Genomic DNA, 48,143 nt, shown 5'->3' with positions numbered 1-48,143 from the left:
TCCTTCAGGAATATGTAGATCGTATCGTGATCCAATCGTCCACTGATATCAACCATTATGACGCGGAAATCACGTACAGGGTTTTTAATGGTGGAGGCGAGGGGATTTGAACCCCTGTCCGAAGACATCGCCACATAGGCATCTACGGGTGCAGTCACAGATTTGATGTCACCCTAGCAAGCGCCCCGTAACCGGCTATCGCTAAGGTCAGCCTGATTGTCTTCTTCAGCACACCCCAGGCGGAGATGTGACAGCGTATTCCACTACTTGTTAGCCCCTAATCCAGTCACATGGACGATGCTGGGTAGAAGCACGCACACAGTTTCTTAGGCTTCTATATATTGATATTTTATTGGTCAAGTAACCCATGATTTTTAGCCAAATTGATAATTTCTAGAATAGGTATTACTTCGTTAGGCATTATTCCCGCCCCTTTTACTGCAACAGCTATCACCTCTGCATTTTCGTTAACGATTGGCCCTCCACTATTACCCTCATAAATTGTAGGTGATATTTCATGACGACTGTATCTCATCTTATCAATCTCATGTATCCTTCTACCTTTCACAAATCCATTCTCAACTCTTATCTCCTGTCCCATTCTATAGTTTGGATATCCTATGAGATCAATGAGCTGTTCTTCCTTAATATCAATGTTGTATTTGAATCCTTCTATGGAGTAATTAATATCACTAGGTGTTAAGATAGCAATGTCTCTTTTAATATCATAACAAGCTACTTTCAATTGACAAGCAGGTTTATAATCGTGCTTAAAGGCGTGCAAGTAATATTCATTGGGAAACTTAGTTTCTAGTTCCAAAGCAACTAGCACATCTTTAATTACGTGAGCATTAGTAACCACTCCTATTCCCCTAAGTAAAAATCCTGTTCCCTGTCCATAATATATGTCAGTACACTTATCGTCTCCAGGAATGTAGACCACAATGGGGCTACTATGATCTATAACATAAGTATAACCTTCATATATTTTTCTTTTATTAATTTGTTGCTCTACAAATTTAATAACTTTATTTTCTGGAGAGACATTATTATAACGGCTAGCTAACTTTAAATAGACTGGGTCGTTTGTACCTTTTACATGCCCTACATGATTAATCATACCTTTCAGTACTGAAAACATCTCCGAAGACTTTCCTCTTGCTGTTTGTCGAAATGGATATTTACTTTGAAACACTTTCCTTGCAACATCGAGATCAGCACTATTCTTTTCTATACAATTCAAAATGGAACGAATTCTACGAATGTATATCCTGCTTACGTTTAACTTGTCATTTACGGTTATACCTGTTACAGATTGGTTACTTTTACGATTTTGCAATCTTATTTTCTGTCCGTTCACTTTGAAGCCATTCTTCTTAATAATCTGTAATAATTTCTCACTTAACACTATCTGCCTATTCTCATTCAAAAATGCAATACTTTTAGGAAAATCCGTTTTATTTGTAGAGAATGTAATATCATCTGCATATCGTGTATATTTAACCCCTTTGCTTTCAAGGGAGAGTTGCTTAAGTTCTTTATCCAGACTCTTAGCGAGAATATTAGATATTATTGGAGATGTCGCCGCTCCTTGAGGCAAAAAACCCTCATGATGAGTACATATATTTGCAAAAGTTGTAGCGACCGTTTCATTCAGCCTAAAATACGAGGTAAACATCTTTCTAACCCTTGCAAAAGATATACTCTCAAAAAAGTTTTCCAAATCCACATTTAATACAAAAGATTTTTTTAAATGCTCCGAAGCATTTGTAACAATACTTCGCTTTTCTATAAAACCATGTGCCCTATTATGGGGATTGAAGTTCAGAGAAAGTATGTAGGCAAGCTTTTTTTGAAGAATCACCAGATTTTTCGAGGGAGAGTGGATTGTACGATAGCCGCCATTCTTTTTACTCAAGTGAAAAGATGTGTAGTTAATATATTTGTCTCTAATAAGAATCTTCCAAAGAAACTCAGTGGGAATCTCCAAAAGCAATGCGACATCTTCAAAATCAAACAACCTCTTGAATTTAGCTTTTATTTCTTCGTCCGAACTTTGTAATGATGGTTGCACTAAAGTACTGATAAAAGTCACCTCTGTCAAAGAAGTAGGCAAACAAGTGCAGTTCTACCTTTCTAAATCATACCGTTGATACCATATGAGACAATTGGATAAACAACGAGAAGAGAGAATAGCGATGTGTAGATACATTGAAATACGAGATAGCGTTTATCACCATCAAAAATTCAACTGCATCTTGTTTGCCTATAATATTATACTACAGTTCATCTATACTTGTCTTTTTTCACAAGTATCAACCAAACACTTAGTATATTAAGATTTCCATCATATGCTAATTTTTGAAAAAACAACAAAGAAAACGTTATTGCCTTCTTGTCTTTCCGCATCTTTCAAAGACGACTGTTCCCCAAGAGTAGCGGAATATTATAATTCAGCTACTCTTGTCTTATCAAATAATATCTCATCCCTCATTCGCAGCTGCACCGTCAAAAACAACCGCTTCGTCTCCCGCTGAATAAACACCTTTAATACAAACTTCATCGCCAACTGATTCAGCATCTGAGGATTCGGTACTTCTGCATCAAGTAGCCCGATCATCGTCTGCATATTGTATTTGCCAGATGCAATGTATTCTTCAGGCACTGAGAGATTCAGCAGGCTCAACGACAACACAACCAGTTCTCGCTTCTTAGCTGCTAACTCCTGCTGCATCTCATTCAACTTATCCTCTGACGCTTTTCTGCTCGTATATCGCGCTCAACAGTGACGACACGTTTCCTCAAAACATCAACTACCATTTCAGTTTTTTTCATCATTTAGCTGCTCTATACTCTGCATTACAAATCGCTTGAGCAAGCTCCTTAGCAGCCATTTCCACCTCAGGCCACAGGGCGTTTCTCCTAACCTTGATCTGATTAGAGATCTGCATTAACTGCCCAGAGCCAGACAATAACTCTTGCTCCAGCTTCTTTCTTAGAGCAAGGATATCTCGGTCAACGTTTGCGATCTCCGATTGGGGTATCCCCTGATTGGGATTGAACACAAACTTTTTCTCAATATTGTTTTTCCAATCCATCAATTTCCTAGTATATGTAGGGCCGAAGCCTGGAACTTGCAGGATAGAATTAGCCTTGACATCTAATGCTGTTTCAATTCCGAAAGCTTCAAGAGTAGCTTTACGACTTGTGCCAATACCGTCAATACTGGCGCTTTCTATCCTGTGGCGTTGCAAGTGAGCTTGAAGTTGCATACGATGTCGGTCAATCTTCAATCTATTCAACTTCTCCGCCCTTAGTTGATCTAACCCCTCGTAATCCTTTTTAAGCTGCTCTAGCTGGAATTTCTTTTGCCTAAATGACTCATCGCTTGCTTCTTTGAGCCAACGTTGTGAAATCTGCTCCCAACGTTGTTGGGCTTCCGCCCTCCTTGTCTCCCAACCTTGGTTCAATTGCGATGCGTCTGATCTGTAAATTGCAGATGTAACTATAGCAGCAACTAACACGATAACAAACCATGCCTCTGGAATCATAAAGAGTAACACAAACCCTACAACTGGAGGAATAGCAGAAAGATTTTTTCTGATTTTAGATTGTTTATAGCTTTCAACGAGTTGTGGGTCAGCGACTACACTAATTGAAGTCGGATTTGGCAGTTGCATTGCAGTTCCAGGCGTAGGAACTCCTGATATCTGTAACCATATCCGTTGTAAATCGAAAGTATTATTATGTTGTGTTGTTGCTGTAGCTATAACTGCATGGAAGAGAACAACTCCAGTTTTTTGCTCTAGGTCACACCACGGGCAGCCTCTATTGACATCAGAGAATAAATGTCCTTCTTTAGGATTGCATTTTCTCAACTTACTTGATAGCGCCTCTAGTTCTTTAACCCACTCTTCAGGCTTAGGTCGAGCATTATCTCTACCACTCTCTTTAGAGAAGGCCCTTTCAAATAAATTAGATATTTGAAAGGGGATTGTTCCCATATGAACGGTCCCTGGCGGTGGTTGCATCATCATTGATGGAGCTGAACTACTGTAAGCGAACCTGTACTCTTTAATTGCCTTCTCAATAGGCATTTCTCCAGAACCAAGATACCGTCCAGCAAAAGGATGTCTCCCCATGAACAACAATAGAAATATGAATAACGCTAGTCCAAAGTTATCATGGTTCTGCGTTCTTGTTATATCTCTATAGGACGATATACTTTGTAATTCTGGAGGCTGATACATTGGTATTCCAACTTCACACTTGAATAGCCTGCTTGTTGTACTAATTTGAAAGCTGTCACAGTCCAACAGTTTTACTGTAGCTTGATCTGTCACATAAAAATTTCCATGATTGATATCTCCAACAACATGTCCGCTTTCATGCACCGAAGCAAATGCACGCGCTAGGTTTGTCGCTGTATGGACAAGAAATGAATATGTCGCATTGGGGAACTCCAGTAACCTTGTTTTAGGCCCATACAACTTATGAATTTCTTTGCCAGTCAATTTAGGCATAAGGAACCCTATAACTTGACCATTGGCATTCCGCAATGTATCAGTAGGCCAGGTAGTGAACGTCAAGAGGGCGTCCGACTTCAAATTTACCATTGTCTTTATCTTCTCTTGTTTCTCATTCGTTATCGGCTGATGGTATATTTTCGCCACGGTATTGCTGTTTGACTTTACAGAATAGACGCCCCCCTCCCCGCCTCTGCCAAGCTCGCTATCCAAATACACGACACTACCTGCACTATTAATTGCACTTGTTATGATTTTCATGAACTCTTTTCACCAGGAGGCGTGACTTTCCTGCTTGTGGCCAGAATCAAGCTTTTATCATCATCCGTACGACTATTGACTTTATCCGATTCAAGAAAAGCTCTAAGTGAATTCGTAAATTTATCAGATTCTGCTTCTTGTTGATCTCTAAGTGCTGCAAAAAAAGGGCGAAAAAATGGATTGTGGGCACTTTGTGATTGATAATGCAGAGCCAGCCTTTGAATACCATCTGTAAATAGAGCAATCTCAGAACAAACTCTACCTGATAACAAGCTAAACTGAAGCATTTCGGTGGCATTTGTTTGAGTCAAAAAATATGTTGTATTCTCATACTCGCCCTGTTGAGGCCAGAATTGCCAGTTATACTCGTCTTCTTCCTCGGGACTATTCGTTACAATCGCCCCATCACCAATCTGAGCAAATACAGCGCACGAATCGTCAATTACTACTGACAAGAATGTACAAGCGAATTCTCTGGATGATAGCCCCATAGCTTCAGCCCGTACCTTGACCTCATTCTGGAAGCGTATTACCCATTCTTCGTAAAATTCACGATCAAGCCTATGGATACTACTCCCTGTATTAAGATATGAAGTGATCTCATCAACAAATAGCGAACAAGCGAGCTCCGAACCAATTTCCGAATGACTCGCGCTACCCGCTCCGTCTGATACTACTGCAATAAGAACTTCATGGTCATTAGATGATTGAATCACACGACACAAGGAATAATCCTGACACGGGGCTTCACTCTTTTCATGCGAAGTGCCTCGTACAGATGCATTTGCATATCTCCACACTTCAGATCACGCCCCACCCATCAGGACTTGCAGGATTTTCAAGTTTAATCTGATCTCCAGGTGTAGAGTGAGAAACAGAACTTAGTGAATTAGATAGCCATGAGAAAAGCTCTTTAAATCGAAGTCCTTTTAACTTCAATGGTTCTCTGACAGAAATTTGTTTAAGCGTGTTCATATCAGCGTTCTCTACCCCAACTGCAAAAAACATAAAAGATTTTGACGCTTCTCCATCTTTTACAAGTGATGCGGCACGTTGCCAATTGTCCGTCGGAGCGCCATCCGTAATTAAAAATATCCACGGTCTATAGTAGGAAACACCATTCTGTTTGTACACTTCTTTACGTAACTTTAGCATCTCCAGACCGTATTCAATTGCGCTTCCCATAGGCGTATCATTGTCAGCAATCAATGTTGGAGGATAAAACGCATCTGGTGTTTGAAAGTCAGAAATAACCTGAACAGGCCCAAAGGTTACTATTGCCAGTTCAACCCTTTTAGCCGCCATTGCATCAGAAGTTAGCTCCTCTTTGAAGACAGATAAACCATTATTAAGTTGATTTATCGGATTTCCGTTCATTGAATACGATGTATCAAGCAATAAAATACACGGACATCTTGGCTCAGGATTTTCCGCAAACTCAGCGGCAAAAGGAATCTGATTAAAGTCACTCATATCATTATTCACTCCTTAATGTAAATCTTTTTACTCGTGCTGGAAGTTCCACTTCTACGTTTTCCTCATGCAAACATAATTTCCATTATCAACATTCGACTATATGTGACTTTTTTCCTGCATTGAATAGAAAAAAGCGCCTTATTTGGCGCTTCTCCTCTTTACACTAGGACTGTAGTCGGCATTCCAATACATGTATTGCAGCTTTTCGTTACTCTCAGGCTTCTACCACCACTATCCAATAGTCTAAAAGAAGCAAGATACGATATAAACTCCTAATTCAGTTAACGATTTTCCTTATCTTTTGCTCTTAGAATTGATTTTAATAATGCCTTCTCGTCATCGTTGGTTTGAGACAATGTCACCAACGGTGAGATAGAACTTTGGACTACTTCTTTGCCGAGACTGTAATATGTTGTCTTGAAACTAACGTAATCTATATTCATTTTTGGAATCAAGTGTTTATTTTGATCAAATATATTAAGCGAATCACAAATTAGGATTCCATCATCAACATTGGAATTCAGCACATATTTCCCTTCAAAGCTTTTTCCAGACTTCAGAAAAATATTTACAATCAGCTCTGATCGCCCTAAAAACTTCGACACTTTTATAGTAGGGATAAGTGCAATGTAATATAAGATTGTTAAAGCAATTATTTGGCCTATAATTAAACTGTCTAATAAATGAATCTTGAATAGCATTTGAAAGGAATGTGAATACTCAATATTCCTTTGATTTGCTTTTATCAAGCATTCATTCACAATAACGCCGTATAATGCAGAAAAGAACAAACCGTAAACCAGTATGAAAATCATAATGATGATAATAAACATGCTTCTTTGACGTTTTGTAACTGATTGACTATGTAACTTCTTGGATAATTTCTTTTGAGCACTTTCCCAGCATAAAAGTACAATAATAAATATCAAAACAGAAAGTGCGACTAACATTGAGATGGGATTAATCCAGGCAACCATAGCCTTGTGGGCCCATGCATACTTATATTCATGATCGATTGTTGTAATATAAATCGCATATAAAGAAACGCCAATAGTAATAACAATCGAAAGGTATATTGTTCTAAACAATCTAGCCCAACCGCTCATATATTGTGTTTCTTCCAGTGAAATAAAAAATCTGAATGGATTATTTTTTACTTTGTAAACCGTTGTGACGACTGCAATTATTATTGCCCCTACAAATCCTGAAAACCCTATTGAAGGAGTAATCAGTGCCCCCCACACATCCCACATCTCATTCCCACCTTTTACAAAATTTCACTTTATTTATTATTGTACACCGTGTTGACTTAAACGCAAGCATTTCATCATAACAGCAAAAACACCATCCTCTCGCGGATGGTGTTCATGGTATTGGTGGAGGCGAGGGGATTTGAACCCCTGTCCGAAGACATCGCCACATAGGCATCTACGGGTGTAGTCACAGATTTGATGTCACCCTAGCAAGCGCCCCGTAACCGGCTATCGCTAAGGTCAGCCTGATTGTCTTCTTCAGCACACCCCAGGCGGAGATGTGACAGCGTATCCCACTAAGAGTGAGCCCCTACATCTGGCACATGGGCGATGCAAGAGAGGAGCTTAGCATACAGTTTCTTAGGCTGCTGCTAAAGTTGTACGTTGGTTGCCATTTAATAGGCTTTAGCGTTGATGAAGCGGACGCGTCCCCACTACCCGCAACCCATGCTCGAACTATCCCCGTCGAATCCATAAACGCCCCCAATGTAGCATAAACGGCCTTGATTCCACTAAGCTCTATACAAGCCTCGCGGTGATCCGTTTAGCAGGTCTGACGTGAATCGACGCAGTCACCGACAATCTTCAAGCATCATCGGTCATAAGCGTTTCGAGCAAAAGTTGTTGTTTCTTGCTGCTCATTTAGTATAACACAGGATTGAAGCCCACAGGCGAAAGTCTTTCTGGAAGGAATGGCGGTGTTCGCCACATGAACCAGTTAGCACGCTCGCTTGTAAAATTACCGCGCTACCTTCTGCTTCTCACGCAGAGCACGCTGAATGTCACGCTGTGCATCTTTCTTCGCGGCGCTCTCGCGCTTGTCATACTGCTTCTTACCTTTACCAAGTCCAATAAGCAGCTTGGCATAACCGTTCTTCACATAGATCTTGAGCGGCACAATCGCATATCCATCCTGCTTGGACAAGCCCAGCAGCTTATGAATCTGCTCCTTGTGCAGCAGCAGCTTGCGCGTTCTGGTCGGGTCGGTCGGATTGTGGCGGTTGCCCTGTTCGAACGGGCTGATGTGCATATTGTGTATGAACATTTCACCATTCCGGATCGTTGCAAACGCATCACTGATATTCGCTTTTCCCGTACGCAGCGCCTTGATCTCGGTCCCCATCAGCACAATGCCCGCTTCATACGTATCCTCGATGAAATAGTCATGGGAAGCCTTCTTGTTCTGGGCGAGTTGTTTCCCGTCACTCTTCTTGCCCATGCCGATCACCTCTTTGTTTGTAGCGTTGCATGGCTGTCTGGAGCCACTCGATGAAAATACGGACTCCTAACAGGCTTTGTCAGGAGTCCATTGTAACAACTTTACAAACCGAAATCAAGAATACTCTGCATTGCAGCGCCATTAGGCCTGTAATCAATGTTCCTTGATTAACCTCACGGTGTTTGCCTCAGCTTCTATTTCCGTTTCTTTCTTACAAAAGCAGCCGTTTCGTTACCGCCGCTCTTTTTCTTCCTTAATGATCCAGTTCCAGAATCGGGTTTCGCTGTAGCGCTCGCTCCACTTGTCCCTTCACCGGTTGATGCTTTCTTTCTGCGGGAGCCCTTGCCGTTACCGCTGCCCGTACTGGTTCTTCCAGCACCCCCGGAGGAACCTTTGAAACCACGATCCCCGCCGTTTCTGCCTCGTCCAGACCCGCCATTTCTGCCTCTATTGAAGGAACGATCCGGATCTTCCCCATCATCGATGATGCCGCCCGTACCTCGGATTGGCAAACCCCACATATCTGTGCGAAGCGCACCACGGCGCGTTTCGCCTCCTGATCCGCCGCCCTGCTCTGCGGATGCAGCGCCGCTGCGGTCATTGCCCTCGCCAAGAATCCGATCCAGATTGTAGTCATCCTCAGGCTTCCATGCCCGTGTATCTGAACCGTTTGGCTGCCCGCCTCCGGCGCGTCTTGCGCCATCACCTGCTCGGCCTCGACCTTCACCATTCCGCTCATTCGCCCCGCCGCGCTTACGTCCGCTTCGCTCACCAGCTCCCGCTCCGCCACGTCCGCTTCGCTCGCCTGCTCCCGCTCCGCCACGTCCGCTTCGCTCGCCTGCTCCCGCTCCGCCACGCCCGCTTCGCTCGCCTGCTCCCGCTCCGCCACGTCCGCTTCGCTCGCCTGCTCCCGCTCCGCCACGCCCGCTTCGCTCGCCTGCTCCCGCTCCGCCGCGTCCGCTTCGCTCGCCAGCTCCCGCTCCGCCGCGTCCGCTTCGCTCACCAGCTCCCGCTCCACCGCGTCCGCTTCGCTCACCAGCTCCCGCTCCACCGCGTCCGCTTCGCTCGCCAGCTCCCGCTCCGCCACGTCCGCTTCGCTCGCCTGCTCCCGCTCCGCCACGCCCGCTTCGCTCGCCTGCTCCCGCGCCACCGCGTCCGCTTCGCTCGCCTGCTCCCGCTCCGCCGCGGCCAACCCGCTCGCCGCCGCTGCGCCCGCGTCCGCCGCCGCTGCGGCCGCTCAGAAACTCGCGGCCTCGCCCTACACCAGCGCCCTGCGCTTTATTCTCCACCATTGCAAAATCAATGGTGTGCTCATCCATATTCACGCGCTCCACGCGAATCCTCACCTCATCGCCAATGCGGTACGTCTTCGACGTCCGCTCGCCGATAAGCAGCATATGCTGCTCGTGGAAATGATAATAATCATCCACGAGATCGCTAAGCCGGATGAGCCCTTCCACCGTGTTCTCGAGCTCGACGAAAATACCGAAGCTCGTCACACTGCTAATAATACCGTCGAATTCCTCGCCGATCTTATCCAGCATGAACTCGCACTTCTTAAGCTTATCCGTATCGCGTTCGGCCTCGACCGCGACACGTTCGCGCTCCGAGGATTGCTGCGCAATATCCGGCATCCTGGCAGACAGCGCATCAATACGCGCCTCTGGCAGTATCCCGCCATTCTCGAACACCTCACGCATCACACGGTGAATGACAAGGTCAGGATAACGCCGGATCGGCGATGTGAAGTGGGAATAGAACTCCGCAGCCAGCCCGAAATGCCCCAGACTCTGTGCATCATACTTCGCCTGCTTCATCGAACGAAGCATGACAGTGGAGATCACGGTCTGCTCCTTCGTCCCGCGGATTTCCTCCAGCAGCGTCTGCAGCGCGCGCGGATGAATTTCACTGCCGCCCTTGCCTTTAATCGTGTAGCCGAAGTTCGCCGCGAACTGAACGAAGTGCAGCAGCTTCTCCATATCCGGATTCTCGTGCGTCCGATACAAGAACGGCACGCGCAGCCAATAGAAATGCTCGGCTACCGTCTCGTTAGCCGCAAGCATGAACTCCTCAATAATCTGCTCGGCCACCGAGCGTTCACGTTTCACGATATCGACCGCCTTGCCCTCGCTGTCCACAATCACCTTGGACTCCACGAAGTCAAAATCAATCGCGCCCCGCTTCATCCGATGCGACCGCAGACGCATTGCAAGCTCTTCCATCAGCTTGAACGTATCGACAAGCTCCGCATAACGCTCCGTCACCTCAGGATCCTCATCCTGCACGATTTTGCGCACATTCGTATACGTCATCCGCTCTTTCGTCCGGATCACGCTCGTGAACACATCATGACGCACCCGCTTCAGCGTCTTCGCGTCGAACTCCATCTCGCAGGACATCGTCAGCCGGTCCACCTGCGGGTTCAAGGAACAGATCCCGTTGGACAGACGATGCGGCAGCATCGGAATCACCCGATCGACCAAATAGACGCTGCAGCCGCGCCGGTAAGCCTCCTGATCCAGCGCAGACTTCTCCCGCACATAATAGCCCACATCGGCAATATGCACGCCCAGCACATAGTTGCCGTTCTCCAGACGCTCCACATTAACCGCATCATCAAGATCCTTCGCGTCCTCGCCGTCAATCGTCACAATGACCTTATCGCGCAGATCGCGGCGGCCCTGGCGCACAATCTCTTCCTCCGTGATCGCATCCGGCGCTGCCTCCGCTTCCTCCATTACATCATCAGGGAAGCCCTCAGGCAGCTGATGCTTGCGGATAATGGAGAGAATATCGACGCCCGGATCATCCTTGTGCCCAAGCACCTCAATAATCTCGCCCTCGGCAGCAGACCGCCCTTCCGGATAATTCGTGATGCGCACGACGACCTTTTGGCCGGACACCGCCCCTTGGAACTGCCCCTTAGGTATGAAAATATCGCGATTAATCCGTTTATCATCCGGCAGCACAAACCCATAGGCATCATGATTGTCGAACGTGCCGACAATTTGCGTAACGGCGCGTTCCACGATCCGAACGACTTCGCCTTCCATACGGCCGCCGCCCTCACTCTTGGACGTAATGCGCACGAACACCGTGTCGCCGTTCATCGCGCTTTTAAGATCATTGGCATGCAAATAAACGTCCGGATGCTCCTTGTCCTCAGGGAGCAGGAACGCAAAGCCTTTCGCATGCGCTTGTATGCGGCCGCGCAGCAGATTCATCCGCTCCGGCACTCCATATCGGTCATTGCGGGTTCGGACGATCTTCCCCTCATCCTCCAGACCATTCAACATGACCAGAAAAGACTTATAAGATTCGGCATCTCCTCTGCCTAATTGTTCATCCAATTCCTGATAGGTCATTGGCTTGTACGCCTGTTCACGCATGAAATCAAGAAGCTGCTGCTCCGTCACCATATCTCTCACCTCATGTACCGCGATGCCGTCTATCGAATATGCAGCAGTCGGTTGATAGATTCCTATATACCATATAGTATACACGAAACTAAGCATTACCATCCGCACTTGCTGAAAAGCAGCCCAAAATTCCTCATAAATCATGCAAAATTTCTATAATTAACCCCCGAAACCCATTAGCTCAAATAGCCTCATTGATATTTGCGAACATTCGTTCTATAATATAAGCAAAATCGCAGCATCAGCCACAGATCATCAGCTATATGGGATAAGGAGCGGTTAAGTTGATAAAGTTGTTCCAGTATAACTGGATGGTAAGAGAGGAATGGTTCCAACGATTCAAGCAAGTCTCAACTGAGGAATTGTTGCGCAAGCGAATTGGCGGGGCAGGCTCTATTCTTTATACCCTTTTTCATATTTTGGACGTGGAATATAGTTGGATTCGCGGCATACAAGGCAAACAGGAAATCATCGTACAATTCGAGGACTATGAGACACTTCAGCAAATAAAGGAGCTTTCCGATTGTTGGCTTACTGAAGTACAAGCGTTCTTGCATACATGGTCTAATGATTTTGAACACGAGACTGTGACCGTTCCGTGGACTGAAGGGGATTTTATCAAAGGTGAAATATTACGCCATTTAATCGCACACGAAATTCATCATATGGGCCAGCTATCCGTATGGGCGAGAGAGATTGGACTGCAACCCGTATCAGCGAATGTCATAGGCAGAGGATTGCCCAGTTGAGTTAAGAAGAAATTAAAAAAAGCGGGATTCATCCCGCTTTTCGCATGTTACCTATACAGGTTTCACCAAGTAGGCAACAATCAGTGCCGTCACGAAAAATCCAACCGCGACGCCAATTGTCAGACGTTGCAAGAACAAGTCCAAACCGCGCGCTTTTTGTTTGCCGAACAAATGCTCAGCACCACCGGAGATCGCACCCGCCAGTCCCGCACTTTTCCCCTTTTGAAGAAGAACGACCGTAATTAAGGCCAACGAGAAAACAATAAGCAAAATTCTGAATGTAATTTCCACAGTTCCACCTCCTGCATAAGGAGCATCTCATTTGCCGCTGTCCCGTCACACATGGAGACAAGACCTAAAAACAGCATTATCAGTGTAACACAATTAACACATAATTTCAAGAAATATTAGTATATTCAGCAACCATTCCCCTTCTGCGCATGCTCTATTTGCAAGACTCCATTCTCTTGAAAGAATTCAAGTGACTTCTTCATACTCTCCACTGACGAAGAGGAGAACTGCTCCTGCTCCACAAAAATATATTGAACGCCGGCCTCCTCTGTCGCCTGCAGCACACCTTTCAGATCCACATTGCCCTTGCCGATCTCGGTATCGCGGCGCCCCGCGCCAAAGTCTTTGAAATGCACCAGCGGCACCCTGCCAGCATAACGCATCAAATAATCAACCGGCTTCTGGCCGCCCATATGAATCCACCCCAGATCGAACTCCGCGATCAAATAGTCCGCCGGAATGCGTTCCAACAGCAGATCAATAACCCGTTTATTATTATCCACCATCTTGAATTCAAAATCGTGGTTGTGGTAGCCATACTGGAGCCCGCCCTCATATACCTGCTTTCCGACAAATTCCAGAATATTGGCCAGATAGGTGACATCATCCGCTGAAGGCTTCTCCGGCAAAGGCGCCCAAGGGGTGATCAAATATTCCAGCCCAATTTCCTTCGCGTATTCAATTTGCTTGGTGATATCATGCTTTATTTTGCTGCGGTCATCGTCATAATGAAGGCTGACATGGGCAGAGGGCGCTTTCAGACCGATATTGTCCAGCACAGACTTCAGCTCGCTCGCAGGTGTTGCATAATATCCGGAGAACTCCACCGCTTGATAGCCCATCTCCTTCACCTTATGAAGCGTACCCAAAAAATCCTTCTCAGCCAAATCCCGCAGCGAATACATCTGCAATCCAATAATCGGGGCCACTCTCATCCACTCCTTCATTCATTAACGCCTCACGCCTCATAAATGAGAACATACACGCTAAGTGTTCGCGCCAGCCGCCTGTTTTATCCCCCCATGACAAAAAGAGAGAGCATCGCCTGATAATCAAGCAATACTCTCCCTTATATATGGCCTGCCCTAACAGGCAGCCCTATTCAACCTGAACCGGGTCATGCCGCCATAAGCTAGCGTTTACCGGATTCATACGAATTACTTGAAGCTTTTCAGGTTGTAGAATGCGCTTTTGCCTGCATATTGAGCCGTGGAGCCCAGTTGGTCTTCAATGCGAAGCAATTGGTTGTATTTTGCAACACGGTCCGTACGGGACGGAGCGCCGGTTTTAATTTGGCCTGCGTTGGTAGCTACAGCGATATCAGCGATCGTGCTGTCCTCGGACTCGCCGGAACGGTGGGAGATAACAGCTGTGTAGCCTGCGCGCTTAGCCATCTCGATTGCGTCGAAAGTCTCAGTAAGCGATCCGATTTGGTTAACTTTAACGAGGATGGAGTTGCCTACACCCTTCTCGATACCATCGGACAGACGCTCTGTGTTCGTTACGAACAGATCGTCGCCAACGAGTTGGATTTTGCTGCCCAATTTATCAGTGAGCAGTTTCCAGCCCTCCCAATCGTCTTCGGAGCAGCCGTCTTCGATTGTGATGATTGGATATTTATCAACCCATGAAGCAAGCAGGTCAACGAACTCAGCAGGCGTGAAGGATTTGCCTTCGCCTTCGAGGTGGTATTTGCCGTCTTTGAAGAACTCAGTGGAAGCAACGTCCATACCGAGGAATACGTCTACGCCCGGCTTGTAGCCTGCGCGCTCGATAGCAGCAAGGATCGTCGTGATTGCTTCTTCATTGGAGCCAAGGTTAGGAGCGAAGCCGCCTTCGTCGCCAACTGCAGTGTTCAGGCCTTTATCTTTCAGAACTGATTTCAGGTTGTGGAAGATTTCTGCGCCGATGCGAAGCGCTTCTTTGAAGTTCTCAGCGCCTACAGGCAGAACCATGAACTCTTGAACATCAATGTTGTTGTCCGCATGCTCGCCGCCGTTAACGATGTTCATCATAGGTACTGGAAGAGTCTTAGCGTTGAATCCGCCAAGATAAGTATACAAAGGCACATCTAGAGCGTCTGCCGCTGCGCGTGCAACTGCCATCGATACTGCAAGAATCGCGTTAGCGCCAAGCTTCGCTTTGTTAGGCGTACCGTCAAGCGCGATCATCGTACGGTCGATCAATACTTGATCAAGCGCATCCAGACCGATAATTTCAGGAGCGATAATCGAATTCACGTTCTCAACAGCTTTCAGAACGCCTTTGCCGAGGTAACGGCCTTTGTCGCCATCACGAAGCTCAACAGCCTCATATGCGCCAGTGGATGCGCCGGATGGTACGATTGCGCTGCCTTTGCCGCCGGACTCAAGAACAACTTCAACTTCTACAGTCGGGTTACCACGGGAATCAAGCACTTCGCGTGCATATACGTCAGTAATGATAGACATTGAATAGAACACTCCTTTAATTTGTTGGATAGATCATTTATATGGAACCGCAGCTTCCCGCCTGGCAGATACAGCTGAATTGCTCTACCGCCAGGCTGCTGCCGTCTCAACTATACATTATACCTCATTTATGAGGGTTGCACCCGTCATTTCAACCGGCTTCGCCAATTCGAGCAGCGAGAGCATCGTCGGAGCCAGATCGGCCAGAATACCGCCTTCGCGCAGCGTAACGCCTTGCTTCGTGACGATAAGCGGAACCGGGTTCGTCGTATGCGCCGTGAACGGACGGCCAAGCTCGTCAATAACCATATCGGCATTGCCGTGGTCTGCAGTAATCAGGCACACGCCGCCTTTTGCAAGAACAGCATCGACCACTTTGCCCAGACATTCATCCGTAGCTTCTACCGCCTTGATCGTCGGCAGCAGCATACCGGAGTGTCCGACCATATCCGGGTTAGCGAAGTTCAGAATGATCGCATCATGCTTATCCGACTCGATCTCCTTCACTGCCGCTTCAGCTACTTCATATGCGCTCATCTCAGGCTTCAGATCATAGGTAGCAACTTTGGGCGAGCTAATAAGAATACGTGTCTCGCCGGGAAGCTCCACGTCACGTCCGCCGCTGAAGAAGAACGTCACATGCGGGTATTTCTCCGTCTCCGCAATACGGAGCTGTGCTTTGCCGTTCTGCACGAGCACTTCCCCAAGCGTATTGTCGAGGTTCTTAGGAGAATATGCGACATAGCCGCCAACCGTCTCGCTGAACAGTGTCAGACAAACGAAGTGCAGGTTCATCGGAATTTTCAGTCCACGGTCGAATCCGCGGAAATCCTGGTTGGTGAACACCTGCGACAATTGAATGGCACGGTCAGGACGGAAGTTGAAGAACACGATAGCATCGTTTGATTCAACCAGCCCTACCGGCTTGCCGTCTTCGCCCACGATCACAGTCGGCATAACGAACTCGTCATAGACGGACTTTTCATAGGATTCAACGACCGCTTGAACAGGATCCGTATACTGCGGGCCTTCGCCATATACCATAGCGCGGTAGGACTTCTCCGTACGCTCCCAGCGCTTGTCGCGGTCCATCGCATAGTAGCGGCCCTGCACAGTTGCGATCCGCCCTACGCCAACCTCTGCGATCTTCGCTTGAAGCTGCTCCAGATAGCCTTTGGCGCTATCCGGCGATACATCCCGGCCATCCAGGAAGGCGTGAATGTATACCTCGGACAAGTCTTCCTTCTTCGCCAGATCAAGCAGTGCGAACAGATGCGCGATATGACTGTGAACGCCGCCATCAGACAAAAGGCCATACAGATGGAGCTTCGTGCCGTTCGATTTCGCATGACGGACTGCACCGATCAATGTCTCATTGTCAAAAAACTCGCCATCACGGATCGATTTGCTGATCCGGGTCAGATCCTGATATACAATACGTCCAGCACCGATGTTCAGGTGGCCGACCTCGGAGTTGCCCATCTGGCCTTCCGGCAAGCCTACGGCTTCGCCGCAAGCCGTCAATGTCGTATTCGGATATTGCGCCAGGTAACGGTCATAATTCGGCTTGTTCGCCTGCGCGACCGCATTGCCTGTTACATCGTTGCGAAGACCGAAGCCATCCAGAATAATAAGCGCTACCGGTTTTGGTACCGACATCTTACTTCGCCCCCTCGACAAGCTGGATGTAGGAAGCTGCCTCAAGGCTAGCGCCGCCTACCAGAGCACCGTCGATATTGGGTTGCCCCATGTATTCGCTCACGTTGTTCGGTTTAACACTGCCGCCGTATTGAATACGGACAGCATTCGCAGTTTCAGCGCCATAGAGACCTTCAACAATGCCGCGAATGTAAGCAATAACATCCTCTGCATCCTCGGAAGTAGAGGATTTGCCCGTTCCAATCGCCCAGATTGGCTCATAAGCAATGACAACCTCGGCTGCTTGAGCTGCGGACAGACCTTGGAAAGCTGCTTCAGTTTGCACCTTGCAGACTTCCTTCGTTTGGCCGGCTTCACGCTCTTCCAGCTTCTCGCCCACACAGATAATTGGCGTCAGGCCGTGCTTGAAAGCCGCTTGCGCTTTCTTATTCACGATCTCGTCGCTTTCTGCAAAATAAGCGCGGCGCTCGGAGTGGCCGATGATTACATACTTCACGCCCAGATCCTTCAGCATAACACCGCTGATCTCGCCAGTGAATGCGCCATTGTCTTCGAAGTGCACGTTCTGTGCTCCGATCGCAATCGTCGTGCCTTTAGCCGCCTCTACAAGCGCCGGCAGTGCTGTGAAAGGTGCGCAGATGACGGACTCAACACCCTCAACCTCCGCTTTGCCCTTCACATCCGCGAAGAACGATGTCGCTTCGGAAACCGTTTTGAACATTTTCCAGTTACCCGCAATAATGGGTTTACGCATGTTTTTCAGCTCCTTCTATACAGCTTTAATAGCGTGGTGTTTGCTTATTTATCGTTTAATGCAACAACGCCCGGGAGCGCTTTGCCTTCCATGAACTCCAGAGAAGCGCCGCCGCCAGTGGAGATGTGGTCCATTTTGTCAGCCAGGCCGAATTTCTCAGCTGCTGCTGCAGAATCGCCGCCGCCGATAACGGTGTAGCCGGATGTTTCCGCACATGCGCGGGCAACAGCTTGCGTACCATGGGAGAAAGGCTCGATCTCGAATACGCCCATCGGTCCATTCCATACAACAAGCTTGGAGTTCTTAATAACGTCCGCATAGATTTCACGCGTCTTAGGTCCGATATCAATGCCTTCCCAATCAGCAGGAATGCCGTCAACGTTTACAATTTGCGTGTTCGCCTTTGCACTGAAATCGTCGGATACAACGATATCAACCGGGATCAGGAAGTTCTTGCCAAGCTGCTTCGCTTTCTCAATGAAACCAAGAGCCAGATCAAGCTTCTCATTGTCCACAAGGGATTGGCCGATTTCGTGGCCTTGCGCCTTGAAGAACGTATAGGAGAGTCCGCCGCCAATGATGATGTTGTCAGCGATTTCGATCATTTTGTTGATAACATCGATTTTGTCCTTAACCTTGGAGCCGCCCACGATTGCAGTGAACGGACGCTCAGGATTCAGAAGCGCTTTGCCGAGAACATCAAGCTCTTTCTCCATAAGCAGGCCCGATACAGCCGGCAGGTGATGAGCAATGCCTTCTGTCGAAGCATGAGCACGGTGAGCAGCGCCGAATGCATCGTTAACGAACAGATCAGCCAGGCCGGCAAAAGCTTTCGCCAATTCCGCATCGTTCTTCTCCTCACCAGCATTGAAACGAACGTTCTCAAGCAGCAGCACGTCGCCGTTATTAAGCGCAGCCACTTGTGCCTGTACAGCTTCGCCAATGACTTCGTTCGCCTTCACAACTGGCTTGCCCAGCAGCTCGGACAGACGGTTAGCCGCTGGAGTAAGGCGCAGCTCTTCAACAACTTGTCCATTAGGACGGCCCATGTGGCTGGCGAGAATCACTTTAGCACCATTCTCGATCAAGTAATTGATCGTTGGCAGCGTCTCGCGAATACGCTTATCGTCCGTAATCGCACCATTCTCAAGCGGCACATTAAAATCGACACGTACAAATACACGCTTGCCTGATACTTCAACGTCACGCACACTTTTCTTATTCATCGGTTACCCTCCCGGTAGTTGACCCTCAAGAGAGCGCATCAGCCTATTGCCAGGCCGTCTTCCATCATTGGGCAGACTTGCCTGCTGCTGTGCGCCGTCCTGCTAATGGCTATCGCCATTAAGGGCCCTTCTTCTATTCAAAAGCTCTGCCAAACCTATCCATTCTGCTATCCGCACCGTTCTCAGCGATGCGCCGCAGTTTCTATGTCTATTCCCACTCTATATATATCTTTTCCCAGTAATCCTGAAGACACTGAGGCATTCTCTCACAGTAAGGCATTAAGCAAGTCATGAACTGCTTATAGCCGTCCCGTCCGGGATGTTCCCCGGCAAGCGGCTTAAAGCGAACCCCTGCGCAAACCGCCACGAAGGAGCTACCACAAGCAGCTCCTTCGCGAATATAGGGTGCCCAGGGGATTGCCCTGAGCTTGGGTTCCCTAAAGGTTTTCCCTAAAGAAAACGGCTTTCAATGAATAGGGTTCCCTATTATTACAGTCCTTTAGAAGCGATGAAGCCACAAAGATCAACTACGCGGTTCGAGTAGCCCCACTCGTTGTCATACCAGGAAACAACTTTAACCATGTTGCCTTCAACAACCATTGTCGACAGCGCGTCGATAGCGGAAGAAGCAGGGTCGCCATTGTAGTCGCTGGATACAAGCGGCTCTTCGGAGTATTTAAGGATGCCTTTCAGCGGGCCTTCAGAAGCTGCTTTAAGCGCGTTGTTTACTTCTTCAACCGTTACGTTAACTTTCAGCTCAGCAACGAGGTCAGTAACCGATACGTTAGGCGTAGGAACACGCATTGCCATACCGTTCAATTTGCCTTTCAGCTCAGGCAGAACAAGGGAAACTGCTTTTGCTGCGCCAGTGGACGAAGGAATGATGTTCTCAGCAGCCGCGCGAGCACGACGCAGGTCTTTATGAGGAACGTCCAGTACGGATTGATCGTTTGTATAGGAGTGAATCGTCGTCATCATACCTTTGACGATACCGAATTTATCGTTAAGAACTTTTGCGAAAGGAGCAAGGCAGTTCGTCGTACAAGAAGCGTTGGAGATTACAGTGTGAGCGGAAGCATCGTATTTGTCTTCGTTAACGCCCATAACGATCGTGATGTCTTCGTTCGTAGCAGGTGCGGAGATGATAACTTTCTTCGCGCCGCCTTTCAAGTGAAGCTCAGCTTTTTCTTTAGCTGTGAAGATACCAGTGGATTCAACAACGATTTCTACGCCTTCTTGTCCCCAAGGGAGGTTTTCCGGGTTGCGCTCGGCAAATACTTTGATCTCGCGGCCGTTAACGATCAGCGCGCCTTCTTTAGCTTCAACTTTAGCATCAAGCGTACCATGAGTCGTGTCATACTTGAGCAGGTGAGCAAGCGTGTTCGTATCTGTCAAATCATTGACAGCCACCACTTGTACATCTGGATTGTTCAAAGCTGCGCGGAATACGTTACGTCCGATACGTCCAAAACCGTTAATGCCTACTTTTACCATTTTAAATTCCTCCTAAGCGTAGTTTCAATATATCTCAAGACGATCTTGCGGCGACAATTCAGCCACTCGCATTCGTCAAGATCACAACATCATACATCCAGGCAGCTATTCACGGTCCATAATGGCCGCGATCTCCAGCGCTGCGGCTTCATCAGTGACCAGCATGTCATCATGCCCGAACCGCATAACCGCCGCAATAGCTTCGCCCTTGCTTCGGCCGCCCGCGATCGCTATGACAACTTCCGTCTCCATGATGTCCTCAAGTCTGAGGCCTGCGGTGGACATCTTATGCACAACAGCGCCATTGCGGTCAAAATAATAACCGAACGCCTCTGCCAGCGCCTTCTCCGCTTCCATCGCGTTAATAACGGATTCGTCTACACGCCGCCTGCGCGCCATTACCATAGCATCTCCGATGCCATGCAGGACAATCCTGGCACTGCGGATGACTTCAACAATTTCTCTGATGTTAGGCTCCTGCATGAGTGACATGTAGGCTTCGTCGCTAAGATGGTCGGGAACATGAAGCAGCCTGTACTGGGCGCCTGTACGCTTGGCCATCGTCGAAGCGATCGTGTTCGCTTGATAGTCAAGACTTTCGCCAAGCCCGCCACGCGCCGGGACAAACCAATTGCCCTTGAGCGGCGTCTGAGTCATAAGCTGATTAGCCAAATGAGCCAGTGTTGAGCCTCCTGTAACAGCCACTACATCATCCTTACCCATTACTTTGCGAAGTGCCGCACTTCCCGCACGTCCAAGCTCGCGTTTCGCATAAGGAGAGGTGTCGGAATCGCCGGGAACAATCGTTACTCCCTTCAGACCGAAGTGGGCGCGAATGCGCTCCTCCAGATCAGACAAGCCGAACATCGTCTTATAGAAGGGCTCCATGTCCTCCAGCAGCCGTCTCCCCGCATCGCTGATGCGCATGCCAGCAGCATCAATGAGAAGAAGACCCTGTCCCTTCAGAAAGTCGGTCTCCGCACGAAGCACGCGTTCTGTCAGGTTAAGCGAAGCAGCGAGCGTTCGCCTGCCGATCATGTCCGAGAGCATAACCTGACGGAGAATTAAGTACCGTTTCTTCATTACAATGAGCAAATCCGGCAAAAGCTGCTGCTGTATATCGATGAGAGATTGCATTGTTCAACATCATCTCCATTTGCCGAATAAGCTGCAATTATTACTTGGACTTAATACGTCCCGCTTGCGCGTTTTTAGTCCCACTGCTATTGTACTGCAAAGATTGACATACGGCAAGACGGCATTTGATTATGTAACCGTTTTCTGTCACGATTTGCACAAAATTTTATTTGGAAAGCTTCTTGCTTTTTCTTTTTCTATAGCATATAATAAATCTCGCTATCAATTCGCGCCCGTGGTCCAATGGATATGACGTAGGCCTCCGGAGCCTGAGATCGAGGTTCGATCCCTCGCGGGCGCGCCATAATAACTGCTACTGCTGAGACTGCCCTGACAGAGGGCGGTCTTTTTTGCGCATAGGGATTCTTTTTCCCCATTCCATTACCCGTTCCATTCAACCTTTGAACCTTTTTCTGACCTTCTTTGACTTTCGCTTTGCAATCCGTTATGATGTTAATACATCGCTAATCAATTGAAGGAGGGACTTACTTTGGAAATGAATTTCGTACCTATGGTTATTGAGCAGAACAATCGCGGCGAACGAGCTTACGACATATACTCCCGGTTGCTTAAAGACCGGATCGTCTTTCTCGGCACACCCGTGAATGACATCGTGGCGAACTCCATCATCGCGCAGCTGCTGTTTCTGGCAGCAGATGACCCTGAGAAGGATATTTCACTCTACATCAACAGCCCTGGCGGTTCAGTTTCCGCTGGTCTTGCTATCTTCGATACGATGCAGTTCATCAAACCGGATGTGTCCACCATATGTGTAGGCATGGCGGCTTCCATGGGCGCGTTCCTGCTTGCTGCAGGCGCCAAGGGCAAGCGTATGGCGCTGCCTAACAGCGAGGTCATGATTCACCAGCCGCTCGGGGGCGCACAAGGACAAGCAACGGATATCGAGATTCGTGCCAAGCATATCCTCAAGACCCGTGATACATTGAACAATATTTTGTCCGAACGTACCGGTCAACCGCTTGAGAAGATCGAACGAGATACAGATCGTGACTACTTCATGTCCGCAGCAGAAGCACAGGTATACGGACTCGTCGATAAAGTGATTGAGAAATTGTAAATACTGCTTTATCCTGCTGAGAGTGCCTATCGTCAGAAGACGATCCGGCACTCCTTTTAATTTGCAGCTTTTCGCGATGGCCCCAGGCTTCCCGCTGTTGCTGTTCTCGTAAGCCGGTTTCGCCCGCTTAACGCTCATCTATGAGCTGCTACTAGCAGCTGTTAGACGGTTTTTCCTCCTTATGCTCTCCAATGTGCCCACCCTTGCTGCTGATGGCGTTCCCGTAAGCCGTTTCCACCCGCTTAACGCTCATCTATGAGCTGCTACTGGCGGCTGTTAGACGGTTTTTCCTCCTTATGCTCTCCAATGTGCCCACCCTTGCTGCAGCGGTCGTTCCCACAAGCCTTTTCACCTCAGCAGTTGACTGATATAGCTATATCCACCCTCCCAAAAGCATCTAGAAATCACACTTTTGTGGTTTTGTCAAGAAAGATTCGTACGGCTGAATCCATAACGACGATGTCTTAATTTCATGTTAATATGTACTAAATGATTCCATATTCCCCGTCACTTGGGCCCGTGATACGAAATCTAAATAACGGAGTTGCACACGCATGAAACTATCGAATCCATTCGCAAGCGTGCGAAATTTCATCCGATCCAGTGAACCTGGACGCAAATTCACTCCCTATGCACCAGTATATGAACAACCCTTCGAACGCCACACTAATGATCATGAAGAAACACAGCAGTTGTTTCTTCCCATGCAAGACAAATCATTACTTTTGCGTCCGCTTAGTGATACTCATCTCATTGAAGTTTATCACGAGGCGAAAGCAATGCGCTTGTCTGAAGAGTTCATTGCTTTAATTGAACAGGCAATTAATCAGCGTGGTTTATCGGCTAACAATGACTTCGAATGTAACTCATTACCTAATTAATACATAAAGGGCAGCATCCTCATTGTAGAGGCTGCTGCCCTTTATGTTGCATGCTCTATTCCATTTCGTAAACAACCGTCACATCGGTTGAAAGTGTGATCTCACCTGTTTGAACCGATGTAGAACCTGCGCTATCTGCCGCTGCCTCACTCTTCATTGCATAGTTCCCGTAGTAAGGAATAGGTCCATTGCTGACATTGCTCTGTGCGATATTGACGACTCCCTTGAGCTGACGCCCTGCTGCTTTAGCCAGCGTCTCTGCTTTCAACTTCGCATTAGCCATTGCCTTCTCTAACGCTTGCAGCTCATATTGATCCTGCTTTTCTGTATCGAATTGAATACCGTCAACCCGATTCGCTCCAGCTGTCGACAGATCGTCCAGAAGTGTTCCTGTTCCTTCCAGATCACGAGTCGTAATTCGAATACTATGCGTAGAGATATAGCCTACAATCTTGCTTGTGCCATCCTTGTTATTGTATTGGTGCTCTGGCTGCACGGAGATCCCAGTGGATTGCACATCCTTAGCTGCCATCTTGTACTTCTCGAACAGAACCTTCTTCAATCCGGCGAACTGAGTCGCATTCTTGGACTGTGCATCCTTCGCTGTAGCAGCACGAGTCTCAACAGCCACCTGGACATAAGCAACATCCGGAGCAGCCCGAAGCTCACCGTTACCCGAGACAGTTATTAAGCCCTTCTGCACGCTTGCAGTTGCATCAAGTGCATACACTTCAGCCTTCCCCCCGCTTGCGCCCAGTACGGCGCCAATTCCAATTGCTACAGCGAGTGCCGGCACGATCAGCAGCATGGAGCGCTTGCGTGCCCCCTTGCTGTTCTTGCCTTCTGTGGAAATAGAGTTCGTTATCTTGTTGTCCGTCATCTTGATCAGCCCCTTATCCTTAGTACTTTCTATGACGCTGAAAGCCCCCTCATTGTTGCACTAGCCCTTAATATAAAAAAACTCCCCTGAGGGGAGTTTCTTACACATGAATGTGTATTATTGGTTTTCCAGCTCTTCCTTGCTGACCAAATTGACTAAAGCGGTTACAGCCTGGTCGGCATCCGAACCTTCCGCGCTTATCGTAACTTCTGTGCCGGAGCTGATTGCTAGGCTCATAATCCCCATAATCGATTTTGCGTTCACTTTTTTATCGTCTTTCTCGACGAACACTTCAGAAGAAAATTTATTTGCCTCCTGGACGAAAAGTGCGGCCGGTCTTGCATGGAGACCTGTTTTCAGGCGAACGACAACCGGATGCCTTGTCATGGAAACCTTACCCCCTATACTGAATGAACTCTTATATTGATAGCGCAAACATATTTTTCACACCATTATACCACTATTGTGACAACTTCACTAGCCTTATGCCTAACCGTTCCTAATTTTTTCCGCCATTTCATCAATTTTGCGCAATCTGTGGTTGACGCCCGATTTGCTGACAGTTCCCTTGAGCATTTCCCCGACTTCCTTCAAGTTCAAATCAGGATGCTGCAAGCGGATTTCAGCAACCTCGCGCAGTTTGTCCGGCAAGCTCTGCAGTCCGATTTCCTTCTGAAGCAGCTTGATGTTATCGATCTGCCTTACAGCAGCACCGATTGTCTTGTTCAAGTTCGCCGTCTCACAATTGACGATACGATTAACAGAGTTTCGCATGTCCCGCATAATCCGTACATCCTCGAATTTGAACAAGGCTTGGTGGGCTCCAATAATGCTCAAGAGCTCGATAATTTTCTCGCCTTCCTTCATGTAGAAGATGAACCCCTTCTTGCGCTCAATGCAGCGTGCGTTCAAGTCGAACTTGTTCGCCAGCTCCACGAGCGCTTTGCAGTGCTCCTCATACATCGTAGAGATCTCCAGATGGTAAGACGAGCCTTCTGGATTGTTGACCGAGCCGCTTGCAAGGAATGCCCCCCGCAGATAAGACCGCTTGCAGCAAGGCTTGCGAATCATATCCTTGTCGATGCCTTGATTGAACATGAAGCCTTCAGCTACAATTCCCAGCTCACTTAGAATCTCCTGAACCTTGACCGGAATACGGACAATGTAGACATTATTTTTTTTCAGCCGCATTTTCTTACGGACAAGAAGCTCTGTATGCACCGCGAACAGCTTCTTGATGAGCGTGTAGATCCTTCTGGCAATAGCAGCATTTTCGGTAGAGATATCAAGAATGACTTTGCGGCTGGACAATTGCACGGACCCGTTCATTCGAATGAGTGCGGACAGCTCCGCTCTCTCACAGCACGGATCAGCCTCGATAAGCGTTAGTTCTTTCTTCGTTTGTGCCGCAAAAGACACCTTATCTCACCTCTTTTCTCTCCATCCAGCTTTCCACCAATTGATAAATATGATGGCTGAGTCTAGCCGCATCGTGCCGCAAATAGGTACGGAACAAAACAAGCCTGTCGGCAATTACCTTGTACCCGCGACGCGTTACTTCTTCCAAATCGAGATGCACGGCCTTCGCCCCGCGCTCTGCGTATTTCATCTGCACCTGCGGCGGGATTTCTCCGTCATTGACAATAATATAATCGAATAGATGATGACCGATATGCGCATGAACAGCGGCCAAATGATCACTGACAGAATAATTATCTGTCTCGCCGGGCTGTGTCATCACATTGCATACAAACATTTTGACCGCTTCCGATTCAACAATGCTCTCTGCAAGCTTAGGAACAAGCAAATTAGGAATAATACTCGTATACAGGCTCCCCGGTCCGATCAGAATCGCATCTGCGCTGCGGATTGCCTCCACCGCTTCCTCCAGCGGCTCTACATTCGCCGGCTCGATGAACACACGCTTAATTGCGCGCCCCGCCTTAGGGATATTGGACTCTCCGGAGACAATTGTTCCATCGATCATCTCCCCATGCAGCACAATTGCTTGCCCTGCTGCCGGAAGCACGCGGCCGCGTACTGCCAGCACTCGGCTGAGCTCACGGACGCCAGTAACAAAGTCGCCAGAGATATCCGTCATTGCCGCGAGCATCAGATTGCCCAGACTATGTCCCGCCAGACCGGTGCCGCTGTTAAAGCGGTACTGCAGCATATCCGACAAAAGCGGCTCCACATCGGCTAGTGCGATAAGTACGTTGCGAATATCACCCGGGGGCGGAATTTGCAGTTCATTGCGAAGAATGCCAGAGCTTCCGCCATCATCAGCTACCGTTACGATAGCCGTAATATCGAGCGGCTTCTCCTTCAGCCCCCGCAGCATAACCGATAATCCCGTACCGCCGCCGATGACAACAATCCGAGGGACCTGACGTTTATTCGGTTCCGTCATGTCCACCTCAGTGCCGATCGCGATCAGAATCGCGATGGCTTACGCGCACAGCTTCTGTATCGCTGCTGCCAAGCATCCGGCTCAAATATTCAGCAATGGCGACAGAACGGTGCTTGCCGCCTGTGCATCCAATGCCTATAACGACCTGACTTTTGCCTTCCTTGCGATAGAGAGGAATAAGAAATTGCAGCATATCCAGCAGCTTGGTCAGGAAAGCTTGTGTCTCCGGCCATTTCATCACATAATCATAGACTTCCGGATCCTGTCCCGTATTGGGCCGCAGATGCTCCACATAATGCGGATTAGGCAGAAATCTGACATCATAAATCAAATCAGCGTCTATCGGTATGCCATATTTAAAGCCGAATGAAGTGATATTAATCGAAATCGTATTCAAGTCAGCATTCGTAAACCGTGAAATAATACGCTCTTTAAGCTGTACAGGCTTCAGACTGCTCGTATCGATAACCTGTGTTGCCCAGCCCTTCAAGTCCTCCAGCATGCGGCGTTCCATCTTGATGCCCTCCAGAGGCAGTCCTTCAGGAGCCAGCGGATGACGTCTGCGGCTTTCTTTGTATCGCTGAACAAGCACGCTATCTGTTGCATCCAGAAACAGAATCTCGTACCCGATTGTAAAATGTTCCTTCACATAGCTGAGAGACTCCGACAACGCCGTGAAAAACTCGCGTCCCCGCAGATCGATCACAAGTGCTACCTTTCCTATTTTACCATTCGACTGCTCGATAAGCTCAGCAAACTTAGGAATAAGGACCGGCGGCAAATTATCAACGCAGAAGAATCCCAGATCCTCCAGACTCTGCACCGCTATTGTTTTGCCTGCACCGGACATGCCCGTGATTATGACCAGCTTCGCCTTCGCTGTTCCCGCATCCATTGTCTATTCCTCCCCCGAACGCACGCTGAAATTAAGAACGAATAATCAGACCGGCCGCTCCCACAACCCCCGCATTATTGCCAAGAATAGCAGGTACGATCTCAACGCCTTCCTGCGCCATCTCAGGTGCAGCCTTCTGGAATACTTCCCGAATTTGTTCAAATAGGAACTCGCCGGCATTAGAGACACCGCCGCCAATGATAAACCGCTTAGGATTAAGGACAACCGCTACCATTGCCATCGATTTGCCCAGATAGAATGCTGCACGATTTACGATACGCACCGCAACCTCGTCGCCAGCCTTCGCCGCGTCGAACACATCCTTGGCCTTAATTTCGTCAACAAAGGACAGCGAGGTGCGGTCTCCGCGTTCAACAGCGTCCTTGGCCATCCGGATAATGCCAGTTGCAGAGGAGACGCTTTCCAGGCAGCCCATTTTGCCGCAGCCGCACTGAATCGCTTCCAGATCCGGAACGACTGACATATGGCCCAGTTCTCCTGCCATGCCATTGGAGCCCTCGACAATTTTCCCGCCGATAATAACACCGCCGCCTACACCCGTTCCGAGTGTATAGCAAACGCAGTGATCAATTCCTCTGCCTGCTCCAGCCCAAGCTTCACCAAGCGCCGCAACGTTAGCATCATTATTAATAAGCACTCTTTTCTCGAGTTTTTCTTCAAGAAATGCTTTTAAGTTTATGTTCCTTAAAGGTAAGTTGGGCGAGAATTTCACGATGCCTGCGGGAATATCAAGAAACCCTGCAATACCGATCCCGACACCCTCTACCTGCTCCCAGCTGTATGGAGATTGCTCGACAATATTTCGTGCGTATTGGGCGATGTTCTGACATATCTCATCGCTGCCCTTCTCTACTCCTGTTGGTCCTTCATAAGTATGAAGCAGTTCGCCGTCCATGCTGCAAATGCCAACTTTAATGGCGGTTCCGCCGATATCAACGCCAACAACAATCTTCTCAGACATTAACTAGTCCACCTCTACAATATAGGTATGCGATTCTTCTGTTCCACTATAATTGAACGCCCTCTAGTGGTCAAGGGCAACCAATCCTAGAATTATCAAGGGTTTGCGTGTCAGCCTCTTACATGAAGCGACGCCGCCCTTCTCCTCGGGCAGCGTCGTCTATCCGACCCGCAGCTCCGACTGGTCAGATGTAACCTTGGTGCTTATACCGATTGACTCCAGTCGTGCACCGCATTCTCTTCAAGGAATCTCTCGCAATCAAGCGCCGCCATGCAACCACTTCCTGCCGCTGTAATCGCTTGGCGGTACTTTTGATCCTGCACATCTCCGCAAGCGAATATACCAGGGATGTTCGTCTCTGACGTACCCGGCTTCACGAGCAGATAGCCGGTCTCATCCGCATCCAATTGACCGCCAAGAAACTTCGTATTCGGCGTATGGCCGATCGCTACGAATATACCATTGGTCTCAATGATTTCCTCAGCACCTGTCTCATTGTTGCGAACCTTCAACCCGGTCACGCCTTGCTCGCCAGCTACCACCTCAACCGGCGTCTTGTTCAGAGCCCAGCTGATCTTGCTGTTCTCGCGGGCGCGATCCTGCATAATCTTCGATGCCCGCATCTCTTCACGACGGTGCACCAGGACGACCTCAGTTGCGAAGCGAGTCAGGAAGTTGGCTTCCTCCATCGCAGAATCGCCGCCGCCGACTACAATAATTTTTTTGCCTCTGAAGAAGAAGCCGTCACAGGTTGCGCAGGTGCTGACACCCCGTCCGATGTTTTCCTTCTCATTGGCAATTCCAAGGTACTTGGCAGAAGCTCCGGTAGAAATAATAAGCGTCTCTGCCTGCAGTTCGCCTTGTCCTTCAACCTGAAGTGTGAACGGACGCTTGGATGTGTCCACAGAATTGACCCAACCGGTACGGAATTCCGCGCCGAACCGTTCAGCCTGCTTGCGCATGTTCGCCATCAGATCCGGCCCCATGATGCCTTCAGGAAAACCAGGGAAGTTCTCAACCTCTGTCGTTGTCGTTAGCTGACCGCCAGGCTCCGGCCCTTCAATAACGAGCGGGTTCATGTTCGCACGAGCCAGGTAAATAGCTGCCGTCAATCCAGCCGGCCCTGTTCCGATAATAATGGATTTGTACATATCATTTGCCTCCTTCAAAAGCGTCTAGATCATTATTCATTATTAGAATCCGCCAAAGCGGGGAAAATTAGTTTCATCTTTTCCTTAATTCCACATATTTCATCAATACGCTTGGAGCACTTGCTCACAGTCGCAATGGAGATCCCATATCGCTGGGATACTTCATGGTACGAGATGGCCCGTCTATGCATCTTCGCAGTCAAATACTCCAAAGCCGCCGCCCAGCCTTCAACCTTGCCAAGCTTAGGCACATCCGGGTAGACACGCGACAAAAACTCGATCCAGAGCGTCAACAGATCATGCTGCTGTACCAGATCGTAATGCTTGTTCATCCGTACAAGCGCCGCTTCCAGCACCGCTTGCCATTTGTCTTCCCATACCGGCAGCCTCGACGGCATCCGGCTATGTTCAATAACGGTTTCCTTGCCTTCCAGAATGGCCTCCAGCGATTCATGCACACCAATCGAACGGAGCACAAAGATTGCGATCCGCTTCAAATAATCATCTTCAAGCGGCTCCATTATGAAATGGCGCAGCGCATCCTTCACTTCATTGTCGGCAATCATGCCAAGCGCCTGTATGACTTGAAGCTTCGTATGACGATCACCATGACGCAGCGCCCAGAAGAAGGAAGACCGTACAAGCGGGTCACGCTTCAGGTGATCGGGAATGGTATCGCTTGATTTCTCCCAGAGCTTGAACTGCTCTTCGAAGGGGAGATGATAGTGATAGCTGGTCGGCGCCGTCTGGCTGCCGCTGCGGAAGAGGCCGAGCTGCTCCAGGTAATATCCCGGTACATTGGATGAAGGATCAAGCTTGTTCGCTTGCTGCCACATCCGCTCCGCTTCCTCCAGCCGTCCGATATTGCACGCGGCAACAGCTGTGTAATGATACAAGCATGCATCAGAACGAAGAGAGCTATCCTTTAGCAGCCGCACAAAATGTCTGTGCGCTTCCCGGTGCTCACCTAATATACCCATCGTCGTAGCAAGCTTAAATACATGCTCCTGGTGGAACGGAATCGTCTTGCACAGCAGCGCAACCAGCGGCTTCAGCTGTTCCGTATCCCCGGAGTGTTGAAGGAAGATCGCCAGATTGCAGAGGGCATGCAGATTGCCGGATTCAATAGCCAGAACCTCGTGGATGGTAACCATCGCTTTCTCGAACATGCCCATGTAGTAGTAGGCCAGCGCCAGATTGTTGCGGGCTGCAAGAAACTCGCCATTCTTCTCGACAATTCCTTCCAGCAGCTTGACCGCTTCGACGAACTTGCCTTCCTCCAGCATCGACCGCGCTCGGTCATGTTCGTAGTAGCCTTCACGCGCCTTAATAAAGGCAAGCCGAGTCGGCCGCTCCAACTCGAAGTGGAGCAGATCCATCATCTCTTCCGCTTCGTCAAGAAACTGCCCGTCAGGATCCTCTTCCAGGTAGCGGATTAGTGAATCCTCCGCATCCTCATACCTCTCCATATTGGCGTAGTTGTTCGCCATATAAAAGTGGCATTCCGTCATCGTCGGCTCCAGCTCTTCAACGATTTTGCTGAGAATCAGATTCGATTCCTGATAATCGCCCATCTCCGACAGAATGCCCGCCATATTGCAATGGTTAACCGGATTATCCGGCTCATATTCAACGGCGCGCCGGAAATACTTCAGTGCCTTGTCATAATGATATCGATCCAGCGAGCGAACAGCCCGCTCGAAGAAGAACGTTGCGTCCCATTGAATCGGTATTACTTTGGTCTTATGACTGGCAGCCGCTCGTTTCTTTTCTTTCATCCGCAAGGCACCTCCCCGGTACATCAAAGTTGCTACGATTATACCACAGCGCGGCAAATCCATACACGAAAGAATATGTGGGAAAATCGTGGACTACCTGCGCAAACAATTACGCCTCCTATAGAAGGAAGGGCGGTCGTTAATCGCATGAAGACCCACGATTTAGGGGAATACCGCTGTCTGCGGCCGTATTGAATTATAAACTGCATCGTATCATACTTGCGTTCTATCACCAGTTAAATGCCCCCGATAAACGATAAGCGAGAGGAGACTCCCGCTATCGTTCGAAGGGAATTGTCGTGAATGAATCATGCCCCGATTTCCCGATATGCTAGATTCCAGCGCTTTTGAACAGTGTGCTGATGGAACCGCCCTGCATAATAATTCGGGTTGCTTCTGCCAGCATTGGCGCAACCGAAAGCACCGTGAACCGTTCCGAACGGTTCTCAGGCAGCAGGATCGAGTCGGTGACGACGACTTCCTTAATATTGGGATGATCCAATCGCTGAAGAGCAGGACCGGAGAAAAGCGGATGTGTCGCGCATACATAGACATCCTCTGCGCCGCGTTCCTTGAGACCCTCTACGACATTGACGATTGTCGTACCTGTATCAATCATATCCTCGATGATGATCGGGGTTTGACCTTGTACATCACCGATGACATGAGTAATGACAGACTCATTGTGAGCAGGACGCTTCTTGATCATAATCGCGAACGGCGAATCCAGGTAGTTGGCCAGCTTCTCAGCTGTGGATGCACGTCCTGCATCCGGGGATACAACAACCGGATTCTTAATGTTCTTGCCCTTCAGATAGTCGCTGATAATATCCAGCGCTGTCAGATGATCGACAGGAATATTGAAGAAGCCCTGGATCGCTGGCGCATGCAGATCAATCGTAATCACACGATTGGCGCCTACCGTCGTGAGAACGTCCGCCAGCATTTTCGCCGAGATTGGCTCCCGCGGCGCTGCCTTTCTTTCCTGACGCGCATAGCCGTAATACGGCACAATGATGTTAACAGTACGTGCAGAAGCGCGCTTGGCCGCATCGATCATGACGAGCAATTCGACAAAATGATCGTTAATCGGGTGCGAGAAAGACTGCAGGATGAAGACGTCGCAGTTGCGAATTGTCTCCTCATAGTGTACATAAATCTCGCCGCTTTTGAAGCGAGACACTTTGATTTTACCGAGCGGCATTCCGAGTTCGGAACTGATGCTTTCGGCAAGTTTTTGGTTCGAAGAACCAGAGAAAAGACGCAACTTGTCGCTAAACATGATACCCTCCTGAGCGATTAAACCACTAAATTTGCGTTCGTATGCACAGCTTGTTTCGACATCTTTCATTATACATGGAATCACGAATAATTCAAAAATCAATCATCCGCCGTTTTCGCCCTTCAAAGGTCGCTAACTGCCTGATTCCGACTTCTTTCAACAGCGCACGCGCCTCATCTAAATATTGTCCAAGTCGTTCCGGTTGATGCGCGTCCGAACCGATTGTCAGCGGAATGCCCAGATCACGGGCCCGCTCCAGCATCCGGCGGCTTGGGAACATCTCCGCCGCAGGCGTGCGAAGTCCCGAGGCATTCAGCTCAATCGCGATTCCAGCCCGCTTCACAGCCTCAAGCGCAGCATCCTCCAAATGCGTCACATCGCCATCCGGCTTGTAGCCGAAACGCTTGATGACGTCAATGTGGCCGATATAATCATAGAAGCCCGTTGCCGCCGCCTTGCCGATAGCATCATAATAACGCTCATAGACAGCCATCCGGTCCTGGCCTTCCCAGCCAGCTGTCTGGCGGAAGTCCGTCACATCCCATGTGCCGAGAAAATGAACGGAGCCGATCACATAATCCCAAGGGTAGGCGGAGACGATACGCTGGATCGCTTCCTCCCAGCCTTCGATATAATCCCCTTCAAGACCGACACGCACATCAATTTGGCCCTTATACTTCTCCTTCAGCTCGAAGCATTCCTCCACATAACGAGGCAGCTCGTCCATCGGCATGGCCATCTCCGGATAATAATCGGCCGGATCGACATGAAGCAGCGGCATATGATCGGATAACCCGATCTGCTGAAGGCCAATTGCGATGCCCTGCTTCACGTATTCCTCCAATGTGCCGACTGCGTGTCCGCATCTGGCGTGATGAGTATGATAATCGATCAACAAGTTCCGGTACCTCCTCTGACTGCTATTCTTCAATGCCCCTGTTGCGGCACCCTTCCGCCTAAGAGGACTGCTTCGATTTATTGTGACGGCGCCCTAGCTCCATCATCAAATCATCAAGCGGTACTCCCTGCTCGCGCAGCAGTACCATCAAATGGAAGATGAGGTCGCTGGCTTCGTAACGCAGCTCGTCCTTGTCATTATTCTTCGCAGCGATAATAACCTCTGCCGTCTCTTCGCCGACCTTCTTCAGAATTTTGTCGACGCCCTTCTCGAACAGATAGGTGGTGTATGCACCCTCCGGACGCTCAGCATAACGCTGGGCAATAACAGCCTCAAGCTGATTCAGCATCGCGAACCGGTCACCGGTCGGCAGAGTCTCGGAGCCAGTCTCAGCTCCTGCAACGCCCTCCACCTTGTTGAAGAAGCAGCTGTAGCTGCCCGTATGACAGGCGGCGCCGCTCTGCTCTACACGCACAAGCAGCGTATCCCCGTCACAATCATAATGCATCGACACAATGCGCTGAACATGTCCGCTTGTCGCTCCCTTATGCCAGAGCTCATTGCGTGAACGGCTCCAGAACCAGGTTTCACCTGACTCTAGCGATTTCGCCAGCGATTCCCGGTTCATATAAGCCATCATGAGCACTTCTTTGCTGATGGAGTCCTGAATAATGGCCGGAACAAGACCTGCCTCATTCCACTTGATTTCACTGACTGCCTTATCTGTTGCGCTGCTCATCGTACCTCTACTCCCCTCTGTCTCAGATCATCCTTAACATCACGAATCGTCATTTCCTTGTAGTGAAAAATAGTCGCCGCCAGACCTGCATCCGCGCGGCCTTCCTGGAACACATCGAAGAAATCCTCCACTCGTCCCGCTCCGCCGGAGGCAATAACCGGAATGCCGAGCGCCTCCGATACTGCGCGTGTCAGCTTCAGATCGAACCCATCCTTTGTCCCGTCGGCATCCATGCTGGTCAGCAGAATCTCGCCCGCACCAAGCTGCTCGACTTCCTTCGCCCATGCGAGCGCCCGGATGCCCGTCGCGTTCCGTCCGCCATGCGTATAGACTTCCCATTCGCCCCATGCAGGATTGAACTTCGCATCAATAGCGACAACGATGCACTGCGAGCCGAACTTGCGGGAGCCATCCTTAACAAGCGACGGATTCTTGACTGCTGCCGTATTGATCCCAATCTTATCCGCTCCGGCGCGAAGCAGCCGCTTCATATCATCAACATGGGAGATGCCGCCGCCAACCGTGAACGGAATCGTAATCTCGCCCGCTGTCCGCTTAACGACCTCCACCATAGTCGCTCTTCCCTCAATAGAAGCCGATATATCGAGAAACACCAGCTCGTCTGCGCCTTCCTTGTCATACGTTGCCGCAAGCTCCACAGGATCGCCCGCATCGCGCAAATTGACGAAATTAACGCCTTTCACCACTCGCCCATCCTTCACATCGAGGCATGGAATTATTCGTTTGGCCAGCATGAGATGCCGCCTCCTTCTGTCATACTATCCTATAGCACACTGCCGACCACAGGCCCCAAAATTACAGTGCCGCTTTGCTTGAGACTGTAAGCGCAAGGAAATTGCGGAGCAGGCTCATCCCAAGATCCCCGCTCTTCTCAGGGTGGAACTGCATGCCATACACATTGCCCCGGCCGACAATAGCCGTTACTTGTCCATAATAATCCGTCGTAGCGAGAAGGTCATCACCTTGCTCCGGCTTTGCATGAAAGGAATGCACGAAGTATACATGCCCTTCCTCCAGCCCTTCGAACAGCGGATTGCCTTGGCGGAACGTCAAGCGGTTCCAGCCCATATGCGGCACCTTGAAATCACCCTGGAAACGAATGACCTCTCCGGGCAGCAGATTCAGCCCCTTGTGCAGCCCATATTCCTGGCTCTCGCCGAACAGCAGCTGCATGCCAAGGCAAATGCCGAGCAGCGGCTTGCCGGAGGCTGCATAAAACTTCGTTACCTCATCCAGCCCCGTATTCTGCAAATTCTGCATCGCATCGCCGAAGGCGCCGACACCCGGCAGAATAGCGCCATCTGCCTCCATAATTTCCTTCGCATCGGCTGTTACGACCGCTTCATAACCAAGACGTTCAACAGCCTTGCTCACACTATGCAAATTCCCCATGCCGTAGTCGATAATTGCAATCATCTACAGCACTCCTTTCGTCGAAGGCACTCCTTGTACACGCGGATCGATACTCGACGCCTCATCCAGAGCACGCCCGAGCGCTTTGAACACCGCTTCAATCATATGATGCGTGTTAACGCCATAATGAACGATAACGTGAAGCGTCATCCGCGCTTCAAGGGCCAGCTTCCACAGAAACTCATGAACAAGCTCAGTCTGGAAGCTGCCCACTTGTGCGGACGGGTATTGAGCGCGGTATTCAAAATGCGGGCGGTTGCTCAGATCAATAACAACCTGTGCCAGCGCCTCATCCATCGGAACGAACACCGACGCATACCGTTTAATGCCGCGCTTGTCTCCAAGCGCTGCCTGAATCGTCTGCCCCAGACAAATGCCGATATCCTCCACCGTATGGTGGTCATCGATATCAACATCCCCGAGCGCCTCTACATTCAAATCGAATTGTCCATGCTTCGTGAACAAATCCAGCATATGGTTCAAGAACGGCACATCCGTCTCGATCTTGGACACGCCGCTCCCATCAATTGCAAATGCCAGCTTAATGTCCGTTTCATTCGTCTTGCGCACCACATCGGCCGCACGAGTAATTTGATCCGCCATGAATTAACCCTCTTCCCTTATATATAGAGAGTTCCCGCAGCCGGGAACCATTACATTGCATTAACCGCGTTCCTGCTCCAACCGGATCTCAATCGCGCGGGCATGCGCCTCCAGCCCTTCGTGACGGGCTAACGTCATAATCTTGTCGCCGCTGGCCAGCAGCGCGTCCTTGCTGTAATAGATCAAGCTGGACTTCTTAACGAAGTCATCCACATTGACGGGCGACGAGAACCTTGCGGTTCCATTCGTTGGCAGAATATGATTCGGGCCTGCCCAATAATCGCCCACCGGCTCCGAGCTGTAAGGTCCGATGAAGATCGCTCCCGCATTCTCGATCCGGCCCAGAAGCGACATCGGCTCCGCCGTCATAATCTCCAAATGCTCCGGCGCCATCCGGTTAATGACCGCAATCGCCTCATCCAGCGTGTCCGCCATTAATACAGCACCGTTGTTCTCGATTGATTTGCGGGCAATCTCTTCCCGCGGCAGCAGGGATAATTGCCGCTCCACCTCTGCCGACACAGCATCCGCCAGCACCTGGGATGTCGTGACAAGGATAGCCGACGACATCTCATCATGCTCTGCTTGTGACAATAGATCGGCAGCAACATAGGCCGGATTGGCCGTGTCGTCAGCGAGCACGACAATCTCGCTTGGACCCGCGATGCTGTCAATATCGACCGCTCCGAATACAGCCCGTTTCGCAAGCGCCACATAAATATTGCCCGGTCCCGTAATTTTATCGACAGGCTTTATCGTTGCAGTCCCGTATGCGAGCGCAGCAATCGCCTGTGCGCCGCCGACACGGTACATTTCCTTCACACCCGCTTCAGCAGCTGCCACCAGAATGAACGGATCGATCCCTTCTTTGCCGCCAGTCGATGGCGGTGTGACCATTACAATCTCCGGCACACCGGCAACCTGCGCCGGTATAACGTTCATAAGCACGGACGAAGGGTAGGCAGCTTTGCCGCCAGGCACATATACTCCGACCCGTTTAAGCGGACGCAGCAGCTGGCCCAGCATCGTACCGTCAGGCTGAACATCCACCCATGATTGCCGCAGCTGCTTCTCATGGAACACCCTAATATTCACGGCAGCCTCGCGAATAGCCGTCAAGAAGGCTTCGTCTACCTTCGCATAAGCCGCCTGTATCTCACTATCGGTCACACGCAATGACGCTGTGTCCAGCTTAACCCGGTCAAGCTGCTCCGTATAGCGCAGCAGCGCCTCATCACCCTCGGTCCGGACCGCTTCCACGATCTGCCCTACCGTCTCATTCTGCTGAGGAGTTCCATACTCCACCTCACGCGTCAAACCAAACTGCTCCGCTCGCAGTCTGCGCATGCCGCCTCGCCCCTTTCACCGCGGCGCGCGATTCTTATGAAGAATGCCGCCGCTTCATATATCGTGCCAAGCTGCTCCAATAAGCCGCAGCCCTAAGCCTTTACTCCAGCCGCAATTGTATGCTGCAGCTTATCGCACAGACCTTGAATCGCTTCATTCTTCATCCGGTAGCTGACGCGATTAGCGATCAGCCGGCTCGTAATGCCGAATATCGTCTGCATCTCGACAAGCCCGTTCTCGCGCAGCGTCTGGCCGGTTTCCACCATATCGACGATTCGGTCGGCAAGGCCGATGAGCGGTGCAAGCTCAATAGAGCCGTTCAGCTTGATGACCTCCACCTGCTGTCCCAGCTCGCGGAAATACTGTGATGCCACATTGGGGTACTTCGTCGCGACCCGAGGGTTAATAATCGGCTTCCAATCCGGCAATCCGATCACCGACATCCGGCATTTCGCAATACCGAGATCCAGCAGCTCGTAGACATCCTTATTCTCTTCCATCAAGACATCCTTGCCTACAATACCGATATCGGCAACGCCGTATTCCACATAAGTGGGAACATCCACCGGCTTGGCCATAATAAACGACATGCCCGCTTCGGGAAGCTCGATGATCAGCTTCCGCGTATCGTCAAAATCGCTTGGAATCGGCAGTCCCGCTTCACGGAACAGCTTGGACGCCTGCTTATAGATACGCCCTTTGGGCATCGCTACCTTCAGCAGCTCCCTCTTGGGCAGGCCAGTCTCCGGGGATCCCGTCAGGTTATCACGCTCTTCAGTGCCCATTACTAGCGCACCTCCCTATCTTCATTGCCGAAGAACGGCAAGAAAGTCTCGAATGTTACGCCTTTATACAGAATCTTGCCATCATTCGATGCCGAAGCTTCTAGATTCAAAGCAATCAATTGCTCGGCAGCATCCAGCTTCTCCGTTACAATGATGGCATCCCCTGCTTCGCGCAGCCGGAGCGCCTTATCAAGTGCAGCTTCGCGTCCGCCTGCAATATAACCGATCAGCACACGCGGTTTAGTATCCCCGGAATGATCGCCGATCAGCTCCAGAATGCGCGTCGTCTTCAAGGAGAAGCCTGTCGCAGGAGCCGGACGGCCGAACTGCTTCAGCAGATTATCATAGCGTCCGCCGCTTACAACCGGGAAGCCAAGATCCGCCGCATACCCCTCGAAAGTCATCCCCGTATAATAGTCAAAATCGCCAATCATCGTCAGATCGATCATGACATGCTCGCACACACCGTACGCCCCAAGCACATCCCACACCTCGCACAAATGGCGGATCGACGCCTGTGCGGTCGCATCAGCGCTGAGCTGCAGCGCTTGATTGCAGATTTCCTGCCCGCCGCGCAGCCTGAGGATGCCTTCCAGCTCGCGCTGAACCGGCTCCGCCAGCGCCAGCGCCCGAAGACGCTCGCGATAGCCGACATAGTCACGGCCAAGCAGGCACGCCTTAAGCTCCTCTTGCGCCTCCTCATGTCCTTTGAGCGTCTCCTCGAATAAGCCATTCAGGAAACCGACATGGCCGATCGCAATTTTGAAACGCTCGACACCGGCAGCTTGAAGCGAAGCAATGGCCAGCGCCACAACCTCGGCATCAGCCTCCGGCGATGCATCGCCGACAAGCTCCACTCCCGTCTGGAAGAACTCCGCTTCGCGTCCGGCTTCCTCCTCGATGCTCCGGAACACATTGGAGTGGTACGACAGCCGCAGAGGGAACTCGGAATCCTTGAGCAGGGAGGATACAACCCTTGCGATTGGCGCCGTCATATCGGAGCGCAGCACGAGCGTAGTGCCGCGATTATTAAGCAGCTTGAACAGCTTCTGGTCCGATGTCGCACTTGCGACACCTACCGTATCGTAATATTCCATCGTTGGCGTCATAATCTGCTCATAACCCCATGAACGCATGCAGGCAAGCACATTATTCTCAATCTGCCTCAGCTTGCCGACAGCATGCGGCAAGTAATCTTTTACACCAATTGGTTTCTCAAATACTTTAGGTTTGGACATTCTCGTTTTCACCCACAAATACTTTAGTATATTAACGTACTACCAAGTTACCATACTGCCAAAATAAAGAGATTAGACGTAATAGTACCACGCTGCACCCGATTCGTCAAGCACAGCATGGCACCCTTATCCGGCTTATATAGACCGTCGCATAATCCTCACGATTTCCTCGTCAGCTCACGAACAGGATTCCCGCCAACAAAGGCTCCGGCAGGCACATCCTTATGTACAACAGAGCCCGCTGCTACAACGGCGCCATCGCCAATTGTTACTCCCGGCAGTATCGTCGTATTGGCGCCGATCATCACATCCGAGCCAATCGCCACATGGCCGAGACGGTACTCCTTGATCAAATACTCATGCGTCAGAATCGTCGTATTATAGCCAATAATCGTGTTATCGCCAACCGAGATACGCTCAGGGAAGAACACATCCACCATCACCATCAAGGCAAAAGCGCTATGACGCCCTACCTTCATTCCAAGTACGCGCCGATAGATCCAATTCTTGACCGGCAATGACGGGCAATAACGTGCTAGTTGAATAAAAATGAAATTGCGAACCGCTTTGAACCTGCTCACTGTCCGGTACATCTGCCAGAGCGCATTCGGCCCTTCCACCGGATATCGCTCAACGTTTCTCAAGCGGCTCCCGCTCCAATCCTGCGAACGCATACAAATCGCGCATATCGTATATGATATGACGCGCACCGCTCTGACGCAGTATCTCCTCGCCCTTCAGCGACCACGCAACGCCAACCGATGCAACACCGGCAGACTCCGCCGATTCCATATCGACTGTACTGTCGCCAACCATGATTGTCGTTGCCGGATCAGCGCCCAGCGCTTCTACAGCTAATCGCACAGGCTCGGGATGCGGCTTGGGATTAGCAACATCATCAATCGTAATAATGCCCTGCGGCGCGACATAATCATACAATCCTGCATAACGCAGTCCTCGTTCTGTCGTCAGTCTCATCTTCGTCGTGACAATCCCAATCTGAATGCCATGTGCGTGCAGCCTTGCGAGCACCTCCTGCACACCCGGGAACGGCTTCACATAGTCATCATGCAGGCGCAGATTAATTTCCCGGTACATAGCTACAAGATGGGACACCTCTTCTTGCCCCGAGAACAACTGCATCTGCACAGGCAAAGGCTGTCCCATGCTCGGAATGATATCCTCCCGGCCGAATGGCTGAGGAACAATATCTTGAAGAGATTGAATGAAGGATTCAATAATGAGGTCGTTCGTATCCAGTATCGTTCCGTCCAGATCAAACAGGATCGTTCTGATGTCGGTTATCATCGGCTGCTCCTTTAACTTTCATTCCTTCTTGGAACCTTTATCCGCTGCATTGCTTGCCACGCCCGCTTGCGCTTCATCGCCAGCTTCTTGCACAACGATTCCGGCTGGAAGACCTGTCTTGCGTGAAATGATGGGATCGGAGTAACGCTCGTTCGCCGCTCCTGTCTTCCTCCGGATTATAATGAACGCCACAGCGGCAACTATAAGCACAAGAGATACAAGCTGTGAAATACGTACATTGCCGTAATCAGCGCTCAGATCTCCTGCGGTGAATACCGCAGTCATCGGAGACCATAAACCGTCAATCAGCGAAGCGAACCATGAAGGCCCTTGGAACGCCAGACTATCTGTACGCAGACCTTCGATAAAGAACCTGCCGATAGAATACCAGATAAAGTAGCTCATCAGCAGCTCGCCCGCACGCAGGAATGGACGACGGCGAAGTACCAGAAGCAGTCCAAGCCCTACAAGATTCCATAATGATTCATAGAGGAATGTCGGGTGATGAAACTGACCGTTAATAAACATTTGATCCACAATCCAGCCTGGCAGATTAAGAGTATCCCTGAGGAAGCTCTCCTCGACAGGTCCGCCGTAAGCCTCCTGATTGACGTAATTGCCCCAGCGTCCAATCAGTTGTCCAACAATTAACCCCGGCGCACAAATATCGGCAATGCGCAGGAAGCCGTAGCCTTTGCGGCGAGCGTAGAAATAACCGCAGATTAACGCGCCTATTATTGCCCCATAGATTGCAATGCCACCGTTCCAGATCTTGAATATATCCAGCCAATTATCGTTATATTCTTCCCACTTGAAGGCGACATAATATAACCGCGCGCCAATAATGGCCGACGGTACGCCAAGCAGCACCAGATCCATGAAGAAATCCGGCGACAAGCCGAACCGTTTGCCCTCTCTTACAGCCAGCAGCAAACCAACAAGCGCTGCAGCTCCCAGAATAATGCCGTACCAGTGAACCTTAAGCGGTCCTAGTGTAAAAGCAATGGACTCCAGACTCAATGCAAACATAGCTCAGCATGCTCCTTTATCAATCAAAATCATCCGTGTCGTCAGCAATGGTCTCTGTCAGCTTATTCGTAAATTGCAGCGCGGCGTTGTAGCCCATCCGTTTCAGGCGGAAGTTCATCGCAGCAACCTCTATAATAACCGCCAAGTTCCGCCCCGGGCGTACCGGCACAGTAACGAGCGGCACATCCGTATCAATGATGCGGGTCAGCTCCTCATCGAGGCCCAAGCGGTCATATTGCTTATCAGGCTGCCAGTTCTCCAGCTTAATAACGACACTGATTCTCTTCATCGTGCGAACCGCTCCTGCGCCGAATAAGGTCATCACATTGATGATGCCAAGTCCGCGTATTTCAAGCAGGTGGCGAATAAGCTCCGGAGCGCTGCCATGCAATTGACCATCCGATGTTTGCCTGATTTCTACAGCATCATCTGCAACAAGCCGATGGCTCCGCTTTACAAGCTCAAGTGCAGTTTCACTCTTACCGATACCGCTTCCGCCAGTAATGAGCATGCCGACACCATAGACATCGACCAGAACCCCGTGAATCGTCGCCGAAGGGGCAAGCTTTCGTTCCAGAAAGTTCGTTATTCGACTGAGCAGAATCGTTGTCGCTCCTGTACTGCGGAGCACCGGAATCTTCTTCAAATTCGATTGCTCAATAAGCTCCTGCGGCGCTTCCAATCCGCGCGTAATGATGAAGCACGGCGTCTCATCATCACATAGGCGCTCGATGCGGTCCATCCGCTCCTCGTTCGTGAGCGTCTCCATAAAGGCTAGCTCTGTCTTCCCGAGAATTTGTACCCGTTCCTTGGGATAATAATGAAAGTAGCCGGCCATCTCCAGACCTGGCCGGGACAAATCATCGACCGTTATATTCCGTTTCAGTCCATCTTCTCCACTAACAATCTCCAGCTGTAACTGCCCAACAAGCTCGGAAACTTTTACCTTCTTAGCCATTCCTCGGCCTCCTCATTCGTTGCCAGCTATAATCAATGTGATAGTACACCAAATTTCCAATGTAATCATCGTATAGGAAAAAAGCGCCGAAATCAACGTTTCCGTTCATTTCGGCGCAATTGCTTTCCTTATAAATTTAATACTTTGGACACACGAAACCGCCCGATGAAATCGGGCGGTTTATGAACAAGCCGTTATTAAACTTCAAACACGTTCATTTCGGTCTCTTTATCGAAGATATGAACTTTATTCATATCGATTGCAAGCTTAAGCTTGGAGCCTTCTTTAACATTGGAGCGGCCGTCTACACGAGCGATTACCGTATCATTGCCGACACCGTTCATGTACAGAAGGATTTCGTGACCCAGATTCTCCGCTACGTCTACATTAGCGTTAACGATTGAATTTGGCGATGCTTCCAGGAATACAGGCTCTTCATGCAGATCCTCAGGACGAAGACCCATAATGACCTCTTTGCCGATCATGCCCTTGTCACGGAGCAACTGTGCTCTGCCTTCAGGGACAACAACGTCAACACCATTCGTTTTGAAGCGAACAGCGCCGCCTTGATCAGACAGCGTACCATTGATGAAGTTCATCGATGGCGATCCGATAAAGCCTGCTACGAAAATATTAATCGGGTGGTTGTACAGCTCTTCTGGAGAAGCAGCTTGTTGAATAAAGCCGTCCTTCATAACTACGATACGGTCACCCATCGTCATTGCTTCGATCTGGTCATGCGTTACGTAGATAACAGTCGTTTCCAGACGCTTAGCCAGTTTCGTAATTTCAGCACGCATCTGACCACGAAGTTTAGCATCCAAGTTGGAGAGCGGCTCATCCATCAAGAATACTTGAGGCTCACGAACGATTGCGCGGCCCAGTGCGACACGCTGACGTTGACCACCGGAGAGTGCTTTCGGCTTACGCTCAAGCAAATGCTCAATATCAAGAATTTTAGCGGCTTCACGAACACGTTTATCGATATCCGCCTTTTTGAATTTACGGAGTTTAAGACCAAATGCCATGTTCTGATATACGTTCATATGAGGATACAGTGCATAGGATTGGAAAACCATCGCGATATCGCGGTCTTTAGGAGCAACATCGTTTACAAGACGCTCGCCGATGAACAGCTTTCCTTCGGTAATATCTTCAAGACCTGCGATCATACGCAATGTCGTGGATTTACCGCAACCCGACGGACCAACCAGAACGAGGAATTCCTTGTCCTTAATATCCAAGTTAACGTCAGTAACAGAAGCTTTATCGGTACCTGCATATTTCTTGTAAATGTGCTCTAAACGTACGCCTGCCATGTGTATTTCCCCCTAAACGAATAGTTGTTCTTGACTACACTTATCTTATATCAGCACAGTCATTATGACTATGTACATACTTTACAAAAAAACTACTTCCTTTTCGTCACTTTATACAAAAGCAGAACAATCTTCACAAGAACCGCATCGCTGAACTGCCTCACATCCAGCTCCGTCTCCTGCTTGAGCTTGTCCAACCGGTACAGAAGCGTGTTGCGATGAATGTACAGCTTCTTCGCCGTCTCACTCACATTGCAGTCCAGTGAAAAGAAGGTTTCGAGCGTTGATAAAATTTCCGGCTCCAGGAAGAAGTCCGTCCGCTTGAGCGCTTGTTCAACAAATCTGGCCCGCTGGCTCTCCGGTATTGTGCTAAGAAGGCGCTCCAGATGAAGCAGCCACGGCAGATGGATGTTGGCACCCATATGGAACGTCCGGCCCAAATGAATCGTTTCCCTCAACAAAGCCGTCGTTGCGACGATTGAACTGGCTGGAGACATAGGCTGCGAAACCGCCAAATGGCATTCGCCAATCCATTCACTGGACAGCATCTCCTGCAGGCCCTGTGCAATAGAAGCCAGACTTTCCTCAACGGACTCCTCCTGTTCCGTCTCACGATCCTCCGATTGTGCATCGCGAATTAATGATACGGGACTAAGCACGAGCCATTCCTGCTCTTTAAGAGGAATAAGCATCACATCCTCTGCCAAGAAAGAACGCAGCAGCTTCTCCAGCTCCGTATAGCTTGACCTGACAGCCTCCGCTTGCTCACAAACAAGCAGAAACGGGATCATGCTGGAGAACAGTCTCCCCCTTGCCATCAAATGATCCGGCACAGAAAGCTTCGCATCAGGAATCTCCAGCTGTTCTGCAATCCATGATCCAAGCTCCCTGGCATAGCGCTCCGATTCCGAAACATTAGCGCCAGCTCCTGTGCCGGCAGCTTTGAGCGAGATCATCCAACCGATCAGCTTCTTCTCCGTATCGGACAGCTGCTCCTTACCTACCTCTAATGCGGTGATGCTCCCCGAATCAACCCGTAGAGCAAACCATATCAGTCCCTCCTGTCCCGCCATGTGGTCTCCGGCTTTAGCCGCATTCGCAGAGCGGGAGGCCTTCGTTCCTCTATTCGATCCTGACCCATTCGATTTCCAAGCCTGAACTGGCAGTTGAAATTGTCTGAGCGGGCAATCTAGTATATGCTGCAGCTGCTCCATCCATTTGGCTTCACTCATCCATCTGCTGCCCCTATCCACGAGCCCGTCGTAGTGCTCTTTTTTAGAGCCATTGTATCATACATCTCCACTGTTTTCAGCTTAGTGTCAGCAGGACAACGATGGACAACAAGGAGAAAAGGGCAGCAATGAGATAAATAAAGGATACCGTCTGAATTTGCGTCAATCCCCATCGCATAAGCGTATGGTGAGTATGAAGCTTGTCCGCCTGATGAAGCCCTTTGCCCGTAGTAAGCCGCCTAAGCATAACGACCACTGTATCCAGAATAGGCACACCTAGCGCCAGCAGAGGAACCGCAAGGGTCATCAATGTCGCGCTCTTGAAAGCACCGTCTACAGCAATGACAGCCAGCGTGTATCCAAGAAAGGTCGCACCGGCATCCCCCATGAAGATCCGGGCTGGATAAAAATTATAGACAAGAAAAGCCGCGCAAGCTCCAACAAGTATAACGGCAAGCAGCGCCGTCTCCAGCTGGCCTTTGAACAATGCCGCTATAAATAACGTCAAGGAGGATAAAGTTGCCACACCGGAGGCCAATCCGTCCACACCGTCGATGAAATTAATCATGTTGATCAGCGCGAAAACCCACAGGAGCGAGACCCCGACAGCAAGCCAATCCGGCAGAATGATCATCCCCCCGGGACCTGACAGGCCAATAATTCGAATTCCGTACAGGAGAGGGACAGCGGACGCAATAAGATACAACCATACACGCGGCCATACTGGAAAATCTCTTCCTTTCGCTTTCGCTGCATCATCAATAAGACCAACGACAACAAGAATGAGACCTCCGCTGCTAATCGTCAGACTGAGCGGAGTGAATCCTTTGAACGCAAATAATGCGACAACAATTCCTATGTATAGAGAGGCTCCGCCCATAAGAGGGATCGGATTTCGATGAATTTTGCGGGACGTAGGACGATCTACAAAACCTAACCGCAATGCCAATCTTCTAAGCACTGGCACTAACACGGCGACGATCGCGAACGCTAATGCAGCAGCCATTATATATAACATGAAGGAACCTCCCGTGAACGCAGGCTATATGCCTCAGTGTACCCTTCATCTAATAAATTACTCCTGACTTAAATTCGAACCTTGCTAAGATACAACAAAAAAACTCTGTGGATAGATCCACAGAGTTTGGTGTGTAAAAATGGTGAGCCATGTAGGACTCGAACCTACGACACCCTGATTAAAAGTCAGGTGCTCTACCAACTGAGCTAATGGCTCTTGCTTGGATAAACTGGTGGAGGGCGATGGATTCGAACCACCGAACTCGTCAGAGAACAGATTTACAGTCTGCTGCGTTTGGCCACTTCGCTAGCCCTCCAGAAACTGCACAATTCATTTGTTTAACTAACAACAAATGGTGGCTCGGGACGGAATCGAACCGCCGACACGAGGATTTTCAGTCCTCTGCTCTACCAACTGAGCTACCGAGCCATAAAAAATGGCGGAGCTGACGGGATTCGAACCCGCGGTCTCCTGCGTGACAGGCAGGCATGTTGGGCCACTACACCACAGCTCCGTATTTGTTGAATGGTGGAGGCTGACGGGATCGAACCGCCGACCCTCTGCTTGTAAGGCAGATGCTCTCCCAGCTGAGCTAAGCCTCCGTATGTATGGTAGCGGCGGAGGGGATCGAACCCCCGACCTCACGGGTATGAACCGTACGCTCTAGCCAGCTGAGCTACACCGCCACACAAATTGCCCTTATAAAGCTTGTCCCTTACATCGCCAGGGCAAGGCGGTAAGGTCAGGTTGTACGACGTCGCCAAACGCCGTGTGCAACAGATTAGATATCACTACACTTGGTAGTATTACCAAACCAGGTTACACCCTGAAAACTGGATACGAAAGGTTTGCGTAAATATTAGCTGGTTTATACCAAATAGGATAAGCCCTCGACCGATTAGTATTCGTCAGCTGCATGCATTGCTGCACTTCCACCCCGAACCTATCAACCTGGTCGTCTACCAGGGGTCTTACGAATTGGGA

The 48,143-nt window shown here is 49.6% G+C and carries 42 protein-coding genes, 7 tRNA genes, 1 rRNA gene, 2 other RNA genes and 1 pseudogene; 4 read left to right on the top strand and 49 right to left on the bottom strand.

Features of this window, described 5'->3' with window-relative positions; translation table 11 throughout:
* Positions 1-88: 88 nt before the first annotated feature.
* From ssrA (K0T92_RS23625) to rnr, 10 genes and pseudogenes are all read right to left on the bottom strand, one after another.
* Positions 89-434: a transfer-messenger RNA gene (gene ssrA / locus K0T92_RS23625) on the bottom strand.
* A gap of 8 nt (positions 435-442) precedes the next feature.
* A pseudogene (locus K0T92_RS25720) lies at positions 443-2,074 on the bottom strand (reverse transcriptase domain-containing protein); the annotation flags it as partial.
* Between the two features lie 372 nt (positions 2,075-2,446).
* Entirely contained in the window at positions 2,447-2,743 is a 297-nt protein-coding gene (locus tag K0T92_RS23610) for a hypothetical protein (protein ID WP_219875083.1), read from the bottom strand.
* 91 nt (positions 2,744-2,834) lie between these two features.
* A complete protein-coding gene (locus tag K0T92_RS23605; RefSeq protein ID WP_219875082.1) occupies positions 2,835-4,787 on the bottom strand; it encodes a helix-hairpin-helix domain-containing protein in 1,953 nt (650 codons plus the stop codon).
* The gene (locus K0T92_RS23600) at positions 4,784-5,587 is read right to left on the bottom strand and encodes a PP2C family serine/threonine-protein phosphatase (RefSeq protein ID WP_219875081.1); all 804 of its coding nucleotides are present in this window, start codon (positions 5,585-5,587) and stop codon (positions 4,784-4,786) included. Before K0T92_RS23600 ends, K0T92_RS23605 begins: the two co-directional genes overlap by 4 nt.
* Before the next feature lies 1 nt (position 5,588).
* Positions 5,589-6,260, bottom strand: a complete 672-nt coding sequence (locus K0T92_RS23595; RefSeq protein WP_219875080.1) for a vWA domain-containing protein — start codon at positions 6,258-6,260, stop codon at positions 5,589-5,591.
* Between the two features lie 284 nt (positions 6,261-6,544).
* On the bottom strand, positions 6,545-7,516 hold the full coding sequence (locus tag K0T92_RS23590; RefSeq protein ID WP_219875079.1) for a hypothetical protein: 972 nt from the start codon (positions 7,514-7,516) through the stop codon (positions 6,545-6,547).
* A 121-nt stretch (positions 7,517-7,637) separates the two neighbouring features.
* Positions 7,638-8,001, bottom strand: a transfer-messenger RNA (tmRNA) gene (gene ssrA / locus K0T92_RS23585).
* A gap of 254 nt (positions 8,002-8,255) precedes the next feature.
* Complete coding sequence (smpB, locus tag K0T92_RS23580; protein WP_219875078.1) at positions 8,256-8,735, bottom strand: SsrA-binding protein SmpB; 480 nt, start codon at positions 8,733-8,735, stop codon at positions 8,256-8,258.
* A gap of 194 nt (positions 8,736-8,929) precedes the next feature.
* Entirely contained in the window at positions 8,930-12,154 is a 3,225-nt protein-coding gene (gene rnr, locus K0T92_RS23575; RefSeq protein WP_219875088.1) for a ribonuclease R, read from the bottom strand.
* A 284-nt stretch (positions 12,155-12,438) separates the two neighbouring features.
* On the opposite strand from rnr, the gene K0T92_RS23570 reads away from it, so the two are divergent.
* Entirely contained in the window at positions 12,439-12,903 is a 465-nt protein-coding gene (locus tag K0T92_RS23570; protein ID WP_219875077.1) for a DinB family protein, read from the top strand.
* Positions 12,904-12,954: 51 nt separating this feature from the next.
* On the opposite strand, the gene secG is transcribed toward K0T92_RS23570, so the two are convergent.
* The 8 genes from secG to K0T92_RS23530 form a co-directional block, all read right to left on the bottom strand.
* Positions 12,955-13,194 (bottom strand): preprotein translocase subunit SecG, encoded by a 240-nt coding sequence (secG, locus tag K0T92_RS23565; RefSeq protein WP_219875076.1) that lies wholly within the window; start codon positions 13,192-13,194, stop codon positions 12,955-12,957.
* A gap of 125 nt (positions 13,195-13,319) precedes the next feature.
* Entirely contained in the window at positions 13,320-14,141 is an 822-nt protein-coding gene (locus K0T92_RS23560) for a sugar phosphate isomerase/epimerase family protein (RefSeq protein ID WP_246628387.1), read from the bottom strand.
* A 210-nt stretch (positions 14,142-14,351) separates the two neighbouring features.
* The gene (gene eno / locus K0T92_RS23555) at positions 14,352-15,644 is read right to left on the bottom strand and encodes a phosphopyruvate hydratase (RefSeq protein ID WP_219875075.1); all 1,293 of its coding nucleotides are present in this window, start codon (positions 15,642-15,644) and stop codon (positions 14,352-14,354) included.
* 117 nt (positions 15,645-15,761) lie between these two features.
* Positions 15,762-17,303, bottom strand: a complete 1,542-nt coding sequence (gpmI, locus tag K0T92_RS23550) for a 2,3-bisphosphoglycerate-independent phosphoglycerate mutase (protein ID WP_219875074.1) — start codon at positions 17,301-17,303, stop codon at positions 15,762-15,764.
* Position 17,304: 1 nt separating this feature from the next.
* On the bottom strand, positions 17,305-18,057 hold the full coding sequence (tpiA, locus tag K0T92_RS23545; RefSeq protein ID WP_219875073.1) for a triose-phosphate isomerase: 753 nt from the start codon (positions 18,055-18,057) through the stop codon (positions 17,305-17,307).
* Positions 18,058-18,101: 44 nt separating this feature from the next.
* A complete protein-coding gene (locus K0T92_RS23540) occupies positions 18,102-19,283 on the bottom strand; it encodes a phosphoglycerate kinase (protein WP_219875072.1) in 1,182 nt (393 codons plus the stop codon).
* A gap of 489 nt (positions 19,284-19,772) precedes the next feature.
* The gene (gene gap, locus K0T92_RS23535) at positions 19,773-20,777 is read right to left on the bottom strand and encodes a type I glyceraldehyde-3-phosphate dehydrogenase (RefSeq protein ID WP_219875071.1); all 1,005 of its coding nucleotides are present in this window, start codon (positions 20,775-20,777) and stop codon (positions 19,773-19,775) included.
* Positions 20,778-20,882: 105 nt separating this feature from the next.
* Complete coding sequence (locus K0T92_RS23530) at positions 20,883-21,914, bottom strand: sugar-binding transcriptional regulator (protein WP_219875070.1); 1,032 nt, start codon at positions 21,912-21,914, stop codon at positions 20,883-20,885.
* Positions 21,915-22,143: 229 nt separating this feature from the next.
* Here K0T92_RS23530 and K0T92_RS23525 point away from each other — a divergent pair.
* The 3 genes from K0T92_RS23525 (at position 22,144) to sda (ending at position 23,873) form a co-directional block, all read left to right on the top strand.
* Positions 22,144-22,218: transfer RNA gene (locus tag K0T92_RS23525), tRNA-Arg, on the top strand.
* A 192-nt stretch (positions 22,219-22,410) separates the two neighbouring features.
* Positions 22,411-22,992 (top strand): ATP-dependent Clp endopeptidase proteolytic subunit ClpP, encoded by a 582-nt coding sequence (gene clpP / locus K0T92_RS23520; RefSeq protein WP_219875086.1) that lies wholly within the window; start codon positions 22,411-22,413, stop codon positions 22,990-22,992.
* A gap of 554 nt (positions 22,993-23,546) precedes the next feature.
* Positions 23,547-23,873 carry a sporulation histidine kinase inhibitor Sda gene (sda, locus tag K0T92_RS25175; RefSeq protein ID WP_246628386.1) on the top strand — a complete coding sequence of 109 codons (327 nt, stop codon included), beginning with the start codon at positions 23,547-23,549 and terminating at the stop codon, positions 23,871-23,873.
* Between the two features lie 55 nt (positions 23,874-23,928).
* Here sda and K0T92_RS23510 read toward each other — a convergent pair whose 3' ends face one another.
* From K0T92_RS23510 to K0T92_RS23360, 31 genes are all read right to left on the bottom strand, one after another.
* Positions 23,929-24,753 carry an SIMPL domain-containing protein gene (locus tag K0T92_RS23510; protein ID WP_219875069.1) on the bottom strand — a complete coding sequence of 275 codons (825 nt, stop codon included), beginning with the start codon at positions 24,751-24,753 and terminating at the stop codon, positions 23,929-23,931.
* A gap of 117 nt (positions 24,754-24,870) precedes the next feature.
* On the bottom strand, positions 24,871-25,140 hold the full coding sequence (locus K0T92_RS23505) for an HPr family phosphocarrier protein (RefSeq protein ID WP_090583454.1): 270 nt from the start codon (positions 25,138-25,140) through the stop codon (positions 24,871-24,873).
* 102 nt (positions 25,141-25,242) lie between these two features.
* Entirely contained in the window at positions 25,243-26,172 is a 930-nt protein-coding gene (gene whiA / locus K0T92_RS23500) for a DNA-binding protein WhiA (protein WP_219875068.1), read from the bottom strand.
* 1 nt (position 26,173) lies between these two features.
* Entirely contained in the window at positions 26,174-27,163 is a 990-nt protein-coding gene (locus K0T92_RS23495; protein WP_219875067.1) for a gluconeogenesis factor YvcK family protein, read from the bottom strand.
* 7 nt (positions 27,164-27,170) lie between these two features.
* Entirely contained in the window at positions 27,171-28,058 is an 888-nt protein-coding gene (gene rapZ, locus K0T92_RS23490) for an RNase adapter RapZ (RefSeq protein ID WP_219875066.1), read from the bottom strand.
* A gap of 31 nt (positions 28,059-28,089) precedes the next feature.
* Positions 28,090-29,040 (bottom strand): ROK family glucokinase, encoded by a 951-nt coding sequence (locus K0T92_RS23485; RefSeq protein WP_219875065.1) that lies wholly within the window; start codon positions 29,038-29,040, stop codon positions 28,090-28,092.
* Positions 29,041-29,243: 203 nt separating this feature from the next.
* On the bottom strand, positions 29,244-30,191 hold the full coding sequence (gene trxB / locus K0T92_RS23480) for a thioredoxin-disulfide reductase (RefSeq protein WP_219875064.1): 948 nt from the start codon (positions 30,189-30,191) through the stop codon (positions 29,244-29,246).
* Positions 30,192-30,223: 32 nt separating this feature from the next.
* Positions 30,224-31,969: a tetratricopeptide repeat protein gene (locus tag K0T92_RS23475; protein ID WP_219875063.1), complete on the bottom strand. Its 1,746-nt coding sequence runs from the start codon at positions 31,967-31,969 to the stop codon at positions 30,224-30,226.
* Positions 31,970-32,300: 331 nt separating this feature from the next.
* Positions 32,301-33,251: a ribose-phosphate diphosphokinase gene (locus K0T92_RS23470; protein WP_219875062.1), complete on the bottom strand. Its 951-nt coding sequence runs from the start codon at positions 33,249-33,251 to the stop codon at positions 32,301-32,303.
* Between the two features lie 91 nt (positions 33,252-33,342).
* Positions 33,343-34,149 carry a histidinol-phosphatase HisJ gene (gene hisJ, locus K0T92_RS23465; protein WP_219875061.1) on the bottom strand — a complete coding sequence of 269 codons (807 nt, stop codon included), beginning with the start codon at positions 34,147-34,149 and terminating at the stop codon, positions 33,343-33,345.
* Positions 34,150-34,207: 58 nt separating this feature from the next.
* Positions 34,208-34,888 carry a bifunctional phosphoribosyl-AMP cyclohydrolase/phosphoribosyl-ATP diphosphatase HisIE gene (hisIE, locus tag K0T92_RS23460; protein ID WP_219875060.1) on the bottom strand — a complete coding sequence of 227 codons (681 nt, stop codon included), beginning with the start codon at positions 34,886-34,888 and terminating at the stop codon, positions 34,208-34,210.
* Positions 34,885-35,643: an imidazole glycerol phosphate synthase subunit HisF gene (gene hisF, locus K0T92_RS23455; protein WP_219875059.1), complete on the bottom strand. Its 759-nt coding sequence runs from the start codon at positions 35,641-35,643 to the stop codon at positions 34,885-34,887. Before hisF ends, hisIE begins: the two co-directional genes overlap by 4 nt.
* 61 nt (positions 35,644-35,704) lie before the next feature.
* Positions 35,705-36,325, bottom strand: coding sequence for an imidazole glycerol phosphate synthase subunit HisH (gene hisH / locus K0T92_RS23450; protein ID WP_219875058.1), 621 nt, complete (start codon positions 36,323-36,325; stop codon positions 35,705-35,707).
* Positions 36,326-36,925, bottom strand: coding sequence for an imidazoleglycerol-phosphate dehydratase HisB (hisB, locus tag K0T92_RS23445; RefSeq protein WP_219875057.1), 600 nt, complete (start codon positions 36,923-36,925; stop codon positions 36,326-36,328).
* Positions 36,926-36,985: 60 nt separating this feature from the next.
* Positions 36,986-38,272, bottom strand: a complete 1,287-nt coding sequence (gene hisD / locus K0T92_RS23440) for a histidinol dehydrogenase (RefSeq protein ID WP_219875056.1) — start codon at positions 38,270-38,272, stop codon at positions 36,986-36,988.
* A 92-nt stretch (positions 38,273-38,364) separates the two neighbouring features.
* Positions 38,365-39,057, bottom strand: coding sequence for an ATP phosphoribosyltransferase (gene hisG, locus K0T92_RS23435; RefSeq protein WP_246628385.1), 693 nt, complete (start codon positions 39,055-39,057; stop codon positions 38,365-38,367).
* A 2-nt stretch (positions 39,058-39,059) separates the two neighbouring features.
* Positions 39,060-40,295, bottom strand: coding sequence for an ATP phosphoribosyltransferase regulatory subunit (locus K0T92_RS23430; RefSeq protein WP_219875055.1), 1,236 nt, complete (start codon positions 40,293-40,295; stop codon positions 39,060-39,062).
* Between the two features lie 158 nt (positions 40,296-40,453).
* Positions 40,454-40,939, bottom strand: a complete 486-nt coding sequence (locus tag K0T92_RS23425) for an acyltransferase (protein WP_219875054.1) — start codon at positions 40,937-40,939, stop codon at positions 40,454-40,456.
* Entirely contained in the window at positions 40,926-41,603 is a 678-nt protein-coding gene (locus K0T92_RS23420; RefSeq protein WP_219875053.1) for an HAD-IA family hydrolase, read from the bottom strand. Before K0T92_RS23420 ends, K0T92_RS23425 begins: the two co-directional genes overlap by 14 nt.
* Positions 41,604-41,621: 18 nt before the next feature.
* Entirely contained in the window at positions 41,622-42,632 is a 1,011-nt protein-coding gene (gene lgt, locus K0T92_RS23415; RefSeq protein WP_219875052.1) for a prolipoprotein diacylglyceryl transferase, read from the bottom strand.
* Positions 42,633-42,651: 19 nt separating this feature from the next.
* Positions 42,652-43,590 carry an HPr(Ser) kinase/phosphatase gene (gene hprK, locus K0T92_RS23410; RefSeq protein ID WP_219875051.1) on the bottom strand — a complete coding sequence of 313 codons (939 nt, stop codon included), beginning with the start codon at positions 43,588-43,590 and terminating at the stop codon, positions 42,652-42,654.
* Positions 43,591-43,787: 197 nt separating this feature from the next.
* Complete coding sequence (locus K0T92_RS23405; protein ID WP_219875050.1) at positions 43,788-44,909, bottom strand: ABC transporter ATP-binding protein; 1,122 nt, start codon at positions 44,907-44,909, stop codon at positions 43,788-43,790.
* 92 nt (positions 44,910-45,001) lie between these two features.
* Positions 45,002-46,141 (bottom strand): PucR family transcriptional regulator, encoded by a 1,140-nt coding sequence (locus K0T92_RS23400; protein ID WP_219875049.1) that lies wholly within the window; start codon positions 46,139-46,141, stop codon positions 45,002-45,004.
* A gap of 76 nt (positions 46,142-46,217) precedes the next feature.
* Positions 46,218-47,159 (bottom strand): MraY family glycosyltransferase, encoded by a 942-nt coding sequence (locus tag K0T92_RS23395; protein ID WP_219875048.1) that lies wholly within the window; start codon positions 47,157-47,159, stop codon positions 46,218-46,220.
* Between the two features lie 140 nt (positions 47,160-47,299).
* Positions 47,300-47,375 (bottom strand) — tRNA-Lys (locus tag K0T92_RS23390).
* A 14-nt stretch (positions 47,376-47,389) separates the two neighbouring features.
* Positions 47,390-47,475 (bottom strand) — tRNA-Tyr (locus K0T92_RS23385).
* Between the two features lie 37 nt (positions 47,476-47,512).
* Positions 47,513-47,588 (bottom strand) — tRNA-Phe (locus K0T92_RS23380).
* An 8-nt stretch (positions 47,589-47,596) separates the two neighbouring features.
* A tRNA-Asp gene (locus K0T92_RS23375) sits at positions 47,597-47,673 on the bottom strand.
* 12 nt (positions 47,674-47,685) lie between these two features.
* Positions 47,686-47,761 (bottom strand) — tRNA-Val (locus K0T92_RS23370).
* 7 nt (positions 47,762-47,768) lie between these two features.
* Positions 47,769-47,845, bottom strand: a tRNA-Met gene (locus K0T92_RS23365).
* 192 nt (positions 47,846-48,037) lie between these two features.
* Positions 48,038-48,143 (bottom strand): 23S ribosomal RNA (locus K0T92_RS23360); the annotation flags it as partial.

Origin of the sequence: Paenibacillus oenotherae (assembly GCF_019443105.1) — a bacterium.
Taxonomy (GTDB): Bacteria; Bacillota; Bacilli; order Paenibacillales; family Paenibacillaceae; genus Paenibacillus_Z; species Paenibacillus_Z oenotherae.
The sequence above is the reverse complement of the archived record's forward strand: the minus strand, read 5'-3'. Positions and strand labels throughout refer to the sequence as shown.

Bases quoted from the DNA above. Each gene is read 5' to 3' on its own strand.
- K0T92_RS23605 (WP_219875082.1), bottom strand. From the start codon at position 4,787: ATGAAAATCATAACAAGTGCAATTAATAGTGCAGGTAGTGTCGTGTAT.
- K0T92_RS23595 (WP_219875080.1), bottom strand. From the start codon at position 6,260: ATGAGTGACTTTAATCAGATTCCTTTTGCCGCTGAGTTTGCGGAAAAT.
- K0T92_RS23590 (WP_219875079.1), bottom strand. From the start codon at position 7,516: ATGTGGGATGTGTGGGGGGCACTGATTACTCCTTCAATAGGGTTTTCA.
- smpB (WP_219875078.1), bottom strand. From the start codon at position 8,735: ATGGGCAAGAAGAGTGACGGGAAACAACTCGCCCAGAACAAGAAGGCT.
- rnr (WP_219875088.1), bottom strand. From the start codon at position 12,154: ATGGTGACGGAGCAGCAGCTTCTTGATTTCATGCGTGAACAGGCGTAC.
- K0T92_RS23560 (WP_246628387.1), bottom strand. From the start codon at position 14,141: ATGAAGGAGTGGATGAGAGTGGCCCCGATTATTGGATTGCAGATGTAT.
- eno (WP_219875075.1), bottom strand. From the start codon at position 15,644: ATGTCTATCATTACTGACGTATATGCACGCGAAGTGCTTGATTCCCGT.
- gpmI (WP_219875074.1), bottom strand. From the start codon at position 17,303: ATGTCGGTACCAAAACCGGTAGCGCTTATTATTCTGGATGGCTTCGGT.
- tpiA (WP_219875073.1), bottom strand. From the start codon at position 18,057: ATGCGTAAACCCATTATTGCGGGTAACTGGAAAATGTTCAAAACGGTT.
- K0T92_RS23540 (WP_219875072.1), bottom strand. From the start codon at position 19,283: ATGAATAAGAAAAGTGTGCGTGACGTTGAAGTATCAGGCAAGCGTGTA.
- gap (WP_219875071.1), bottom strand. From the start codon at position 20,777: ATGGTAAAAGTAGGCATTAACGGTTTTGGACGTATCGGACGTAACGTA.
- K0T92_RS23530 (WP_219875070.1), bottom strand. From the start codon at position 21,914: ATGCAATCTCTCATCGATATACAGCAGCAGCTTTTGCCGGATTTGCTC.
- clpP (WP_219875086.1), top strand. From the start codon at position 22,411: ATGAATTTCGTACCTATGGTTATTGAGCAGAACAATCGCGGCGAACGA.
- sda (WP_246628386.1), top strand. From the start codon at position 23,547: ATGAAACTATCGAATCCATTCGCAAGCGTGCGAAATTTCATCCGATCC.
- K0T92_RS23510 (WP_219875069.1), bottom strand. From the start codon at position 24,753: ATGACGGACAACAAGATAACGAACTCTATTTCCACAGAAGGCAAGAAC.
- K0T92_RS23505 (WP_090583454.1), bottom strand. From the start codon at position 25,140: ATGACAAGGCATCCGGTTGTCGTTCGCCTGAAAACAGGTCTCCATGCA.
- K0T92_RS23495 (WP_219875067.1), bottom strand. From the start codon at position 27,163: ATGACGGAACCGAATAAACGTCAGGTCCCTCGGATTGTTGTCATCGGC.
- rapZ (WP_219875066.1), bottom strand. From the start codon at position 28,058: ATGGATGCGGGAACAGCGAAGGCGAAGCTGGTCATAATCACGGGCATG.
- K0T92_RS23485 (WP_219875065.1), bottom strand. From the start codon at position 29,040: ATGTCTGAGAAGATTGTTGTTGGCGTTGATATCGGCGGAACCGCCATT.
- trxB (WP_219875064.1), bottom strand. From the start codon at position 30,191: ATGTACAAATCCATTATTATCGGAACAGGGCCGGCTGGATTGACGGCA.
- K0T92_RS23475 (WP_219875063.1), bottom strand. From the start codon at position 31,969: ATGAAAGAAAAGAAACGAGCGGCTGCCAGTCATAAGACCAAAGTAATA.
- K0T92_RS23470 (WP_219875062.1), bottom strand. From the start codon at position 33,251: ATGTTTAGCGACAAGTTGCGTCTTTTCTCTGGTTCTTCGAACCAAAAA.
- hisIE (WP_219875060.1), bottom strand. From the start codon at position 34,888: ATGAGCAGCGCAACAGATAAGGCAGTCAGTGAAATCAAGTGGAATGAG.
- hisF (WP_219875059.1), bottom strand. From the start codon at position 35,643: ATGCTGGCCAAACGAATAATTCCATGCCTCGATGTGAAGGATGGGCGA.
- hisH (WP_219875058.1), bottom strand. From the start codon at position 36,325: ATGATTGCAATTATCGACTACGGCATGGGGAATTTGCATAGTGTGAGC.
- hisB (WP_219875057.1), bottom strand. From the start codon at position 36,925: ATGGCGGATCAAATTACTCGTGCGGCCGATGTGGTGCGCAAGACGAAT.
- hisD (WP_219875056.1), bottom strand. From the start codon at position 38,272: ATGCGCAGACTGCGAGCGGAGCAGTTTGGTTTGACGCGTGAGGTGGAG.
- hisG (WP_246628385.1), bottom strand. From the start codon at position 39,057: ATGGGCACTGAAGAGCGTGATAACCTGACGGGATCCCCGGAGACTGGC.
- K0T92_RS23430 (WP_219875055.1), bottom strand. From the start codon at position 40,295: ATGTCCAAACCTAAAGTATTTGAGAAACCAATTGGTGTAAAAGATTAC.
- K0T92_RS23420 (WP_219875053.1), bottom strand. From the start codon at position 41,603: ATGATAACCGACATCAGAACGATCCTGTTTGATCTGGACGGAACGATA.
- lgt (WP_219875052.1), bottom strand. From the start codon at position 42,632: ATGTTTGCATTGAGTCTGGAGTCCATTGCTTTTACACTAGGACCGCTT.
- hprK (WP_219875051.1), bottom strand. From the start codon at position 43,590: ATGGCTAAGAAGGTAAAAGTTTCCGAGCTTGTTGGGCAGTTACAGCTG.
- K0T92_RS23405 (WP_219875050.1), bottom strand. From the start codon at position 44,909: ATGGCAGGCGTACGTTTAGAGCACATTTACAAGAAATATGCAGGTACC.
- K0T92_RS23400 (WP_219875049.1), bottom strand. From the start codon at position 46,141: ATGAGTGAAGCCAAATGGATGGAGCAGCTGCAGCATATACTAGATTGC.
- K0T92_RS23395 (WP_219875048.1), bottom strand. From the start codon at position 47,159: ATGTTATATATAATGGCTGCTGCATTAGCGTTCGCGATCGTCGCCGTG.